This is a genomic window from Salinarimonas sp. NSM (assembly GCF_052380005.1).
In the GTDB taxonomy this organism is placed as follows: domain Bacteria; phylum Pseudomonadota; class Alphaproteobacteria; order Rhizobiales; family Beijerinckiaceae; genus Salinarimonas.
Window position 1 is genome coordinate 1 of record NZ_JBQTCJ010000037.1, and the last position, 48,975, is coordinate 48,975.

Sequence of the window (48,975 nt, forward strand, 5' to 3'; positions counted from 1 at the left end):
CTCGTCGCCACCGCGGCGACGGCGGTGCTGCTGCCGCGGCTGGCCGCGCGGGTGCGCGCGGGCGACGCCGCCGGCCTCGCGCGGGCGCAGAACCGGGCGCTCGAGGCGGCCTTCCTCGTGACGCTCCCCGCCGCCACCGCCCTCGTGGTTCTGGCCGAGCCGATCGTCGCCGTGCTCTTCGCCCGCGGCGCCTTCGACGCCGCCGACGTGGACGCGACGGCGGCCGTGCTGACGGGCCTCGCGCTCGGCCTTCCCGTCGCGGCGGCGGGCAAGATCCTGCAGCAGGGCGGCTTCGCCCGCGAGCGCGTGCGCCCCGGCCTCGCCGCCACGGCGGCGGGGGTGATCGCGACCCTCGCCTGCGGTGGCCCGCTGGTGGCTGCGCTCGGCCCGCTCGGCCTCGGGCTCGCCGTCGCGGCGGGCCTCCTCGCCCACGCGCTGGTGCTCGCCGCCGTCGCCGCCCGCGCCGAGGCCTGGCGCCCGGACCGGCGTCTCGGCGACCGGCTGGCGCGGATCGTCGTCGCCTGCGCGGTCATGGCCGGCTGGCTGATGCTCCTGCGGACGTGGACGTGGGCTTGGACCGGGACTTGGACCGGGACTGGGACTTGGGCTGGAGGCGCCGACGACGCGCCGCACCTCTTCCTCGTGCTCGCCTGCATCACCGGCGCCGGCGCCTACGCCGCCGCCGCGATCGCGCTCGGCGCCGTCCGCCGCGCGGACCTCGCGGAGCTGCGCGAGGCGCGGTGACGCGCCCGCTCACCCGAACGCGGACCCGTGAGCCGGGCCGCGGCGCTCATCCGAGACGGCGCGATGACGCGGGGACGGAGAACGCCCGGATGGACCCTCGGAGAAGATCCCACCGCCTCAGGCGGAGAGCTTCTCCATCAGGGCCTCGGAGAGCTCGAAGTTGGCGTAGACGTTCTGGACGTCGTCGTGGTCCTCGAGCGTCTCCATGAGCTTCATCAGCTTCTCGCCGGTCTCGTCGTCGACGGCGACCGCGGTCTGCGCCTTCCAGATCAGGGCCGAGCGGCGGGCCTCGCCGAAGCGCTCCTCGAGGGCCTTCGTCACGTCGCCGAGGGCGGTATCGGCGCAATAGACCTCGTGGCCGGCCTCGGAGGTGACGACGTCGTCGGCGCCCGCCTCGATCGCCGCTTCGAGCATGGCGTCGGCGTCGCCGACCTCCGGCCCGTACTCGACGACGCCGACGCGGTCGAACATGAAGGCCACCGCGCCCGTCTCGGCGAGGTTGCCGCCGGACTTCGTGAAGGAGGAGCGGATGTCGGAGGCGGTGCGGTTGCGGTTGTCCGTCATCGCCTCGATGATCAGCGCCGCGCCGCCGGGGCCGTAGCCCTCGTAGCGGATCTCCTCGTAGCTCTCCGCGTCGCCGCCCTGGCTCTTCTTGATCGCGCGCTCGATGTTGTCCTTGGGCATGGACTGCGCCTTGGCCGCGAGGATCGCCGCGCGCAGGCGCGGGTTCATCGCGGGGTCCGGCAGGCCCATCTTCGCCGCGACGGTGATCTCGCGGGCGAGCTTGGAGAAGAGCTTGGAGCGCTGCGCATCGACGCGCCCCTTGCGGTGCATGATGTTCTTGAACTGGCTGTGCCCGGCCATGCGATCGTCCGTCCTCGCGCGGCGCCCGGTACGGGGCGCGGCGTCCTCGGGTGATGGGATCCGTGGTGTCGCTGGAGGGCTGATATAGGCGGGGAAGGCGGGGCTTGTCGAGCGGGGTGCGCGCGCCGCCGAGCCGGCCGGCGCGCCATCGATGAAGGCCGGGTTAACCATCGGCACGCGCGTCGCGCCGCATGCGCCACGAGATTCAACTCGGGGTAAGATGTCCCGCTGCACTCTCTCCCGCATGTCGTACACGGGAAGGGGCGGAAGCATGCGTGCCTCGAACAGGCTCGAGACCAGCGGCAACGCGTCGGGCAACGCGTCGGGCAACTCGTCGGGCAACTCGTCGGGCAACTCCTGGAGCAGGTGCTGGAGCGGCTTCGGGCGGGATCGGCGCGGCGGTGTCGTGGTCGCGGTCGCGCTCGTCCTCGTTCCGCTGATCGGCATCGCCGGCACGACGGTCGATTACGGCCGGGCGGTCGAGCTGCGCGGCGAGCTGCAGAAGGCGGTCGATTCCGCGGCGCTGGTCGCCGCGCAGGGCGACGAGGACTTCGAGGAGCGCAGGAGCGAGGCGCTCGCGGTGCTCGGCGAGCAGCTCCGGGCGCATCCCGGCCTCGCCTGGCGGTCCGACATCGCGCCCGTCGTGGAGAACGGCGTCGAGGTCGCGGTGCGCGTCACGCTCTCGGCGGACGCGCCGACCTCCCTCCTGAACGTGGTCGGCATCCGTACCATCGACGTCTCGGTCGAGGCGCAGGCCGCCACCGGGCGCGACGAGCAGTTCGACATCGCCTTCGTGCTCGACACGACGGGGTCCATGGCCGGCGACCGCCTCGCGGTCCTCAAGCGCACGACCACGCAGCTCATCGACGACATCGCGGCGCGCCGGGCCGCCCCCGACCAGGTTCGCGTCTCGGTCGTGCCCTTCGGGCAATACGTCAATGTCGGCCTGGGGAACCGGAGCCGGACCTGGCTCGACGTGCCCTCCGACCACCAGACGCCGCAGACGACGACGTGCGAGATGAAGCCCGAGGTGGTCGACCGGCAATGCCGGCAGGAGTTCGAGCCCGCCCGGTCCGCGAGCTCGCGCACCTGCTGGGACGACGGGCGCGCCTACGAGTGCGGCAGCTCGGCGCGGCCGGCGCGCTGGGTCGAGCGCTGCACGCCGGTCCACGGCGACCGGATGGTCGAGCAATGCCGCACCCGCGGCGGCGGCTGGGTGCGCTGGCGGGGCTGCGTCGGCTCGCGCGACACGCCCGACGACACCCGCGACGCCAACTACGCCAGCCGCATCCCCGGCCTCATGAACGTGAGCTGCGGCTCGCCGATCCTCGAGCCGACGAGCAATCTCGCCACCGCGAAGGCGCACATCCGGGCGCTCGAGACGGACGGCGAGACCTACATCCCCGCGGGCCTGATCTGGGGCTGGCGCGCCCTCTCGCCCCATGCGCCGATCGCCGCGCGCGAGAGCGGCGCCGGCGCGACGGTGCGGCGCTACATGGTGCTCGTCACCGATGGGCAGAACACGCGCTCGGCGACCTACCCGAAGCACGACGGGCACGACGGCGACGCGGCGAACGAGATCATGCGCGAGACCTGCCGCAACCTCGCCGCGGACGGCGCCTCCGCCATCACGCTGTTCACGATCGCCTTCGAGGTGACCGATCCCACCGTCAAGTCGATCCTCGAAGGCTGCTCCGCGCAGACGGGCGGCGCCTTCTACGATGCCGGCGACGCGGCCGCGCTGGGGGATGCGATGCGCGACATCGGCGGCCAGATCGCGCGGCTGCGGCTGACGCATTGAGTAGGGGGCTGCGCGGACGGTGCGCGTCGGCCTCCCAGGCGCGACCCCGCCGCCCCCGGCCCTCACATCCCCACCGCCTTCTGCGCCGCGAACAGCGCCACCCCGACGATAGCCCAGGACAGGCCGATCGTGTAGGCCATGCCGGCGAGGCCGAGCAGGCCGCCGATGGCGAGCATCACGCCGTCCTCCTGCATGATGGCGATGGCGAGGACGACGAGCGCGATCGAGGGCACGAAGTTCGTGCCGGGCAGGGGGATGATCACGCACACGGCGAGCAGGATGGCGAAGACGCCGATCAGGCGGTCGCCCCGGGGACCGAACAGCGCGGCGTAGCGCGGCCGGCAGAGGTTCTCCACCCAGCGCAGGCGCGGCTCGGCGACGTCGATGATCCGCCGGAAGGTGGTGACCGCGAAGGTCTTGTCCATCAGCCAGCGCGGCAGCCAGGGACGGCTCTTGCCCATCGCCATCTGCACGGCGAAGAGGAGCACCGGCAGGCCGAAGACCGAGTTCATGCCCGGCGGCGCCGGGATGCAGTTCGGCAGCGAGAAGAGGATGATGACGAAGCCGAAGGCGCGCTCGCCGAAGGCCTCGACGATCTCGCGGATGGAGATGCGCTCGCCCTCCGCGGTGTCGATGACGGCGCGCAGCACGAGCGAGATGCGCTTGTGCTCCATGGCCGCGTGCAGGGCCCGGGCGCGCTTGGCCTGCGGCGTGTCGGCCTCCGCGGCGAGCCGCGCGGCCTTGGCGGCGCGGCGCTCGGCGCGGCGCTGCTGGAGCCGCTCGATCGCCTCGCGCACGCGCCGGCGGCGCTCGGCCGCATGCGCCTCGGAGTGTGCCTCGGGGTGTGAATCCGAGGCGGGATCCCCACCCGGGGCCGCGGTGCGCTCCTCCTGGAGGCGCCCCTCCTGCGGAGGCTCCTCCTGGAGGCGCTTCTCGGCGCGGTCGCTCTCGTCGTGCACGTTCATCGGGGTCACGTACGGGTCAATCCCAGAAGGCCGGCCGGGTTTCGTCGAGATGCGGGCCGATCCGCACGGCGGCGACCCTCACGGCGAGCCCGGTGCGCGGATCGGTCTCCACCGCCACGCCCGAGAGCGCGCCGGGGCCGGATGCGGTCTCCAGCCGCGCGCCGGGCGTCTTCTGCAGGAAGCGCCGCAGCGGCTCGTCCTTGGCCATGCCGAGCACGGAATCGTAGTCGCCGCACATGCCGGCGTCCGACATGTAGGCCGTGCCGCCGGGCATGATGCGGTGGTCGCCCGTGGGCACGTGCGTGTGGGTGCCGACGACGAGGCTCGCGCGGCCGTCGCAGAACACGCCCATCGCCTGCTTCTCGCTCGTCGCCTCGGCGTGCATGTCGACGACGATCGCGTCCGCGGCGGCGCCGAGCGGGCAGTCGGAGAGCGCACGCTCGACGGCGGCGAAGGGGTCGTCGAGCGCGTCCATGAAGATCCGGCCCATGACGCTGACGACGAGGACGCGCGCGCCGTCCGGCGTCTCGACCAGGGTGGCGCCGCGGCCCGGCGTGCCGGCGGGGTAGTTCGCGGGACGCAGGAGCTTGTCCTGCCGCTCGATGAAGACGAGGGCCTCGCGCTGGTCGAAGGAATGGTTGCCGAGCGTGATCGCGTCGGCGCCCGCGCCGAGGAGCTCGTCGCAGATCGCCTCGGTGATGCCGAAGCCGCCCGCGGCGTTCTCGCCGTTGATCACGACGCAGTCGAGCTTCCAGCGCGCGCGCAGGCGCGGCAGCTCCTCGGCCACCGCCTGGCGCCCGGGCCGGCCGACCACGTCGCCGAGGAAGAGGATGCGCATGCGCTCAGGCCTCCCGCGCCGCGGCCGCCCCGTGCGGCGCGCGGATCGTCTCCGCCTCGGTCACGACCAGGTCGAGCCGCCGGTCGTGATCCTCGGCGGGAATTGTTTGCGCCTCCTGGACGGAAAACGCCACCCCGATCGCGATCACCGGCCCCGCCCGCTCGAGCGCGGCGAGCGCCCGGTCGTAGTGCCCCTTGCCGTAGCCGATGCGATGGCGGGCGCGGTCGAAGCGCGAGAGCGGCACGAGCAGCGCCTGGGGATGCAGTACCTGCGCCTCGGGCCCCGGCGCCTCGACGCCGAACGGCCCGCGCACGAGCGGCGTGCCGGGCGTCCAGGCGCGGAAGACGAGGGAGGGCTCCGCCACGACGGGCAGCGCGATGCGATGCCCGCGCTCGGCGAGCGCCACCAGGGCGGGGCGCGGGTCGAGCTCGGAGCGCAACGGCCAGTAGCCCGCGATCACCCCCACGCCCGCGAGCTCCGGCAGGGAGAGGAGCGTGTGCACGAGCCGCCGCGCCGCCTCTTCCCGCGCGGCGGGCGCGAGCGCGTCGCGCCTGGCGAGGCCCTCGGCACGCAGCGCCGGCTTGCCGGGGACCCGAACCCCGGGAGCGGCCTCGCCGGGAGGCTCTTGGTCGGGGGAGTGGCGCGTCATGCGATCATTCGGTGCGGAGCCGCGAAAGCCGTTGGAGAGTCGATCCCGGGATACCTACACAGTAGGTGGGCGCCGTATGTCCCGGTCCACGGACCGGGTCAGGGACAGCTCCCTTCGAGATCGATAAGGCCCCGGGGAAAAGTCCTCCTGACGAACCCCACAGCCCCGCACTGGAGAATGTAATGGGGGCCGGGGGCGGGGGGAAGGGGGTGGGGCGGGGATATTTGCGGGGGGCACGACGGCTCGAGTGCCTCCGGCACGCGGGCAGGATGGACGACGGCGCCGCTCGAGTCCGCAGCCGGCGCTCTCGTCGCGAGGGGCCGCGGATCCCGAGCGCCGCTGAACACCCCGCCTCCCCCGGCGTTCCCCACCCCCTTCCCCATTGAACCCGCCCGCGCGCGGCGCTAAAGCCCTCCCCCGTGAGCAAGCCCGTGCCCCTTCCCGATCCGAAGCGTCCCGTGTCCCGCGCCTACGAGGCGCGCGTGGCGTCGGGCGCGATCGAGCGGGATCCCGCGCAGGTGGGGCTCCTGCGGCGCTTCGATGCTCTTTCGGCGGCGCTCGCGGAGCGGCGGCTGGCGCGCAAGGGGAGCGCGCTCGGGTGGCTGTTCGGGCGCCGCCAGGCGGCGCGCGAGCCCGTCGAGGGGCTCTACGTCTGGGGATCCGTCGGGCGCGGCAAGACCATGCTGATGGATCTCTTCTTCGAGACCCTGCAGGTGCGCCGCAAGCGCCGGGCGCATTTCCACGCCTTCATGGCCGACGTGCACGGGCGCATCCACGCCTTCCGGCAGGACCTCAAGGCCGGGCGCGTGAAGGGCGACGACCCGATCGCGCCGGTGGCGAAGGCCATCGCGGAGGAGAGCTGGGTGCTCTGCTTCGACGAGTTCACCGTCACCGACATCGCCGACGCGATGATCCTCGGGCGGCTGTTCAAGGCGCTGTTCGCGGAGGGCGTCACGGTCGTCGCCACCTCCAACGTCGAGCCGCGGCGGCTGTACGAGGGGGGGCTCAACCGCGCGCTGTTCGAGCCGTTCATCGGCATGATCGAGGCGCGCATGGCGGTTGTGCGCCTCGACGCGCGCACGGACTTCCGGCTCGAGAAGCTCTCGGGAGCCGAGACCTGGCACGTGCCCGCCGATGCGGCCGGCCGCGCCGCCCTCGACCGCGCCTTCAAGGCGCTCACCGGGCGCGCGCGCGGCGAGCCGATGACGATCGCGGTGAAGGGGCGCGCGGTGGCCGTGCCGCAGGCGGCGGCGGGCGTGGCGCGCTTCGGCTTCGCCGATTTGTGCGAGCGCCCGCTCGGCGCGTCGGACTACCTCGCCATCGCGCGGGACTTCCACACCGTGATGATCGAGGGCGTCCCGGTGATGGACCAGGCCAAGCGCAACGAGGCCAAGCGCTTCATCACCCTCGTCGACGCGCTCTACGACGAGCGGGTGAAAGTGCTCGCCACCGCCGAGGCGCCGCCGCCGGGGCTCTACACGGCGACGCACGGCCGCGAGGCCTTCGAGTTCGACCGCACGGTGTCGCGGCTCGTCGAGATGGCCTCGCAGGACTATCTGGGCCTCCCCCACGGCCGCCCGGATTCCCGCGCCTCCGGCGAGACGACGGGCCTCGTGGAGACCTGACGGCGCGTTCGCGCCGCGCGACGCGGGGCGGCGGAGCGGCTATCATCGGCCGGCTACCCTGCCCCCCGAACGCGCGCCCGCCGCGCGATCCGCCCGGGAGCGACCCGATGCCCAGCGAGAACCCCCGCCACCCGCGCTTCCCGATTCCCGGCGGCCCCGAGCTGCGCGCCAGAGGCTGGCGTCAGGAGGCGCTGCTGCGGCTCCTCGAGAACGTGCTGGCGGTGGGCGAGAACCCCGACGAGCTCGTCGTCTACGCCGCGCTCGGCAAGGCGGCGCGCTCCTGGCCGGCGCACCGCGCCATCGTCGAGACGCTCGTGTCCATGGACGAGGACCAGACGCTCGTCGTCCAGTCGGGCAAGCCGGTCGGGCTCCTGAGGACGCACGCCGACGCGCCGCTCGTGATCATGGCGAACTGCAACATCGTCGGCCAATGGGCGAAGGCCGAGGTCTTCTACGAGCTGGAGCGGAAGGGCCTCGTGGCCTGGGGCGGGCTCACCGCGGGCTGCTGGCAGTACATCGGCTCGCAGGGGGTGATCCAGGGCACCTACGAGATCTTCATGCGCATCGCGCAGACGCGCTTCTCGGGCGATCTCGCGGGCCGCTTCGTGCTCACCGCCGGGCTCGGCGGCATGGGCGGCTCGCAGCCGCTCGCCGGGCGCATGGCGAAGGCCGCGATCCTGTGCGTCGAGGTCGACCCCGCCCGCGCCGAGACCCGCAAGCGCATCGGCTATCTCGAGGAGATCGCGCCCGACCTCGACGCGGCGCTCGCCATGATCGACGCGGCGGTCGCCGAGAAGCGCCCGCTGTCGGTGGGCCTCGTCGGCAACGCCGCCGACGTCTACCCGGAGATCGCCCGGCGCGGCATCACCCCCGACGTGGTCACCGACCAGACGGCCGCGTACGACCTCGTCTTCGGCTACGTGCCCCGCGGCATCCCCCTCGACGAGGTGCGACGGCTGCGAACGGCGGACCCCGAGCGGCTGATGCGCGAGAGCCGCGCCTCGATCGTCGAGCACGTGCGGGCGATGCTGACCTTCCAGGCGCGCGGGGCGGAGGTGTTCGACAACGGCAACCTGATCCGCTCCCACGCCGTCGACGGCGGGGTGGCCGACGCCTACGACATCCCGATCTTCACGGAAGCCTACCTGCGCCCGCTGTTCTGCCGCGCCATCGGCCCGTTCCGCTGGATGGCGCTCTCGGGCGCGCCCGAGGACATCCGGGTGATCGACGACCTGGTGCTCGCGATGTTCCCCGACGACCGCATCGTCACGAACTGGATCGCGCTCGCCCGCGCGCACGTCCCCTTCGAGGGCCTGCCGGCGCGCATCGCGTGGCTCGGTCACGGCGAGCGCACCCGCCTCGCCCGCGCGGTGAACCGGCTCGTGGCCGAGGGCCGGCTCGAGGGGCCGATCGCCTTCTCGCGCGACCACCTCGACGCGGGATCGATGGCGCATCCGCGGATCATGACGGAGAACCTGAAGGACGGCTCGGACGCCATCGCCGACTGGCCGCTTCTCGACGCCATGGCGCTGTGCGCGTCCGGCGCCGACCTCGTGGCGATCCACTCGGGCGGGGGCGGCTATGCCGGCTTCATGACGTCGGCGGGCGTCACCGTGATCGCCGACGGGACCGAGGCCGCGGATCGCCGCCTCGACCGCGCGCTGACGAACGACACCGCGCTCGGCGTCATCCGCTACGCGGACGCCGGCTACGAGGAGGCGCTCGACGCGGCGGTGACGGGGGAGGTGGGGCACATCCGGGTGGGGTGAGGCGCGAAGGTCGGCGCAGCGTCGCGGAACATCCGCCGACGCGCTCCCCTCTCCCTCGTGGAGAGGGGTTGGGGGTGTGGGGCGTGTAGAACGACCTCGCCGCGAATGCAGGGCTCCAGGCGATTGCTTGCTCGGCGCCTCACACCCGACTCCCGATCGACGCGGTGCCACTGCGCGAGCTTCCGCTCGACCTCCGGGAGACAGTGTCCCGAAGGGAACGGATCAGGACGTGGTGCGACGTGGTGCATCGCGGAGCCGTTCGCGCCGCGCGGGCGCCCGGCATGTGCGTCGAGATGGATCTGCACGCCCCCCACCGCCGCCCCTCCCCACGAGGGGGAGGGGAGAAGGTCGGCGGCCGGCATCACCAGAGTGCGTGCGTCCCTGAGGGACGACCGCGACGCCGGTCCGGCGCGCTCACATGTGGAGCGCGCGCTTCTCCACCGCGAGCGCGGCTTCCTTCACCGCCTCGGCCAGCGTCGGGTGGGCGTGGCAGGTGCGGGCCACGTCCTCGGAGGAGGCGCCGAACTCCATCGCCACCGCGATCTCGTGGATCAGGTTGCCGGCCTCCGGCCCGACGATGTGGGCGCCGAGGACCCGGTCGGTCTTCGCATCGGCGAGGATCTTGACGAAGCCGTCCGTCATCAGGTTCGCCTTGGCACGGCCGTTGGCCGTGAAGGGGAACTTGCCGACGTTGTAGGCGACGCCGGCCGCCTTCAGGTCCTCCTCGGTGGCACCCACCGCGGCGACTTCCGGATAGGTGTAGACCACGTTGGGAATGACGCCGTAGTTCACGTGCCCGCCCTTGCCGGCGAGCTGCTCCGCGAGCGCCACGCCCTCGTCCTCGGCCTTGTGGGCGAGCATCGGGCCGACGATGACGTCGCCGATGGCCCAGATGCCCGGCACGTTGGTGGCGTAGTGCGCGTCCGTGACGACGCGACCCTTCTCGTCCCGGGCCACGCCGACCTCGTCGAGGCCGAGCCCGTCGGTGTAGGGGCGACGCCCGACCGCGACGAGGACGACGTCGGCCTCGACCGTCTGCGCCTCGCCACCCTTGGCGGGCTCGACGGTCAGCGTGACGCCGGCGTCCGTCGCCACGGCCTTGGTGACCTTGGAGGACAGCTTGAACTCCATCCCCTGCTTGCCGAGGATGCGCTGGAACTGCTTTGCCGTATCGAGATCGATGCCCGCGAGGATGCGGTCGAGATACTCGATCACCGTCACCTTGGCGCCGAGCCGGCGCCAGACCGAGCCGAGCTCGAGGCCGATCACGCCGCCGCCGATCAGCACGAGGTGCCCCGGCACCTGCTCGAGATCGAGGGCGCCGGTGGAGGAGACGATCTTCTTCTCGTCGATCTCGATGCCCGGCAGGGAGACCACCTCCGAGCCCGTGGCGACGACGATGTTCTTCGTCTCGAGCGTGGACGTGGACCCGTCCTCGGTGGTCACCTCGACCTTGCCCGGGGCGACGATCCGGCCGGTGCCGTGATGGGCGTCGATCTTGTTCTTCTTCAGCAGGAACTCGACGCCCTTTGTGTTGCCCTCGATCGCCTGGTCCTTGAAGGCGAGCATCTTCTTCAGGTCGAGCTTCGGCGTGCCGACCTCGATGCCGAAGGCATCGAAATGGTGCGCGGCCTCCTCGTAGAGGTGCGAGGCGTGCAGCAGCGCTTTCGAGGGGATGCAGCCCACGTTGAGGCAGGTGCCGCCATGCGCCTTGCGCTTCTCGACGACGGCGGTCTTCAGCCCGAGCTGCGCCGCGCGAATGGCGCAGACGTATCCGCCCGGGCCGGTGCCGATGATGACGAGATCGTAGGACATGAGGCCCCCTGAAATGCGTTCGTGTAGCGTCGTTGAGCCCGCGTCGGGCGAGTGGTTCGGGTCGGCCGCGCGGATGCGAGGACGGCTGTCGATGCCGTCCTCATTGCCCGCGCCCAGGCGCGCACGCCACCCCTCAGAGATCCAAAACGAGCCGCGCCGGATCCTCCAGCGCCTCCTTCACGCGCACGAGGAAGGTCACCGCCTCCTTGCCGTCGACGATGCGGTGGTCGTAGGAGAGCGCGAGATACATCATCGGGCGCACCACGACCTGGCCGCCGCGCACGACGGGGCGCTCCTCGATGCGGTGCATGCCGAGGATGCCGGACTGGGGCGCGTTGAGGATCGGCGTGGACATCAGCGAGCCGTAGATGCCGCCGTTGGTGATCGTGAAGGTGCCGCCCTGCATCTCGTCGATGGAGAGCTTGCCGTCGCGCGCCTTCCTGCCGTAGACGCCGATCTGCTTCTCGATCTCGGCGATCGACATCGTGTCGGCGTCGCGCACCACCGGCACGACGAGGCCCTTCTCCGTGCCGACAGCGATGCCGACGTGGTAGTAGTTCTTGTAGACGATGTCGGTGCCGTCGATCTCGGCGTTGACGGCCGGGAGCTCCTTGAGCGCCTGCACGCAGGCCTTGGTGAAGAAGCCCATGAAGCCGAGCTTCACGCCGTGCTTCTTCTCGAACACGTCCTTGTAGGTCTTGCGCATCTCCATCACGGCCGACATGTCGACGTCGTTGAACGTCGTCAGCATGGCGGCGGTGTTCTGCGCGTCCTTGAGGCGGCGCGCGATGGTCTGGCGCAGCTTCGTCATGCGCACGCGCTCCTCGCGCGAGGCGTCGTCCGGTGCCGAGGGGGCGCGCATCTGGGCGGGCGCGGGGGCCGGAGCCGCGGGAGCCGTCGCACCCCCGCCCGCGATGGCGGCGAGCATGTCGCCCTTGGTGACGCGCCCGTCCTTGCCCGAAGCCGCGACCTGGGCGGGATCGACGCCGCTCTCGCGGGCGAGGCGGCCGACCGCCGGGCCGTGGTCCTCGGTGGCGAGCCCGGTCTTCGGCGCGTTGCCGTAGCCCTGGGTGGAGGTGGCGGGAGCCGCGGCGGGCTTCTCCTCCGCCTTCTTCTCCTCGACCTTCTTCTCGTCCGCCTTCTTCTCGTCCGACCTGGGCGCGGCCGTCGCCGATCCGCCCTCGTCGATCGTGCCCAGCACGCCGCCCGGCTCCACGGTCGCGCCTTCGGCCTGCGCGATCTCGGCGATCACGCCGGAGACCGGCGCGGGCACCTCGAGCGTGACCTTGTCGGTCTCGAGCTCGACGAGGGGCTCGTCGGCGGAGACGGCCTCGCCGGGCTTCTTGTACCAGCGGGCGATCGTCGCCTCGCTGACGGATTCGCCGAGGGTGGGGACGCGGATCTCAGTGGCCATCGGTTCGGGTCGCTTCATCGGACGGGAGAGGGGGGGCGGGAGCGCCCGCCGCGCGGGGCGGCGGGCGAAGGCGCCGGCGTCAGCCGGCGTAGACCTCGTCGAGGAAGGCCTGGAGCTGGTGGAGGTGCTTCGACATCAGGCCCGTGGCGGTGGCGGCGGAGGCCGGGCGCCCGGCGTAGCGCGGACGCGACACCTTCGATCCGGCGTGCCGCAGCACCCACTCGAGATAGGGCTCGACGAAGGTCCAGGAGCCCATGTTCTTGGGCTCCTCCTGGCACCAGACCACGTCGGCGTTCTTGAAGCGCGAGAGCTCCTGCTGCAGCGACTTGAGCGGGAACGGGTAGAGCTGCTCCACGCGCAGGAGGTAGACGTCGTTGACGCCCCGCTTCTCGCGTTCCTCGAACAGGTCGTAGTAGACCTTGCCCGAGCACAGCACCACGCGGCGGATCTTGTCGTCGCGCACGAGCTGGATGTCGCCGACGCCGTAGTGCGCGTCGTCGTGCAGGATGCGGTGGAAGGCGGAGTCCGGCCCGAAATACTCCGCCGTCGAGACGCAGCGCTTGTGGCGGAGCAGGCTCTTGGGCGTCATCAGGATCAGCGGCTTGCGGAACTCGCGCTTGAGCTGCCGGCGCAGGATGTGGAAGTAGTTCGCCGGCGTCGAGACGTTGGCGACCTGCATGTTGTCTTCCGCGCACATCTGCAGGAAACGCTCGAGCCGCGCCGAGGAGTGCTCCGGGCCCTGGCCCTCGTAGCCGTGCGGGAGGAGGCAGACGAGGCCCGACATACGCAGCCACTTGCGCTCGCCCGACGACACGAACTGGTCGAACACGACCTGCGCGCCGTTGGCGAAGTCGCCGAACTGCGCCTCCCAGAGGGTGAGCGCGTTCGGCTCGGCCAGCGAGTAGCCGTACTCGAAGCCGAGCACCGCCTCCTCCGAGAGCATCGAGTTGATGACCTCGTAGTGCGCCTGGTCCTCGGCGATGTGGTTCAAGGGCGTGTAGCGCTCCTCCGTCTCCTGGTCGAGGAGCACGGAATGGCGCTGCGAGAACGTGCCGCGCTCGCAATCCTGGCCGGAGAGCCGCACGCGGTGGCCGTCGAGCAGCAGCGAGCCGAAGGCGAGCGCCTCGGCGGTCGCCCAGTCGATGCCCTCGCCGCTCTCGAACATCTTCTTGCGGTTCTCGAGGAAGCGCTTGATCGTGCGGTGGACGGCGAAGCCCTCGGGCACGGTGGTGAGCGCCTCGCCGATGCGCCGGAAGGCGTCGAGCTCGATGCCGGTGCGGCCGCGGCGGGGATCGTCGACGTCCTCCTTGACCGCCTTGAGCCCGGCCCAGCGCCCGTCGAGCCAGTCGGCCTTGTTGGGCTTGAAGGCGGTGGCGGTGTCGAACTCGTCGTCGAGGCGCTTGCGGAACGAGGTCTTCATCTCCTCGATCTCGGCCTCGGTGACGACGCCCTCGCCGACGAGCTTCCTGCCGTAGAGCTCGAGCGTCGAGGGATGCTCGCGGATGATCTTGTACATCCGCGGCTGGGTGAAGGACGGCTCGTCGCCCTCGTTGTGGCCGTAGCGCCGGTAGCAGAACATGTCGATGACGACCGGCTTCTGGAAGCGCTGGCGGTACTCGGTCGCGACCTTGGCGGCGAAGACGACCGATTCCGGGTCGTCGCCGTTGCAGTGGAAGATCGGCGCCTCGACCATCTTCGCCACGTCCGAGGGATAGGGCGAGGAACGCGAGTAGCGCGGGTTCGTGGTGAAGCCGATCTGGTTGTTGATGATGAAGTGGATCGAGCCGCCGGTGCGGTGACCCTTCAGGCCCGACAGGCCCAGGCACTCGGCCACGACGCCCTGGCCCGCGAAGGCGGCGTCGCCGTGGAGCAGGAGCGGCAGCACCGCCGTGCGCAGGTCCGGCGGGCACTTGTGCTGGTCCTGCTTGGCGCGGACCTTGCCGAGCACCACGGGATCGACGATCTCGAGGTGCGAGGGGTTGGCCGTCAGCGACAGGTGGACGTTGTTGCCGTCGAAGGAGCGGTCCGACGAGGCGCCGAGGTGGTACTTGACGTCGCCCGAGCCCTCGACCTCGTCGGGGGCGAAGGAGCCGCCCTTGAACTCGTGGAACAGCGCGCGGTGCGGCTTGCCCATCACCTGGGTGAGCACGTTCAGCCGCCCGCGATGGGCCATGCCCAGCACGATCTCCTTCACGCCGAGGTTGCCGCCGCGCTTGATGATCTGCTCGAGCGCCGGGATCAGCGACTCGCCGCCGTCCAGGCCGAAGCGCTTGGTGCCGGTGTACTTGCGGTCGAGGAAGGTCTCGAAGCCCTCGGCCTCGACCAGCTTGTTCAGGATGGCGCGCTTGCCCTCGCGGGTGAAGGCGATCTCCTTGTCGGGGCCCTCGATGCGCTCCTGGATCCAGGCCTTCTCCACGGGATCGGAGATGTGCATGAACTCGACGCCGAGCGTCTGGCAATAGGTGCGTTCGAGGATCGCCAGGATCTCGCGCACGGTGCCGAACTCGAGGCCGAGCACCATGTCGAGGAAGATCTTGCGGTCGTAGTCCTCCGGCCCGAAGCCGTAATGCGCCGGCGAGAGCTCCTCGTCGGAGACGCGCTTCTCGAAGCCGAGCGGGTCGAGGTTGGCGTGCAGGTGGCCGCGCATGCGGAAGGCGCGGATCATCATGAGCGCGCGCAACGAATCGCGGGTGGCCTGCTGCACCTCGGCCTGGCTGATCTCGACGCCCCTGGCCTGCGCCTTCGACTTCAGCTTGTCGCCGACGTGCTTCTCGACCTCGATCCAGTTGCCGTCGAGCGCCGACACGAGCTCGCCGTTCATCGGGACCGGCCAGTTCGGCCGCTTCCAGGACGCGCCTTCGGCGTTCTTGGCGACGGTGGCGCTCTCCTCCTTCATCGCGCCGAAGAAGGCCTGCCATTCCGCGTCGACCGCGTGGGGGTCGCGCGTGTAGGCGGCGTAGAGCTCCTCGATCCAGGCCGCGTTCGTGCCCGAGAGGAAGGAGGTCTGGAGGAAACCTTCGTTGGCGTCGTTCTGGCGTGCCATGGCGTTTCGTTCGTCCGGTTCAGCGCGGTGCGCTCCGCGCCGGGATCGTTTGGGGGCGATGCCTCGCCCCCGGCTGCCTCACCCGGCCTCCCCCCGGGGCGCGCGCCCCGGCCGGGTCCTTCGAGTGGAGGTCGCGGATCCTACCGCGGCCTCCCTTCCTTCGCGTTAACCACGCGCCTCGTCTCAGCCCTTCAGGACGTCGACGAGCGTCTTGCCGATGCGCGCGGGCGAGGGCGACACGCGGATGCCCGCCGCCTCCATCGCCGCGATCTTGTCCTCGGCACCGCCCTTGCCGCCGGAGATGATCGCGCCGGCGTGGCCCATGCGGCGGCCCGGAGGCGCCGTGCGGCCGGCGATGAAGCCGACCATCGGCTTCTTGCGCCCGCGCTTCGCCTCGTCCGCCAGGAACTGCGCCGCCTCCTCCTCCGCCGAGCCGCCGATCTCGCCGATCATGACGATCGACTGCGTGGCGTCGTCGGCGAGGAAGTGCGCGAGCACGTCGATGAACTCGGTGCCCTTCACCGGGTCGCCGCCGATGCCGACCGCGGTCGTCTGGCCGAGGCCCTCGTTCGAGGTCTGGAACACGGCCTCGTAGGTCAGCGTGCCCGAGCGCGAGACGATGCCCACCGAGCCCTTCTTGAAGATGTTGCCCGGCATGATGCCGATCTTGCATTCGCCCGCCGTGACGACGCCCGGGCAGTTCGGCCCGACGAGCCGCGACCGCGAGCCGGCGAGCGCGCGCTTGACCTTCACCATGTCGAGGACCGGGATGCCCTCGGTGATGCAGACGATGAGCGGGATCTCCGCGTCGACCGCCTCGAGGATCGCGTCCGCGGCGCCCGGGGGCGGCACGTAGATGACGGAGGCGTCGGCGCCGGTCGCCTCGCGCGCCTCGCGCACGGTGTCGAACACGGGCAGGCCCAGATGCGTCGAGCCGCCCTTCCCGGGCGAGGTGCCGCCGACCATCTTCGTGCCGTAGGCGATGGCCTGCTCGGAATGGAAGGTCCCGTTCTTGCCGGTGAAGCCCTGGCAGATGACCTTGGTGTTCGCGTCGATGAGAATGGACATGGTATCGGGCGTCCTTCGGCTCACGCGCCGCGCACGGCGTTGACGATCTTCTGGGCGGCGTCGTCGAGGTCGTCTGCGGGGATGACGTTGAGGCCGGACGAGCGGATGATCTCCTTGCCTTCCTCGACGTTCGTGCCCTCGAGACGCACGACGAGCGGGACCTGCAGGCCCACCGCCTTCACCGCCGCGATCACGCCGCGCGCGATGACGTCGCACTTCATGATGCCGCCGAAGATGTTGACGAGGATGCCCTTCACGTTCGGGTCGGCGGTGATGATCTTGAAGGCCGCGGTGACCTTCTCCTCGCTGGCGCCGCCGCCGACGTCGAGGAAGTTCGCCGGCTCCTCGCCGTAGAGCTTGATGATGTCGAGGGTGGCCATTGCGAGGCCGGCGCCGTTGACCATGCAGCCGATCGTGCCGTCGAGCGCGATGTAGGCGAGGTCGTACTTCGAGGCCTCGATCTCCTTCTCGTCCTCCTCCGTGAGGTCGCGCAGCTCGGCGACCTCGGGATGGCGGAACATCGCGTTCGAGTCGAACGACACCTTGGCGTCGAGGCAGCGCAGCTGGCCGTCCTTGGTGACGATCAGCGGGTTGATCTCGAGCATCTCCACGTCCTTCTGGACGAAGAGCCCATACAGCTTGCCGATCAGCGCCGCCGCCTGCTTGGCGAGATCGCCGGATAGGCCGAGCGCCTTCGCCACGGTGCGGCCGTGGTGCGGCATCGGGCCGGTGACCGGGTCGACGGTGACCGTGACGATCTTCTCGGGCGTGTCGTGGGCGACCGCCTCGATGTCCATCCCGCCCTCCGTCGAGACCACGAAGGCGACGAAGCCGGTCGAGCGGTCGACGAGGGCGGAGAGGTAGAACTCCTTCTCGATGTCCGAGCCGTCCTCGATGTAGAGGCGGTTCACCTGCTTGCCCTCGGGCCCGGTCTGGGCCGTCACCAGGGTGTTGCCGAGCATCTCGGCGGCGAACTGCTTCACCTCCTCGATGGACTTCGCGAGCCGCACGCCGCCCTTCTCGCCGGCGGCGGCCTCCTTGAACCTGCCCTTGCCGCGGCCGCCGGCGTGGATCTGGCTCTTGACGACCCACAGCGGGCCTCCGAGCTCACGCGCCGCCGCCTCGGCCTGGCCGGCCTCGAAGATCGGGACGCCGCGGGAGACGGGCGCGCCGAACTCCTTCAGAAGCGCCTTGCCCTGGTATTCGTGGATGTTCATGAGATCGGTCCACCCTCTCTCGGGATCGGAAATGGTCGGCGGCGCCCCTCGGGAGCGCCGCGGGAGACGCGTCAGGCCAGCGACGGATCGATGCCCTTGCAGGCCTCGACGAGCGACTTCACGGCGGCCACCGACTTCTCGAACATCGCCTTCTCGTCGGCCGTGAACGAGACCTCGACGACCTTCTCGACGCCGTTCGCGCCGATCACGATCGGCACGCCGACGAACATGTCGGAGACGCCGTACTGGCCGGTGAGATGGGCGGCGCAGGGCAGCACCCGGCGCTTGTCCTTGAGGTAGCTCTCCGCCATGGCGATGGCGGAGGCCGCCGGCGCGTAGAAGGCGGAGCCGGTCTTGAGCAGGTTGACGATCTCGCCGCCGCCCTTGCGGGTGCGCTCGACCATGGCGTCGAGCTTCTCCTGCGTGGTCCAGCCCATCGCCACGAGGTCGGGCAGCGGGATGCCGGCGACGGTCGAGTAGCGCACGAGCGGGCACATGTCGTCGCCGTGGCCGCCGAGCACGAAGGCGGTGACGTCCTCCACGGAGACGTCGAACTCCTCGGCGAGGAAGTGGCGGAAGCGCGCCGAGTCGAGCACGCCGGCCATGCCGACGATCTTGCTCGCGGGGACGCCCGAGAACTTCTGCAGCGCCCACACCATCGCGTCGAGCGGGTTGGTGATGCAGATCACGAAGGCGTTCGGGCAGTGCGTCTTGATGCCCTCGCCCACCGCCTTCATCACCTTGAGGTTGATGCCGAGCAGGTCGTCGCGGCTCATGCCCGGCTTGCGCGGCACGCCGGCGGTGACGATCACCACGTCGGCGCCGGCGATGTCGGCGTAGTCCTGCGTGCCCGTGTAGCCCGCGTCGAAGCCGTCCACCGGCGCGCTCTCGGCTATGTCGAGGCCCTTGCCCTGCGGCACGCCCTCGGCGATGTCGAACAGGACCACGTCGCCCAGCTCCTTGAGGCCGACGAGGTGGGCGAGCGTGCCGCCGATCTGGCCGGCGCCGATGAGCGCGATCTTCTTGCGTGCCATGAGGGAAACGCCTCTTCCAGGTGTTGACCGTCGAGCCGCGGCCCTCTCGCGTCGCTGACGCCGGGCGCGGAATCCCGCGTGCTTAAACCCCAAGAGCCGTTCGCGTTCAACCCGTTGCAAACCTTAGGCTCTTGGTCCGATCCGCGGCGGGAGCGCACCCGACGGAAGGCGCAGGCGTCGCGAAAAGGCCCGCCAGCTCAACGACTTGGCGCACGGGCGCAGAAGCGGGCCGGGAGGCGGCGGCATCCGTGGGGATGAAATGACGGATTACGAATTTCGCCATTCGTCATGGTTGATGTTTTCCTCTCGCCCGCGGAGCGTTCAAACCCAGCCCGCATGCAACGCGCGCAGGACGACGTCGAGCATGGTCGAGAGCCGCTGGTCGAGCACGGTGGCCGGCACGCGCACGTCGATGCGCACCATCACCGGGTTCACGAAGCGCTGCACCGCATCGATGACGAAGGCCATCGCCCGCTCGCGGTCGCGCGGCGCGAAGGCGTCGGTGGCGATCCCCTCCTCGAGGATCCGCTCGAGCAGCCGCAGCTGCCGGCCGCGATGCTTGCGCGCGATCCCCCGCGAGGCCTCGACCGCCGAGACGTAGACGTCGAAGATCGCCGGGTTGTCGACCGCGCAGTCCCGATAGGCGCGGGCGATGGCGAGGACGAAGCGTTCGAGCTTGTCGGCGACCGGGTCCGGCCCGTCGACGATGTCGGCGAGCGCGTCCTCGACCTCCCGCAGCCATTGCCCGGCGACGGCGTCGATCAGGTCCGCCTTGGACGGGTAGTAGCGGTAGACGTTGGCATGCGTCATCCCCGCCTCCTCGGCGACGCCGGTGACGGTGAGCCGCCGCGGCCCGAACCGGGCGAGGTGGTCGGTGGCGATGCGCAGGAGGCGCACGTCCGTGGCGGTCTCGGCTTGCGGGCGCGGCTGCAAGGGGTGGGCTCCTCGGCGGCTCTTCGAGCGATCGCCTCATCCTAGAGCAAGTTCGTCTCCGGCACCTCCAGATACCGCCGCGAGACGGGGGACGCATTCGTGCTCTCGCAGGGCGGTGGGCAACCCAAAGTACTGCGGACGTTTTACCAAAGAGAAACGCTGATCGATCATAAGACTACCCATCGTCCATGCGGACGTCGCCAGCACGGCTGCAAGGGGGTCGACGTGCAGTTCACCAACCTCTCAATTCGCTCGAAGCTCATCGTGCTCTCGGGTCTGCTCTTCGTCGTGGCGATGGCCGCGGTGACCTTCATCGGCTCGACGATCATGACCGCGTCCGTGCGCGCGCAGTCCGAGCGCTACGCCGCCGCCCTGCTCGACGAGTACGCGGCGATCGTCTCCCGCGACATCGGGCGCGCGGTCGTGGCGGCACAGGTCGGTGCCAACGGCGTCGCCGGGATGCTGGCCGAGGGGACGGTCGACCGCGATGCGCTCGGCGCCTTCGTCCGTGCCAACGTCGCCGCGCGGCCGGAGCTGGTCGGGATGACGCTCGCCTTCGATCCCGATGCGCTGGACGGGCGCGACGCGGACTTCGTCGGCCATCCCTTCTCGGACGCGAGCGGCCGCTTCGTGCCCTACTTCTTCCGCTCCGCGGACGGCTCCATCGCGACCGACCGGCTCGTCATGACCCCCGAGGCGGGCACCGAGGGCTGGTACGACCTGCCGATGCGCGAGAACCGCAACCTGATCACGCCGCCCTACGCGTACCCGATCGAGGGCCGCGAGGTGCTGATGACGACCGTGAGCACGGTCGTGCGGCGCGACGGGCGTGCGATCGGGATCTTCACCTCGGATCTCCCCCTCACCGACGTCTCGGCCGCGATCGGCGAGCTGCGGCCTTTCGATGCCGGCTCGGTCATGCTCGTCGCGACGGACGATCTCTACGTCGCGCATCCCGACGCGGCGCTCCTGGGCCAGCCGGTCTCCGATTCCGCGATCCGCGAGATGCTCTCCGCGCCGCCGCGTGTCGGGCGCACGCTCGTCGACGCCGCCGGCGTCGAGCAGCTCGCCCTCTCGACGCCGGTCGCCTTCGACGGGCTCGAGGAGACCTGGCGCCTCGTGGTCACGGTGCCGATGGAGGCGCTCGTCGCCGACGCCGTCGCCGCCCGCAACTCGATGATCCTGGCGGCGCTCGGGGCGCTCGCCCTCGTGCTCGTCGTCGTCTGGTTCACGGCGCACTCGCTGGCGCGCCCGATCCTCGCCATGACGGCGCGCATGCGCGCGCTCGCCGAAGGCGACACCGGCACCGAGATCGCCGGCACCGAGCGCGGCGACGAGATCGGGGAGATGGCGCGCGCGGTCGCGGTGTTCCGCGACGGGGCGCTCGAGCGCGAGACGCTCTCGGCCGAGCAGACGAGGGCGCAGGAGCGTGACCGCGCCCGCCAGGCGCGGATCGAGGGCCTCGTGGAGGGCTTCCGCGCCACCGCCGAGGCGCTGGTGCGGCGCGCCGCCGCCTCGGCAGGCGACCTCGACCGCGTCTCGACCGAGCTCACGGCACTCGCCGACGGCAGCGCCGGTCGTGCGGAGAGCGCCCGCCAGGCGGCGGGGCGCGCCTCCGAGGACGTCCGCGCCGTCGCGACCGCGGCCGAGGAGCTCTCCGCCTCGATCGGCGAGATCGCCTCGCAGGTCAGCCGCACGACGGAGATCGTCGCGGTGGCGTCCGAGCGCGCGCAGCGCTCGAACGTCAAGGTCGGCGAGCTCGCCTCCGCCGCCAGCCGCATCGGCGAGGTGATCGGGCTCATCCAGGCGATCGCCGAGCAGACCAACCTGCTCGCGCTCAACGCCACGATCGAGGCCGCCCGCGCCGGCGAGGCCGGGCGCGGCTTCGCGGTGGTCGCCGCGGAGGTGAAGAGCCTCGCCGAGCAGACCGCCAAGGCGACCGAGGAGATCGCGAGCCAGGTCTCCGCCATCCAGGAGGCCACCGGCGAGACGGTGGAATCGATCGCCGGCATCACCACGACCATGGACGACGTGCGCGGCTACGCCACCGCCATCGCGTCCGCGATCGAGGAGCAGGGTGCGGCGACGGGCGAGATCAGCGGAAACGTCGAGAGCGCGGCGTCGCAGACCGGCGTCGTCGCCGACGACATCGGCCGTCTCACGGACGCCGTCGGCGAGACCAGCACGACCGCCGGCCGCGTGCTCGAGGTCTCGCGCACCGTCAACGCGGCGACGAGCGACCTCGAGCGCGAGATCGACGCGTTCCTGAAGTCCGTCGCGGCGGCCTGAGCCTGCGGCCGCGCCCTCCGTCGGTCCGGCCCCTCGTCAGAGGTTGAGCCGGATCGCCACGGAACGGGCGTGGCCGTCGAGCCGCTCCGCGCGGCCGAGCGCGATCGCCGCGGGGCCGAGCGCGCGCAGGGCCTCGGGCGTCAGCGACAGGATCGACGTACGCTTCATGAAGTCGAGCACCGAGAGGCCCGACGAGAAGCGGGCCGAGCGCGCCGTCGGCAGCACGTGGTTCGGGCCGCCGACATAGTCGCCGATCGCCTCGGGCGTATGGGCGCCGAGGAAGATCGAGCCGGCGTTGCGCACCCGCGCGGCGAGCCGCTCGGGATCGGCGGTCTCGATCTCGAGATGCTCGGGCGCGAGCCGGTCGACGAGCGGGATCGCGTCGTCGAGATCCGCCACCACCACGATCGCGCCGAAGTCGCGCCAGGAGGCGCCGGCGATCTCGGCCCGCGACATCGTCGCCAGCGCCCGCTCGACGGCGGCCGCGACGGCGTCGGCCAGCGCGGGGCTGTCGGTGATCAGGATGGACTGCGCGGCGGCGTCGTGCTCGGCCTGGGCGAGGAGGTCGGCGGCGACCCAGTCGGGGTTCGCCTCGCCGTCGGCGAGGATCAGCACCTCCGAGGGGCCGGCGATCATGTCGATGCCGACCTGGCCGAACACCCGGCGCTTGGCGGCGGCGACGTAGGCGTTGCCCGGCCCGACGATCTTCGAGACCGGCGCGATCGTCGCGGTGCCGTAGGCGAGCGCCGCGACCGCCTGCGCGCCGCCGACCCGATAGACCTCGTCGACGCCCGCGATCCGCGCCGCGGCGAGCACCAGCGGATCGACCGCGCCGTCGGGGGTGGGCACGCACATGACGATGCGCTCGACGCCCGCCACGCGGGCGGGGACGGCGTTCATCAGCACGGAGGAGGGATAGCTCGCGGTGCCGCCGGGCACGTAGAGGCCCGCGGCCTCCACCGCCGTCCAGCGCCAGCCGCGGGTGACGCCGAGCGCGTCCGTCTCGCGCATGTCCTGCGGCTTCTGCGCCGCGTGATAGCTCGCGATGCGCTCGCGGGCGAGGTGGAGCGCGTCGAGCGCCGCGCGGTCGCAGGCGCCTTCCGCGGCCTCCAGCTCGTCTCGCCCGATGCGCAGGCCGTCTGCCGAGAGGCTCAGCCGGTCGAAGCGGGCGGTGTAGTCGACGAGCGCGGCGTCGCCGCGCGCGATCACGTCCGCGATGATGGCGCGCACGACGCCGTCGACCTCCTCGGAGGCCTCGCGCTTCATGCCGAGCAGGGCCTCGAAGGCCTGCGCGAAGCCGCTCTCGCGCGCGTCGAGACGGATCGGCATCAGCCCCGCGCCCCGCGGGGCTCGGGCGCGGCGTCGAGGATGGCGGGCGGCTCGTGCGCCGGGCGGCTCTCCACCTCCCAGACGGGGCCCATGTCCTTCATCTGCGCCTCGAGGCACTCGACCTCGACGCGGATGGCGCGGTCGTCGGAGAAGATCAGGGTGATGCAGCCGGCCGGCGCGGCGGTCGGCTCGTAGGTGACGGCGAGGAGGTTGAGGACCTCGTCCTTGCGGCGCGGGTCCATGTTCCTGCAGCGCACCGAGAGCACGCGCTCGAAATGGATGCCGGTGAGGCGGCGGCGCGGCGGCTCGCCGGGATCGCTCTCCCAGTCGAAGCGGCGCGCGCACAGGGCGAAGCGGCCCTCCTTGGGGAGATAGGCGACGTCCTCCACGCGCACGGCGGCATCCTGGAGGTGGGCCGACAGGACGGCGAGGTCTTCCTCGTCGAACGCGACCAGCTTGAGGAGATCCATCGGTTCACACCTCGGCAGCACGGGGTTTCCAGTGAGATAGAGAGGGGGTGCGCGCCGCGCAACCGTCCGCCCGCGCATGTCCCGGTTTCCGCGGCGCGGCTTGCGCGCGCGGGATCGCGACCCATGTGCGACGAAGCTCCCGTGCGACGGGATCGCATCGGAGGAGAGCCCCGCATGACCGCCCTGCCGACGCTCGTCGTCGCCCACGATCCGCTCTGCGGCTGGTGCTGGGCTTTCGGCCCGACGCTGCGGCACGTACGCGCGCGGTTTGCGGGGGAGGCGACGTTCCGGGTCGCCATGGGCGGGCTGGTGACGGGCTCGCGCGAGCGCATGATCGGGCTCGACGCGCCCTACCTGATGCGCGGCCTGCACGAGGTGCGCGCCCGCACCGGCATGAAGGCCGCGCCGGCCTTCTTCGAGCGCGTGCTCGAGCCCGGTCGCTGGATCTCGCGCTCCGAGCCGGCCTGCCGCGCCGCGCGCATCGCCCGGGAGATGGCGGGCGAGGAGGCCGGGCTCGACGTCGCCATGGGGCTGTGCGACGCCCTCTACGGCGAGGGCCGCGTCCCCGACGACCCGCGCACGGTGGCCCGCGTCGCCGCCGCCGCCGGCCTCGACGCCGACGCGCTCCTCGCCCGCTGGTCGGCGCCCGAGGCCTTCGCGCAGACGATGGCCATGTTCGACGCCGAGCGGGCGCGGGGCATCGTCAGCTATCCGGCGGTGTACCTGGAGAACGAGGCGGGCGGGCTCGTGGAGGTGCTGGCGGGGGCGGTGGGGCAGGACGAGGCCGAGGCGGCGTTGGAGGCGGCGCTCACGCGCTGATCCGCTGTCAACCCGGGTCGCGATAGCCGAGCCCGGGGCGCAGAACCGCGGTGGTAGGCTCAGCGTGCGCGAAGCGCGCGCGTCCACGAAACGCTGCCGGATGCGTCGAGCGCCACGGCGCTGACGCGCCGCTCATCGAAGACCTGTGGTTCCGGGTCCCGGACTGCCTTCGGCATCCGGGATGACAGGCTAGCCGCCCAACGCTTCCTCCATAAGCATCGCTTCCGCCTCCGCCAGGATCTCGTCCGAGCCCTCGCCGTAGACCGTCTCGCGGCCGATCTCGAGCATCACCGAGACGGCGAGGGGGGAGACCCGCGGGAGGGGCTGGTGGACGAGGCGGCCTTTCATGCGGGTGAGGAGCGCGGCCAGGCGCTCGAGGTCGAGGAGGCCGGTGGCGGCGTCGGCGCGGGCGGCGCGCAGGAGGACGTGGTCGGGCTCGTGGCGGCGCAGGACGTCGTAGACGAGGTCGGTCGAGACCGTCACCTGGCGTTGGGTCTTCTTCTGTCCGGGGAAGTTGCGCTCGATCAGCCCGGCGATCACCGCGCAGTAGCGGAAGGTGCGCTTCATCAGGGCGGATTCCTCGAGCCACTCCTCGAGGTCGTCGCCGAGCATGTCCTGCGCGAAGAGCTCGGCCAGGAAGCCGGGGTTGCGCGCCTCCTCCAGCGAGAGGTCGCGCAGGCCCCACACGGCGAGGCCGTAGTCGTTGCAGACGAAGCCGAGCGGCTTGAGGCGGGCGCGCTCGAGGCGTCGCGTCAGCAGCATGCCGAGCGTCTGGTGCGCGAGGCGGCCCTCGAACGGGTAGGCGACGAGGTAGTGGCGCCCCGCGCGGGGGAAGGTCTCGACGAGGAGCCCATCGCGCGAGGGCAGGAGCGAGCGCTCGGCTTGCGCCTCGAGCAGCTCGACGAGCTGGGCGGGCAGCCGCTCCCAGCTGTCGCGGTCGGCGAGGAAGCCGCGCACGCGCTCCGCGAGGAAGGTCGAGAGCGGGAACTTGCCGCCGGCCCAGGAGGGGATCTTCGGGTCGGTGCCCGCGCTCGCGCGCGAGACGAGGGCGGCGTCCTCGGTCAGGCCGTGGAAGGTGAGCACCTCGCCGGCGAAGAGGAACGTGTCGCCGGGCGTCAGCGTCTCGGCGAAGTACTCCTCCACCTCGCCGAGCACGCGCCCGCCCCGCGAGAGCGGCCGTCCGGCGGCCGCGGGGCGGCCGAGGCGGACCTTGACCATCGTCGCCTCGACGATGGTGCCGACGTTCATGCGGTACTGCTGCGCGACGAAGCGGTCGCGCACGCGCCAGCGCCCGTCCGGCCCCTCGACGATGCGCGCGAAGCGCTCGTAGGCGCGCAGCGCGTAGCCGCCGGTGGCGACGAAGCTCATCGCCTTGTCGAAGGTCTCGCGGTCGAGCCCGCGATAGGGCGCCGCGCCGTGCACCTCGGCGTAGAGGTCGTCGGCCCGGAAGGGCTCGGCGCAGGCCATGCCGAGGATGTGCTGGGCGAGCACGTCCAGCGCGCCGGGATGCGGGTCGGGCGTGTCCTGCGCGGCCTCCTCGACCGCGTCCAGCGCGGCGCGGCACTCGAGGATCTCGAAGCGGTTGGCGGGGACGAGATAGGCCTTCGAGGGGTCGTCGAGGCGATGGTTGGCGCGCCCGATGCGCTGGATGATCCGGCTCGCGCCCTTGGGCGCGCCGACGTTGATCACGAGGTCGACGTTGCCCCAGTCGATGCCGAGATCGAGCGTCGAGGTGCACACCACGGCCTTCAACTTGCCCGCGGCCATCGCCGCCTCCACTCGGCGGCGCTGCTCGACGTCGAGCGAGCCGTGATGGAGCGCGATGGGCAGCGCATCCTCGTTGAGGCGCCACAGTGCCTGGAAGACGTACTCCGCCTGCATGCGGGTGTTGACGAAGACGAGCGAGGTGCCGTGCGTGCGGATCAGCCGGTAGATCTCCGGCATCGCCGCCGCCGCGGTGTGCCCGGCCGCCGGCAGGATCGGGCCCTCAAGCATGCGGATGTCGGGGGCCGCGCCCGGGGGCGCGATCACGATCTCCGCGGGGCGGGTCGCGTCCGCCGTCAGGTAGCGGGCGAGCACGGCGGGATCGCGCACGGTCGCCGAGAGGCCCACCGCGGACGCCTGCGGCGCGAGGGCGAAGAGCCGCGCCAGGCCGAGCGCGAGCAGGTCGCCGCGCTTGGAGGGCGCGAGCGCGTGCAGCTCGTCGAGGACGATGCGGCGCAGGTTCGCGAACAGGTCGCGCGCGTCGGGGTGGGCGAGGAGCAGCGCCAGCTGCTCCGGGGTGGTGAGCAGGATGTCGGGGGGCCGCGCGATCTGGCGGGCGCGCTTGTGGGAGGGCGTGTCGCCGGTGCGGGTCTCGATGGTGAGCGAGAGGCCCATCTCGGCGGCGGGCGCCTCGAGGTTGCGCGCGACGTCGACGGCGAGCGCCTTCAACGGCGAGACGTAGAGCGTGTGCAGCGTGCGCCGGTTCGCGCGCGCGTGCCGTGCGCCCGACAATTCGACGAGGGAGGGCAGGAAGCCGGCGAGCGTCTTGCCGGCGCCGGTGGGCGCGACCAGCAGCGCCGAGCGGCCGGCCTCGGCGAGCCCGAGCAGCGCGAGCTGATGGGCGCGCGGCGCCCAGCCGCGGCCGGCGAACCAGGCCTGGAAGGCCTCCGGGAGGATCGCCGGCGCGGGGGCCGGCGGGGGAGCGGGAGCGGTCGGCACCGGCGCGATATGGGGTCGGCGCGGGCCGCGGACCAGACGGTGCGCGTCCGCGTCAGGGCATCGACGCCTCCGGCGACCTCCGCGCGGCGTCGAGCGCCACGATCCGTGGCCAGGCGGCCGCGAGCGCGGATGAGGTCACGCCGCGCAGGCGCGTCGCGATCAGCCGCATGGCGACCGAGGGCAGCGTGCGCGTCAGCGCCACGAGGGTGCCCGCCGCGATGTCGTCGGCGCAGAGCGAGCGGGGTACCCAGGCGACGCCGAGGCCGGCGCGGGCGCATTGCAGCGCGGCGGTGGTGAGCGCGGTCTCGAGCCGCACGCGCAGGCGCAGGCTCCCGCGCAGCGGGGCGAAGACGCGCGCGCGCTGCACCGCGCCGAGGAAGACGTCCTCCGGATAGGCGACGATCGGCAGCTCGCCGCGCACCCAGCCCTCGTCCAGGGCGCCGAGCGCCGCGCGGGCGGCGACGGGGACGAGCGTCTCGGTGCCGATGGTCTCGACCACGAGGTAGTCCGCGCCGTCGAGGGGTGCGCTGCCGTCGACGTCGTAGACGAGCGCGAGGTCGGCCTGCCGCGTCAGCAGCAGCGCCAGGCACTCGTCGCGGTTCGCCGAGCGCAGCCGCACGTCGAGGTCGAGCCCCGAGACCCGCTCGACCAGCGTCGGCGCCGTCGCCGTGGTGATCGCATGCTGGCAGGCGATGACGATCCGCGAGCGCGCGGCCTCGGCGTCATCGCGGAAGTGGGCGGAGAGCTCGCGCAGGCCCGCCGCGATCTCGCGCATGGCGTCGAGCCGGGCGAGGACGTGCGGCAGCGGGCGGGCCGGCTTGGCGCTGCGGTCGAACAGCCGCACGCCGAGGCTCTCCTCGATCGTGCGCAGGCGTCGCGAGAAGGCGGGCTGCGTCACCCGGCGGCGCTCGGCGGCGGCCTGGAAGGAGCCCGTCTCCGCCACCGCCAGGACGTCCTCGATCCAGTCGTGCCGCATCCCGCGCCCTCCCCCTAGGCCCGAGATCATGCCGAACGTGCATGATCTCGGGCGTATTTGGCATTTGATCGCCCGCCCTGTCGAGCCGCAGGATCGGCCTCGACGTTCTTCGGAGGGCCGTTCATGCATCTCGCCCGCATCCCGCGCATCCGGGTGGCGCACCTGCCGACCCCGCTCGAGCCGCTCCAGCGCCTGAGCGCCGAACTCGGCGGGCCGGAGATCTGGATCAAGCGCGACGACTGCACGGGGCTCTCGACGGGCGGCAACAAGACCCGCAAGCTCGAGTTCCTGATGGCCGAGGCGGTGGCCGAGCGCGCGGACGTCGTGCTCACGCAGGGCGCGACGCAGTCGAACCACGCCCGCCAGACGGCGGCCTTCGCGGCGCGGCTGGGGCTCGCCTGCCACATCCTGCTCGAGGACCGCACCGGCTTTCGCGACGCGGGCTACACCGACAACGGCAACGTCCTGCTCGACCGCCTGCACGGCGCCACGATCGAGCATCGCCCCGGCGGCACCGACATGAACGCGGCGCTCGACGAGGTCCGCGCCCGGATGGCGGCCGAGGGCCGCCGCCCCTACGCCATCCCCGGCGGCGGCTCGAACCCGACGGGGGCGCTCGGCTACGTCGACGCCGCCCAGGAGCTGATGGCGCAGGCCGACGCGATGGGGCTCGCGATCGATCACCTCGTCCACGCGACGGGCAGCGCCGGCACGCAGGCGGGGCTCGTGGTGGGGCTGAAAGGGGTGAACGCCAAGGTGCCGCTGCTCGGCATCGGCGTGCGCGCGCCGCGCGAGAAGCAGGAGCAATCGGTCTTCGCGCTCGCCTGCGCCACCGCAGAGCGGCTCGGGGTGCCCGGCATCGTGGCGCGTGAGGACGTGGTCGCGAACACCGACTACGTCGGTGCCGGCTACGGCATCCCGACGCCCGGCATGGTCGAGGCGCTGGAGATGTTCGCCCGGCTCGAGGGCATCCTGCTCGACCCGGTCTATTCGGGGAAGGGGGCGGCGGGGCTGATCGACCTCGTCCGCAAGGGGCGCTTCGCCAAGGGAGAGCGGATCGTCTTCCTGCACACCGGCGGATCCGCCGGCCTGTTCGGCTACGGCTTCGCGCTCGACGCGCCGAAAGAGCGCGCGGCGTGAGGCTCGCCACGACGACGACCACGACGACAAGAGGGGATCGACAGATGAGACGCATGCTTCGACACTTCGCTCTCGGCGCCTGCGCGCTCGGGGCGACGCTCGCCGCCGCGGCCGGGGCGCAGGCGCAGGACCTCTACGGCACGCTCGCCAAGATCGACGCGGCCAACGAGATCGTCATCGGCCACCGCGAGACCTCGATCCCGTTCTCCTGGGTCGGGTCCGACGGAGGCGCGCCGCAGGGCTACTCGGTCGACCTGTGCCTGCGCATCGCCGAGGCGGTGAAGGAGGAGCTCGGCAAGCCCGACCTCGCCGTGCGCTTCGTGCCGGTGACGCCGCAGACGCGCATCCCGCTGCTCGCCAACGGCACGATCGACATCGAGTGCGGCTCGACCACGAACAACCTCACCCGCCAGCAGCAGGTCGCCTACCTGCCGGTGACCTTCATCACCGGCACGAAGCTGCTGGTGAAGACGGACGCGGGCATCGAGACCCTCGACGACCTCGAGGGCAAGCGCATCGCGCTCGCGCAGGGCACGACCAACGAGCGCGTGATCAAGGCGGCGATCGAGGCCGGCGGGCTCGACATCGACGTGCTCAACGTCAAGGACCACGCCGAGGGCTTCCTCGCGCTGGAGACCGACCGCGTCGACGCCTACTCGACCGACCACATCCTGCTCTACGGCCTGATCACCAACGCGCGGGATCCGGAGAGCTACGCAGTCGTGGGCGACTTCCTCTCCTACGACCCCTACGCGCTGATGGTGCGGCGCGACGACAGCGCCTTCCAGCTGCTCGGCACCAAGGTGCTGGCGGACCTGTTCCGCACGGGCGAGATCGAGGAGATCTACGCCGAGTGGTTCCAGCCCTTCCCCACGAACGAGAACGTCTCCGAGCCGCCGACGGACCTGCTCCAGGCCGCCTGGCGCCTGAACGCCCTGCCCGAGTGAGCATCGCCGACGAGCCCGGCGCCGCGCGCGCCGGGCTCGGATTTGCGCACGCGCGGCGTCGTGGAGACGACGGGAGCGCGTCCCGCCTGCTCCTTCCCCTGCAGGGAAGGACGGACGCGCCGCAGCGGCGCGGGCGTTGACCGACCGGAGGGGAGCGGGGGCGCATGAGCTACAACTGGAACTGGGGTGTCCTCCTCCAGGACCCCTATCTCGGCTGGCTGATCTCCGGCGTCGGCTGGACGCTCGCGGTCTCCGCCGCGGCCTGGGTGATCGCCTTCGCGCTCGGCTCGATCGTGGGCGTGGCGCGCACCCTGCCGAACCGGTTCGTGCGCGGCGCCGCCACCGCCTATGTCGAGCTGTTTCGCAACATCCCGCTGCTCGTGCAGCTGTTCCTCTGGTACTTCGTCGTGCCCGAGCTCCTGCCGGAGGACTGGGGGCGCTGGGTGAAGCGCGACCTGCCGCTGCCGGAATACACGACCGCGGTCGTGGGGCTCGGCTTCTACACCGCCTCGCGGGTGGCCGAGCAGGTGCGGTCCGGCATCGAGTCGATCCCCCGCGGCCAGACGCTCGCGGGCTACGCCAGCGGGCTGACGACGGGCCAGCTCTACCGCTGGATCCTGCTGCCGGTGGGCTATCGCCTGATCATCCCGCCGCTGACGTCGGAATTCCTGACGATCTTCAAGAACTCCTCGCTGGCGCTGACGATCGGCGTGCTCGAGCTCACCGCGCAGAGCCGGCAGATCACGGAATACACCTTCCAGGGCTTCGAGGCCTTCACCGCCGCGACCGTGATCTACGTCGTCATCACGCTGTCGGTCACCGCGGCCATGGGCCTCGTGGAGCGCCGCGCGCGGATGCCCGGCTTCATCGCGGGAGGGCGCTAGAGCCATGTCGTTCGACCTCGCCGTGATCGTCGACGCACTGCCCTTCCTCGCGCAGGGGCTCGGCCTCTCGCTGCTGCTCACCGTGCTCGCGGCCGTGGGCGGGATCGTGCTGGCCGTCGTGCTCGCGCTCATGCGCCTGTCGGGCTTTCGCGTGCTGCGCATCGTCTCGGCGGCCTACGTCAACTTCTTCCGCTCGATGCCGCTGATCCTGGTGATCTTCTGGTTCTTCTTCCTGGTGCCGCTGATCATCGGCCGGCCGGTGGGCGGCTTCTACTCGGCGCTGATCGCCTTCACCCTGTTCGAGGCGGCCTACTATTCCGAGATCGTGCGGGCGGGAATCCAGTCCGTCTCCCGCGGCCAGGTGGCCGCCGCCTACGCCACGGGCCTGCGCTACGGGGCGACGATGCGTTTCGTCGTGCTGCCGCAGGCCTTCCGCAACATGACGCCGGTGCTGCTGACCCAGGCGATCATCCTGTTCCAGGACACGAGCCTCGTCTTCGTCGTCTCGCTGCGCGACTTCATGACCGCGACCACCATCGTCGCCCGCAACGAGGGCCGGCTCGTGGAGATGTACGTCTTCGCCGCGGCGGTGTACTTCGTGATCTGCTTCAGCGGCTCGATGTGGGTCCGGCGCCTGCAGAGGAGACACGCGACATGATCGAGATCCGCGACCTCGACAAGCGCTACGCCGACTTCCACGTGCTCAAGCGCTGCAGCACCAGCGTGGCCAAGGGCGAGGTGGTCGTCGTCTGCGGCCCGTCGGGCTCGGGCAAGTCGACGCTGATCAAGTGCGTCAACGGCCTCGAGCCGTTCCAGGGCGGCTCGATCACCGTCGACGGGATCTCGGTCGGCGACAAGCGCACCGACCTGCCTGCCCTGCGGGCGCGGATCGGCATGGTGTTCCAGAATTTCGAGCTGTATCCGCACATGACGGTGATGCGCAACATCTGCCTCGCGCAGGAGAAGGTGCTCGGGCGCCCGCGCGCGGAGGCCGAGGCGAAGGCGGCATCGCTGCTGGCTCGCGTCGGGCTCTCCGACCAGGCGCACAAGCACCCCGGCCAGCTCTCCGGCGGCCAGCAGCAGCGCGTCGCCATCGCCCGCGCCCTGGCCATGGACCCCATCGCCATGCTGTTCGACGAGCCGACCTCCGCGCTCGACCCGGAGATGATCTCCGAGGTGCTCGACGTCATGGTCGAGCTCGCGCAGGAGGGCATGACGATGATGGTCGTCACCCACGAGATGGGCTTCGCCCGCAAGGTGGCCGACCGGGTCGTGTTCATGGATTCGGGCGAGATCGTCGAGGACGCCGACACCGCGAGCTTCTTCGGCTCGCCGCGCAGCCCGCGGGCGCAGGCCTTCCTCTCGAAGATCCTCGACCACGTGTGAGCGCTGCGCCGCCGGAGCGCGGCGCATGCCCCCATGCACGGGCGGTCGTCGACCGCGCCGCGTCGATCTGCTAGGCGGAAGGCCTCGCAGCGATCGACCGGGAGCCTCCATGCGCCTCATCGCAGCCCTCGCGGCACCGCTCCTCGGCTTCGGCCTCGCCTTCGGCCTCGCCGCGGCAGGTCCGCTGGCGGCGCAGCCGCTCGATCCGCAGGCCGCCGCGCTTCGCGCCGGCGAGACGGTGCTGGCCCCCGGCTACGCCGCGCTCGCCGAGGCGACGGCGGCGCAGGCGTCCGCCTGGGAGACGGCCTGCGCGGGGCCCGGCCGCGCCATCGACCGCGCCCCCCTCGACGCCGCCTACCACGCCGCCGCCGACGCCTACGCGCGCATCGAGCCGGTGCGATGGGGCCCCGTGTCGGAGGATTTCCGGTTCGAGCGCCTCGCCTTCTGGCCCGAGCGGCGCAACGCGTCGGGCCGCGCGCTGGCGCAGCTGGAGGATCTCCCGGACGAGACGCTGCTCGCGCCCGAGCGCTTCGGCGAGACCTCCGTCGCCGGCCAGGGCTTCACGGCGCTGGAGCGGCTCCTGTTCGACGCGGACACCCGCGACGCCCTCGCCGGGGGCGGGGCGCGGGCGCCGCGGCTCTGCCGCATCGGCCAGGCGATCGCGGGCGCGCTGGCGGAGACTGCCGGCGAGGTTTCGCGGGCCTGGGTGGAGAGCACCCTGCCGACGCTCGCGGGCGACGCCGGCGAGGCGCGGCGCGCCGCGACGCGGCTCGTCACCGATGCGCTCTCGGGCCTCGAGGCGATCGAGACGCTGAAGCTCGGCCTGCCGCTGGGCGGGGATCTCGCGGATGCGCGCGCCCCCCGTGCCGAGATGTGGCGCTCCGGGCGCTCGTCGCGGCAGATCGCGCTCAACCTGGAGGGCATCAAGGCGCTGGTGCGCGCTCTCGTCGGCGGCGACGAGGCGATTGCGCCGGACACGCTGCGCGCCCTCGATCAGGCCCGGCGTCTCGCCGCCTCCGCGCCCGCGGATCTCGGCGAGGCCGCCGCCGACCCCGATCGGCGCGGGCGCATCCTGCTGCTCTCCGCCGCCGTCGCGACCGCACGCGGCAACGCGGCGACCGAGGTTCCCCCGGCGCTCGGCGTGGTCACGGGCTTCAACGCGCTCGACGGGGACTGACTTGACGATCGGTCGCAGGACCTTCCTCGCGGGGCTCGGCGCCGCGCTGGGTACGGCGCTCGCGGGCGGGCGGGCGCGGGCGGCCGAGCCCGTCTACGTCGCCTGCGCGCAGGCGGGAGACGGATCGCAGCGCGTGTGCGCCTTCACGATCGAGGGCCGGCTCCTGTTCTCCACCGCGCTGCCCGAGCGCGGGCACGACGTCGCCGCGCGGCCGGGGACGCGCGAGCTCGTCGTCTTCGCCCGCCGGCCGGGCGGGTGGATGGCGGTCGTCGATCGGGATACGGGCGCGGTGAGCCGCGTCGTCCTCGCCGCGCAGCGCCGGCACTTCTACGGCCACGGCGCCTTCTCCGCCGACGGGCGGCTGCTCTGGGCGACGGAGAACCGGATCGAGACCGGCGACGGTGTGCTCGGCGTCTACGACTGCGCGGCGGGCTACGCGCGCATCGGCGAGGTGCCGACCGGCGGCATCGGCCCGCACGACCTCGCGCTGCTCCCTGGAGAGGGCACGCCGCGGCTCGTGGTGGCGAACGGCGGCATCCGCACGCATCCCCGGTCGGGCCGCGAGATCCTCAACGCGGGTTCGCTGGAGCCGAGCCTCGCGGTTCTGCGGCCGGAGGACGGTGCGGTCGAGGCGGTCGACGACCTCGGCTCGGATCTCGCCGACCTCTCGATCCGGCATCTCTCGGTGGCGCCGGACGGTGAGAGCGTGTTCGGCTGCCAGTTCGCCGGGGATCCCCTCGCCGTCGTGCCGCTGGTCGGCGCGCGCGACGCGTCCGGCCGGGTGCGGCTGTTCGAGATGCCCGAGGACGACCTCGCCTCGATGGACAACTACGTCGGCTCGGTGGCGCTCGACCCGTCGGGCGCGATCGTCTGCGCGACGAGCCCGCGCGGCTCGGTCGCCGCCTTCTTCGAGCGGGCGAGCGGGCGCTACCTCGGCCGCCGGCGCATGTCCGACGTCTGCGGCGCCGCGCCGGGAGCGGTGGCGGGGACGTTCCTGGTGACGTCCGGCAACGACGGCGTGGCGATCGCCCGCGTGAGCGAGGGCGACCTCGCCGATCTCGGCGCGGCGCTGGCGTCGACCGTGTGGGACAACCACGCGCTCCGGATCTGAGCGGGGCCGTTGCGCGTTGGCCCGCCGTGACTATCTCATGGCGAGGTCGGATGCAGAGCAACGCGCGGGAGGACCAGATGCGCCTCGACGAGCCCTTCACCGCAGAGGAGATGGAGGCCATGCGCCGCGCCGGGCGCGAGGACGAGGCGCGCACGCTGCGCGACGCGTTCGACAAGGCCCGCGCCCTCGGCAAGCGCCTGCCCTTCGCGCAGGACGTGCTCGCCGCCTATTTCTGCGTCCAGGACCCGACGACGCCGCGCCGGGTGAAGTGGATCCTGCTCGGCGCGCTCGCCTACTTCGTGCTGCCGACCGACCTCGTGGCGGATTTCCTCCCCGTCCTCGGCTTCACCGACGACCTCGCCGTCCTCACCGCCGCCTTCGGCGCGGTCGCGACGTCGATCCGGCCGGAGCATCGGGAGGAGGCGCGCAGGGCGATCGCGGAGGGGTGATGGCCGACGCCTCGTAGCCCGCGGAACCGCCCGGCCGCCCCCCGACTTCCCCTCCCGTCTCGCCGCAGCCGGGAGCCCCCATGTCCGCCGACGCCTTCCTCGCCCCCTGGAGCGACCTCCTGCGCATCGTCGTCGTGGGCGCGCTCGCCTATGCCGGGCTCGTCCTGTTCCTGCGCATCACGGGCAAGCGCACGCTGACCAAGCTCAACGCCTTCGACCTCGTGGTCACGGTGGCGCTCGGCTCGACGCTCGCGACGATCCTGCTCAGCCGCGACGTGGCGCTGGCGGAGGGCCTCACGGCCTTCGCGCTGCTGATCGCGCTGCAATGGCTCGTGACCTTCGCCTCGGTACGCTCGCGGCGCTTCCAGACGCTGGTGAAGGCGACGCCGACGCTGCTCGTGCATCGCGGCGCGATCCTGGAGGACGCATTGCGCGAGGAGCGGGTGAGCCGCGAGGAGGTGCTCGCCGTGGTGCGCTCGTCCGGCGCGACCGACCTCGCGGAGGTGGGCGCCGTCGTGCTGGAGACGGACGGGTCGTTCTCCGTGCTCTCCGTCGCGCCCGAGCCCGACGCCGGGCGCTCGTCGCTGGCGACGGTGGAGGCTCCGGGGAACGGCGCGCGCGATCAGGCGAGCCAGCGCTTGCGGCGCTTGTAGCTCTTCACCTCGCGGAAGCTCTTGCGGTCGGCGCCGGCGACGCCGAGGTAGAACTCCTTCACGTCCTCGTTCTCGCGCAGCATCTTCGCGTCGCCGTCCATGACGACGCGGCCGGTCTCGAGGATGTAGCCGTAGGTGGCGTAGCGCAGCGCCATGTTGGTGTTCTGCTCGGCCAGCAGGAAGGACACGCCCTCCTTGGCGTTGAGGTCCTTCACGATCTCGAAGATCTCCTCGACGATCTGCGGGGCGAGGCCCATGGAGGGCTCGTCGAGCAGGATCATCTTCGGCCGGCTCATCAGGGCGCGGCCGATGGCGCACATCTGCTGCTCGCCGCCAGACGTGTAGCCGGCCATCGATCCCTTCCTCTCGCGAAGCCGCGGGAAGTAGGCGTAGACCTTCTCCATGTCCTCCTTGATCGCGGCGTTGCCGTCGCGCCGCGTGAAGGCGCCGGTGAGCAGGTTCTCCTCGATCGTGAGGTGGCCGAAGCAATGGCGGCCCTCCAGCACCTGGATGCAGCCGCGGCGCACGAGCTCGTTGGGCGAAAGCGTCTCGATGCGGTTGCCGTCGAACTCGATCGAGCCCTTGGTGACCTCGCCGCGCTCCGCGCGCAGCAGGTTCGAGATCGCCTTGAGCGTGGTCGTCTTGCCGGCGCCGTTGGCGCCGAGGATGGCGACGATGCCCTGCTTGGGCACGGTGAGCGAGACGCCCTTCAGCACAAGGATGACGTGATCGTAGATCACCTCGATGTTGTTCACCGACAGGATCGGCGCCGCCGCGGCGGGCGCGGGCGTCTCGGTCGAGGCGGGGGTCGCGAGTGCGGTCATCGGGCGGGGCTCTTCGTCGCTGGAGAAGTGGCGGAGCGCCCCGCGTGCGGGCCGCTCCTTCGTCCTTCCCTGTCGGGGAAGGTGGATCGGCGGAAGCCGCCGCCCGACGGTCGGGCGACGGACCCCACCCCTGGCCGCCTTCGGCGGCACTCCCCTCCCCGACGGGGAGGGAGGCGACGTCAATTGTCGCAGCTCTCGGTGCGCTGCGGCCAGCCGGCGTTGGCGGAGGCGTATTCCTGGGCGGCCGCGAGGATGAGCGGCCGCACGCGGTCCGTCATCGGCTCGGTCCAGTCCTGGCCCACCGTCCACTTCTCGCCGTCCCACTCGGCCACGAAGACGTCGTGGTTGCCTGAATGGTTCTCGCAGGTGACGTTCAGCGGGGCTGCGAAGCCCGTCATGCCCATCTCCGCGAGACGCTCCTCGGAGACGTTCAGGTTCTCCAGCCCGCGGCGGACGTCCTCACCCGTGACGACGTCCTTGCCGGTGATCTCCTGCGCGGTGCGGATCGCCTCGGCGATCAGCATCGAGTTGTAGAGGCCGCGGTTGTAGAGCATGTCGCCCACGCGCTCGCGCGGGAACTGCGACAGGCCCTTGTCGTGCACGTGGGTGATGACGTCCTGGATGAAGGGGAAGTCCGTGCCCGCGCCGTTGAAGGAGAGCGCCTTGTAGCCCGCGGCGTCCGCGCCGCCGGCCCGGGCGTCCTCGTCGCCGCCGGCCCACCACACGCCGATCATGTTCTCGATCGGGAAGCCGGTGCGGATCGCCTCGCGCACCGCGGTGGGGTTCATGGCGCCCCAGCCCTGGAGGTAGATGTAGTCCGGCCGGTCGCGGCGGATGTTGAGCCACACCGAGCCCTGGTTCTGCATGTCCTGCGCGGCGACGGGATAGAGCTTCAGCTCGAAGCCGTGCTCCTCCGCGAGCGCCTCGAGCACCGGGATCGGCTCGCGGCCGTAGGGCGCGTCGAGGTGGAGGAGGCCGACCGTCTTGCCGGCGAGGCTCTCGAAGCCGCCCTCGCGCTCGGCGATGTGCTTCACGAAGACGGAGGCGCCGTCCCAGTAGGTGACCGGCGGGTTGAACACCCACGGGAAGGTCTCGCCGTCGGCCGAGGCCGAGAGGCCGTAGGCCATGGAGAGCACCGGGATCCCGTCGACCGCCGCGCGCGGGATCAGCTGGAGCGTGATGCCCGTGGAGTAGGGATTGACCACCACCGGGTTCTTGGCGCGCACCGACTCGTAGCACTCCACGCCGCGCTTGGTGTCGTAGCCGGTCTCGCACTCCTCGATGATGATCGGCACGCCGCCGATGCCGCCGTCGCGCTCGTTGAGCATGGTGAGGTAGTCGTGCATGCCGTCGGCGATCGGGATGCCCGAGCCGGCGAAGGCGCCGGTGCGGTAGGTCAGGAGCGGCACGTAGATGCCCTCCGGGGTCTGCGCGCTCGCCGGGGCGACGAGCGCGGTCGTCGATACGATCGCGCCCGCGATCGCGGCGATGGTCAGGTGGCGTAGCGACATGGCGTTGTTGTCCTCCCTCGCGTTCCTGTCGGTGGCCGGAACTCCGGCCGTTCCCTCTCTCGGCTCCGGGGCCTTCGTTGTTGTCGCCGTTCCCTAGTAGGGGAACGGCCAGACCCGGAGCTTCTGCTTGCCGATCTGCCAGAGCCGCGCAAGGCCGTGCGGCTCGACGATCAGGAAGAAGATTATCAGCGCGCCCACGATCATGAAGCGCAGGTGCTCGATCGTGGCGGCACCCACGGAGATGCCGAAGGGCTCCGTGATCGCCGGCAGCACGATGCCGAGCCCGATCGGCAGCATGAAGATCAGCGCCGCGCCCATGAACGACCCGATCAGCGATCCCAGCCCGCCGATGATGATCATGAACAGGATCAGGAACGACTGGTCGATGTTGAAGACGTTGTACTCGGCGCCGCCGTACCACAGGAACACCATCATCGCCCCGGCCACGCCCACGAAGTAGGACGAGCAGGCGAAGGCCATCAGCTTGGCGTGGAGCGGGCGGATGCCGATGAGCTCGGCGGCGATGTCCATGTCGCGGATCGCCATCCACTGCCGGCCGATGCGGCCGTGGACGAGGTTCGACGCGAGCCAGGTCAGCCCGATGACGAGCGTGAGCACGACGAGGTAACGCGCCTGTGCGGTGGCGGTGGCGCCGGTGATCGGCACGCCGAAGAGCGTCGTCAGCGGCGCCTCGATCGCCCCGGAGATGTTGTAGTTGTACAGCCAGGGGATCCGGTTGAAGCACCATTGCAGGAAGAACTGTGCCGCGAGCGTCGCCACCGCGAGGTAGAAGCCCTTGATCCGCAGGGAGGGCAGGCCGAAGAAGACGCCGACCGCCGCCGAGAAGAAGCCCGACATCAGGATCCAGACGACGACGTTCACCTCGGGGAACGCGGTCATCAGCTTGTAGCAGGCGTAGGCCCCCACCCCCATGAAGGCGCCGGTGCCCAGCGACAGGAGGCCGGCGTAGCCGACGAGGATGTTGAGCCCGATCGCCGCGAGCGAGAAGATCAGGAACGGGATCAGCACCGCCTGGAGCAGGAAGTCCGAGCCGAACGCGCCCGCGGCGTAGGCGGCCGCGATGATCACGGCGATGCCGATGCGATCCTGCTTCAAGGGGAAGATCGCCCGATCCGCCTGGTAGCTCGTCTTGTACTGGCCCGACTCGCGATAGATCACGACCTTGTCCTCGCTCTGGCTCCTTCCCTCCTCGGGAAGGCCGAAGGCCCCGAGGGACCCCACCCTGGGCTCGCCGCGCGAGCCGTTCCCTCCCCGACGCGGAGGGTCAGACGCGCTCGATGATCTTCTCGCCGAACAGGCCCTGCGGCCGGAACAGGAGGAAGATCAGCGCGATGACGTAGGCGAACCAGCTCTCGATGCCGCCGCCGATGATCGGGCCCCAGTAGAACTCGCCGAGCTTCTCGCCGATTCCGATGATCAGCCCGCCGACGATGGCGCCGGGGATCGAGGTGAAGCCGCCGAGGATCAGCACGGGCAGCGCCTTCAAGGCGATGATCTGCAGCGCGAAGGACACGTCCGAGCGCGCGCCCCACATGATGCCCGTCACCAGCGCGACGATCCCCGCCGCGAACCAGACGATGACCCAGATCTGGTTGAGCGAGATGCCCACCGACAGCGCCGCCTTGTGGCTGTCGGCCACCGCGCGCAGGGCGCGGCCGATGCGCGTCTTGGAGAAGAACACGCCGAGCGTCGCGATCATGATCGAGGCGATCACGGCGGCGGCGATGTCGAGGTGCTGGATGCGGACGTAGCCGCCGGCGAGCTCGAAGTCGCTGGCGCCGGTGGGCAGCATCAGCTCGCGCGTGATCATCTGCTTGGGCTCGCCGCCGAAGACGAGCTCGCCGAAGCCGATGAGGAAGTAGGTCAGGCCGAAGGTGGCCATGAACAGGATGATGTCGGGCTGGTTCACCAGCGGGCGCAGCACCACGCGCTCCACCGTCCAGGCGAGCGCGAACATCACCGCGATGGCGAGCACGAGCGCCAGGATGGCGGGCACGCCCATGGCGTAGAAGCCGACCAGGGTCAGCGCGGCGAACACGACCATGATGCCCTGGGCGAAGTTGAACACGCCAGAGGCCTTGAAGATGAGCACGAAGCCCAGCGCGATCAGCGCGTAGAGCACGCCCGAGACGAAGCCCTCCCAGAGCGTCTGCACCAGGAGGTCCGGCATCTCGACCATGAGCGCGAAGGGCTCGACGAAGATCTCGGAGAGGAGGTCCATGGATACGCGTCGCTCCTCAGTGCGGGACGCCGAGATAGGCGTCGATGACGGCCTGGTTCGCCTTCACCTCGTCGGGCGTGCCGTCGGCGATCTTGCGGCCGTACTCGAGCACGACGACGCGGTCCGACAGGTCCATGACGACGCCCATGTCGTGCTCGATCAGCGCGATCGTGGTGCCGAACTCCTGGTTCACGTCCAGGATGAAGCGCGACATGTCCTCCTTCTCCTCGAGGTTCATGCCGGCCATCGGCTCGTCGAGCAGCAGCAGCTCCGGCTCCATGGCGAGCGCGCGGCCGAGCTCGACGCGCTTCTGGAGGCCGTAGGGCAGCTTGCCCACCGGCGTCTTCCGGATGTGCGGGATCTGCAGGAAGTCGATGATGTCCTCGACCTTGCGCCGGTGCTCCACCTCCTCGCGCATCGCCGGCCCGAAGCGGACGAGCTGCCAGAAGACGTTGGCGCGCATCTTCAGCGAGCGCCCGGTCATGATGTTGTCGAGCGTCGACATGCCCTTGAACAGCGCCACGTTCTGGAAGGTGCGCGCGATGCCGCCGGCGGCCGCCTCGTGCGGGCGCATCTTCTGGCGGGTCTGCCCCTTGAAGGTGATGCGCCCCTCGGTGGGGTGGTAGAAGCCGTTGATGCAGTTGAGCATCGACGTCTTGCCGGCGCCGTTGGGGCCGATGATGGCGCGGATCTCGCCCTTGCGGATGTCGAAGGAGACGTCGGTGAGCGCCTTCACGCCTCCGAAGCCGAGCGAGACGTTCTCCACCGCGAGGAGCACCTCCCGCGAAGCGGCGTCCGGCCTGGCGACGCCGGCGGGCGCGGGGGCCGGCAGCGTTGCGACCCGCTCGACGGTCGTATTCGCGTTCATCGGGCGATCTCCTGGCGGACGCTTCCTCGATCGAGGGACGCTCGTCCCGCGGAGGCGACAGGGGCCTGGGGCGTGGGGGGCCGTCGGAAGGCCGCCCCCGGGCTCGGAGGCCCGCATCGACGTCCCGGTGCCTCCTGCACGCCCCACACCCCCCGCCCCTCTCCACGAGGGAGAGGGGAGCACGTCGCGCCTGTCGCCGACGTCGGACCACAAACCATCGCCGGGTGGGCGCTCGAGCAGGAGTGGCGATCCGCGCATGCGGGTCGCCTCCGTTCTCCCCTCCCCCTCGTGGGGAGGGGCCGGGGGTGGGGGGCGCGCAGGACGATCTCGACGCCCATGCCGAGCGCGCGCCGTCGCGACGGCTCGGACGATGCCCCGGACGGCGTGAGCATCACGGCCTGGAAGAGGTCGGAAGTGATCGGCTCTCCGGTCCGAGAGAGGGGGGCGACGTCGGGGCTCGTCATTCCGCCGCCTCCCGCATCGGCGCCGCGGCCTCGACCGGGTGGACCGTCATGTCGCGGATCTTCACGCGCGCGGCGATGACGCCCTTGCGGCCGTCCTCGAAGGTGACCTCCGTCCTGATGTCGGCCTCGTCCGATCCGTCGTAGAGGGCGCGCACCAGCGGCTCGTAGCGCTCGGCGATGAAGCCGCGGCGCACCTTCTGGGTGCGGGTGAGCTCGCCGTCGTCGGCGTCGAGCTCCTTGTGCAGGATGAGGAAGCGCTTGATCTGCGCGCCGCCCATCATCGGCTCGGCGGCGAGCGAGCGGTTCACCTCGTCGACGTGCTCGGCGATCATCTCGTACACGCGCGGATGCTGCGCCAGCTCCTGGTAGGAGGCGTAGACGACATTGTTGCGCTCGGCCCAGTTGCCCACAGCCGTGAGGTCGATGTTGACGAACGCGGCGACGTAGTCGCGCTCGTGCCCGTAGGCGACCGCCTCCTTGATGTTGGGATAGAACTTGAGCTTGTTCTCGACGTACTTGGGCGGGAACAGCGAGCCGTCGTTCAGCTTGCCGACGTCCTTGGCGCGGTCGATGATCTTCAGGTGGCCGTTCTCGGCGAAGAAGCCGGCGTCGCCCGAGCGCACGAAGCCGTCGGGCGTCTTGGTCTCGGCGGTCTTGGCCTCGTCCTTGTAGTAGGCCTGGAACACGCCCGGCGAGCGGAACAGGACCTCGCCGTTGTCGTCGATCCTGATCTCGACGCCGGGCACCGGCCGGCCCACCGTGTCGGCGTAGATCTCGCCGTCCGGCTGCATGGTGACGTAGACCGACGCCTCCGTCTGCCCGTAGAGCTGCTTGAGGTTCACGCCGATCGAGCGGTAGAAGCGGAAGATCTCCGGCCCGATCGCCTCGCCCGCGGTGTAGCCGACCTTGATGTCGGTGAGCCCGAACCGGTTGCGCAGCGGGGCGTAGACGAGGAAATCCCCGATCGCGTAGAGCGCGCGGTCGAAGGCGCCCACCCGCTCGCCGTTGAGGATCCGCTCGCCGACCTTGCCGGCGTGGTCGATGAAGAAGCGGAACATCGCGCGCTTGAGCCGCCCCGCGTCCTCCATGCGCACCATGGTCAGCGTCAGCATGTTCTCGAACACGCGCGGCGGCGCGAAGGCGTAGGTCGTGCCGATCTCGCGGCGGTCCTCGACGATCGTCTCGGGGCTCTCCGGGCAGTTGACGCACAGGCCCGCGAGGATCGCCTGCGCGTAGGAGAAGATGTGGTCGCCGACCCAGGCGAGCGGCAGGTAGGCGATGATCTCGTCGCTCTCGTCGAGCCGGTCGAAATCGCAGCCCATCTTCGCCGCGGCGAGCACGTTGTCGTGGGTGAGCATCACGCCCTTGGGCCGGCCGGTCGTGCCCGACGTGTAGAGGATGATGGCGAGATCCGCGCCCGAGCCCGCGGCCAGCGCGCCGTCGATCGTGGCGGCGAGGTCGGGATCGCGGGCGAGCCGCGCCTCGCCCTCGGCGATGAGCTCGGTCAGCGGATGCAGGCGGGAATGGTCGTAGTCGCGCAGGCCCCGGGGCTCGTCGTAGAGGACGTGCCCGAGGGTCGGGACGTCGGCGGCGACGGAGAGCAGCTTGTCGACCTGCTCCTGGTCCTGCACCACGGCGGTCACGACCTCGGCGTGGGCCAGCACCCAGGCCATCTCCTCGGCGACCGAATCCGCGTAGACGGGGACCGGCACCGCGCCGATCCACTGCGCCGCGGCGATCGCCCAGTAGAGGCGCGGGCGGTTCGCACCCACGATCGCGACCTTGTCGCCCTTGCGCACGCCCAGCCCGTGCAGCCCCGCGGCGAAGCCGCGAACGCCGTCGTGCACGCGGCCCCAGTCCCACGATTGCCAGATGCCGAGGTCCTTGTGGCGAAACGCGGTGCGCCGCGGCCGGACGCGGGCGTTGCGCACGATCAGCTTCGGAAACGTGTCCTCGCGCGCGGCGTCTGCCGTCGTCACGGGCTTCTCCCTGTCTCGTCGCCCACGGGCCGTTTTCGGCCTCTGCGGACGCGCGTGTTCCCTCTCCGGATGCGCGGTGGGCCGCGTTCTCTCCGTTTTGTGAGCCTATTAGTACCCGCGGCATGCCCGGGGGCAAGTCCCGACTTTCTGATGAGGCAGCGCGCCGCGGGCCCCGTCTCGCGACGGCGCGCGTTCTTGCAAATCGAGGCGCCCGCCCGCATGGTGCCGCTGGGTCGGGACGCGAGCCACACGGGGGAGAGGTTGAGCGCCACCGGGAGCGCGACACGGCACGGCCGCCCGCTCGTCTGGCACCTCGCCGTCTTCGGTGCGGCGCTGACGGCGCCGGTCTTCGTCTTCGTCGCCATCCTGATGTGGTGGGTGGCGCAGGCCGAGGAGGCGCGCTACGAGCGCTCGACCGAGAGTCGCGCGGTCGAGATCGCCGCCGCCGTCGACCGGGAGCTCACCGGCCTCGCCGCGGCGGCGCGGGCGCTCGCCACCGATCCCGCCCTCGCCGAGGGGCGCCTCGAGGTCTTCGCCGGCCGGGCCATGGGCGCCATCGGGTCCGCCGAGGCCGCCGTGCTGGTGACGACGCGCGACGGCGAGCGCCTGCTCGACACCCGCCTGCCCCGCAGCGCGCTGCCCGCCCCGCCGGACCCGGCCTACGCCTGGGAGCGGCTGTCCCCGGGCGGCGCCCTCGTCTCCGACCTCGTCGTCGCCGATGCCGCCGGGGGCGCGCCCGGCGAGCCGATCGTGACGGTCAGCGCGCGCACGCTCGTCGGCGACGCGGTGCCCGCCCTCGTCAGCATCGCCCTGCCGAGCCGCGTGCTGCTCGAGGGCCTGGGCGTCCGCGAGCCGCTCGTCGCCGCGCTGTTCGATCGGCGTGGGGTCCTCCTCGCGCGCTCGCGCGATCACGCGGCCTTCGTCGGCTTGCAGGCGCCGGCGACCCTGTTCGAGCGCACCTCGGGAGCGCCGGACGTGTTCCGGGCGCGCACGCGCGACGGCGTGCCGAGCCTGTTCGGCCACGCCCACACGCGGCTCGGGCAATGGACGGTGCTCGCCTTCGTGCCCGAGAGCGTGGCTTCCGCCTCGGCGCGGACGATGGTCGGAACGCTCGCGCTCCTGGGCCTGACCCTCGCCGCGCTGGCGGGCGGGCTCGCGACGCTGTTCGGGCGTCGCGCCGCGGCCGCGATCCGCCGCGTGCGGCGCATGGCCCGGCTCGTCGGCCAGGGCGAGACGCCCGATCCGGTCGCGACATCGGTGCGCGAGGCGAACGAGGTCGGCGAGGCGCTGGCCCAGGCGGCGCGCGACCTGCGCGACCGCTCCGCCGACCTCGCGGCGTCCGAGCGGCGGCTGACCGAGACCCTCGACAACCTGATCGCGCTCGTCGCCGTGCTCGAGCCCGACGGCACGCTCGTCGACATCAACCGCGGCCCCCTGCGCGCCATCGGTCGCGCGCGCCAGGAGGTGCTGGGCCGCAAGCTGTGGGAGATCCTGCCCGGAGGCGGCGAGGCGCCGGCGCGGGAGGCCCTGCGCCGGCTGGTGCGCGAGGCCGCCGCCGGCGGTGCGCCCCGCACCGACCTCGACGCCCCCCTCGCCGACGGCTCGCGCATCGTGCTCGACGTGCAGATCGCCCCCTTGCGCGACGCCGACCGGCACGTCTCGCGCCTCGTCGTCTCGGCGCTCGACGTCACCGAGCGCGAGCGCGCCGGCGCCTCCCTGCGGGAGAGCGAGGAGCGCCTGCGGCTCGCCATCGAGGCTGGGCGGCTCGGCTCCTGGGACGTCGCGCTCGCCACCGGCCGCTGCCTGGTCTCCGACCGCACCGCGGAGATCTTCGGCGTCGAGCCGCGGGCGCTCGCGCTGCAGGCGGACTGGCTGCAGTTCGTGCTGCCCGAGGACCGGGCGACGATCCAGGACGCCCTCGCGGCGGCGATCGCCGGGGACCGGCCCTACCGCACCGAGTTCCGCGTGGTGCGGCCGTCGGGCGAGATCCGCTACGTCGCCTCGAGCGCCGTGATCAAGCGCGACGCGCAGGGACGTGCCGAGCACGTCATCGGCGTGCATCTCGACGTCACCGACGAGCGCCGGGCCGAGGAGGAGCTGCGCCGGGCGGTCGATCTCCTCCAGGTCATCGGCGCGACGGCGCCCGACCCGATCTGGGTGCGCGACGCCAAGGGTCGCTTCGCCTTCGTCAACCCGGCGCTGGCCCGGATCGTCGGCACGCCGGCCGAGCGGCTCGTCGGCGCGACGGCCACCGGGAACGGGGAGGCGGGGGAGGCCGGGGGCGGCATCGCCGGCTTCGCCGACGACATGGCGGTGATCCGGGCCGGCGAGGGGCGCACGGTCGAGGAGGAGGGCGCGCCTCCCGGCGCGACGCGGCGGACCTACCTCGTCTCCAAGACGCCGATGCGCGACGAGCGCGGCCGCGTCTCGGGTCTCGTCTGCGTGGCGAGCGACATCTCCGAGCACAAGCGCGCGGAGGAGCGCCAGGCGCTGATGGTGCGCGAGCTCCACCACCGGGTGAAGAACTCGCTCGCGACCGTCCAGGCCATCGCCAACGCCACCGCGCGCACCGCGACCGACATCGCCGCCTTCCGCGAGGCGTTCAACGCACGCATCGTCTCGCTCGCGCGCACGCACACGCTGCTGACCGAGAACGCCTGGGGCGTCATCCCGCTGCGCGACCTGCTCGTCGCCGAGCTCGCGCCCTACGAGGGCACCGTACCGGGCGCGTCACCGGGCGCGTCACCTGGCGCGTCACTTGGCGCGTCATTTGGCGCGCGCTCCGGCGCGGCATCCGGCGCAGGGTCCGGCGGTCCGCAGGCGGAGTCGCGCGTCGCGATGCAGGGGCCCGACGTGGCGCTGCCGTCCGACGTCGCGCTCTCCATCGGCATGGCCGCGCACGAGCTCGCCACCAACGCCGTGAAGTACGGCTCGCTGTCGGTGCCGACGGGAACGCTGCGGGTCTCCTGGAACGTCGAGACGCACGGGGGGCGCCGGTCGCTGCGGCTGACGTGGGTCGAGCGCGGCGGCCCGCCGGTCGGCCCGCCGGCGCGCCAGGGCTTCGGCACGCGGCTCCTGCGCCACATGCTCGGCGGCCAGTTCAGCTCGGACGTCGACATGCGCTTCGACCGCGAGGGCCTCACCTTCACCCTCGACGTGCCGCTCGTCGAGCGCGCCGCCGCGGCCGAGTGAGCGCCGCTCGTCCCTCCCCCCTCGATCGCCGATCCGGCACGCGCGCGGTCGGCGCGCGCCCTCCAGCCCCGCGCAAGGCTCTCGCCCGATCCTCGTGTCACGAGAGGCGCCGGGAGCGGCGCGAGGAGGCCCCATGCTGGCGACGGCCCTGTCCTACCGGCTCGTGGCGAGCGACCTGCCGCGCTCGCTCGAGCGCACCGCGCAGACGCCCCAGACGGCGCGGGAGATCGAGTACTACCGGGAGAAGATCGGGCAGGTGAAGTCGATGGAGGACTTCCTCGCCGACGACCGGCTGTTCGCCTTCGCCATGAAGGCGCACGGCCTCTCCGACATGACCTATGCCAAGGGCTTCATGCGGAAGGCGCTCTCGGAGGGGATCGATTCCCGCGACGCCTTCGCCATGAAGCTCGTCGACCGCCGCTACCGGGACTTCGTCGAGGCCTTCAACTTCAAGCGCTACGGCGAGACGACGACGGTCTTCTCGCGCGCCGTGCAGGGCACGATCGACAAGTACGTCCGCCAGACCCTGGAGGAGACGCAAGGGGCTCAGAACGAGGGCGTGCGGCTCGCCCTCTATTTCGAGCGCAAGGCGTCGGGGCTCACGAGCCCCTACCAGATCCTCGCCGATCCCGCGCTCTCCCAGGTGGTGCGCACGGCGCTCGGGCTGCCCGACTCGATCCAGGGCGCGGACGTCGACAGGCAGGCGCGCCTGATCGAGGACCGCCTCGACCTCGCCGAGCTGAAGGACCCGGGCAAGCTCTCCGCCTTCCTCGAGCGCTTCGCCGCGCTCTGGGACGTCGCCAACCCGCCGGTGCCGCCGCAGGTGCCCACCATCGCGATCGGCCAGCCGGTGACCGCGCAGATCGGCTCGGACGTGCTGATGAGCCTCCAGTCGATCCGCTTCGGCCGCTGACGACGACGCGACCGAGAAAGCCAGCGAGACAGCCCGAGAGACCCGCCCCGATGCAGCCCTCCATCTACGTCGCCCTCTCCGGCCAGGTGGCGCTCGAGCGCCGCATGGAGACGATCGCCCGCAACGTCGCCAACATGTCGACCGTCGGCTACCGCGCCGACGAGGTGACCTTCGAGCAATTGCTCTCCACGGCGGGCAAGGACCCGGTGGCCTTCGCCTCGGCCGGCGAGACCTTCGTGTCGCGCAACGCCGGCGGGCTGCAGCAGACCGGCAACCTGCTCGACTTCGCGGTGGACGGCGACGCCTTCTTCGCCTTCGAGGGGCCCAACGGCCCGGTCTACACCCGAGACGGGCGCTTCTCGATGAACGCGAACGGCGAGCTCGTCACCGCCGCGGGCTACCGCGTGCTCGACGCGGGCGGCGCGCCGATCCAGCTCGACGCCGACGGCGGCCCGCCGGCGGCCTCGCGCGACGGCATGCTCCAGCAGAACGGCGTGCAGGTCGGCGCCATCGGCCTCTTCGCCATCCCCGAGGCGGCGCGGCTCGGGCGCTTCGAGAATTCCGGCGTGGTGCCCGACCTGCCCGCCGAGCCGGTGCTCGACTTCGTGGGCAACGGCGTGGCGCAGGGCTATACCGAGGGTGCCAACGTCAACCCGGTGCTCGAGATGACCCGGCTCGTGATGGTCTCGCGCGCCTTCGACGCGGTGTCGAAGACGATCGAGCAGTCGGAGCGCACGCAGTCGAGCGCGATCCGCACGCTCGGCGGGGAGGGCGGCGCCTGATGAGCGCGATCGTCGTCCCGCTCTCCGGCCCGCCCGCCGGCCTCGCGATGGACGCGCAGGCGCACGCGCGCATCGGCCGGCTCGAGGC

Annotated in this window: 39 protein-coding genes and 1 other RNA gene; 18 read left to right on the forward strand and 22 right to left on the reverse strand. The window is 71.7% G+C overall.

The window, feature by feature from the left end; all coding sequences use genetic code 11:
• Nucleotides 1–744, forward strand: a 744-nt coding sequence (locus ACTZWW_RS13980; RefSeq protein ID WP_444781576.1) for a lipid II flippase MurJ, incomplete at its 5' end; no start/stop codon positions are given.
• Nucleotides 745–861: 117 nt separating this feature from the next.
• Here ACTZWW_RS13980 and ACTZWW_RS13985 read toward each other — a convergent pair.
• A complete protein-coding gene (locus ACTZWW_RS13985) occupies nt 862–1,608 on the reverse strand; it encodes a YebC/PmpR family DNA-binding transcriptional regulator (protein WP_444781577.1) in 747 nt (248 codons plus the stop codon).
• Nucleotides 1,609–1,879: 271 nt separating this feature from the next.
• Between ACTZWW_RS13985 and ACTZWW_RS13990 the strand changes: the two genes are divergently transcribed.
• Entirely contained in the window at nt 1,880–3,409 is a 1,530-nt protein-coding gene (locus ACTZWW_RS13990) for a pilus assembly protein TadG-related protein (RefSeq protein ID WP_444781578.1), read from the forward strand.
• A 62-nt stretch (nt 3,410–3,471) separates the two neighbouring features.
• On the opposite strand, the gene ACTZWW_RS13995 is transcribed toward ACTZWW_RS13990, so the two are convergent.
• The 4 genes from ACTZWW_RS13995 to ssrS form a co-directional block, all read right to left on the reverse strand.
• Nucleotides 3,472–4,374, reverse strand: coding sequence for an exopolysaccharide biosynthesis protein (locus ACTZWW_RS13995; RefSeq protein ID WP_444781612.1), 903 nt, complete (start codon nt 4,372–4,374; stop codon nt 3,472–3,474).
• Nucleotides 4,375–4,390: 16 nt separating this feature from the next.
• Nucleotides 4,391–5,212, reverse strand: a complete 822-nt coding sequence (locus tag ACTZWW_RS14000) for a TIGR00282 family metallophosphoesterase (protein WP_444781579.1) — start codon at nt 5,210–5,212, stop codon at nt 4,391–4,393.
• Nucleotides 5,213–5,216: 4 nt separating this feature from the next.
• Nucleotides 5,217–5,861, reverse strand: a complete 645-nt coding sequence (locus ACTZWW_RS14005) for a 5-formyltetrahydrofolate cyclo-ligase (RefSeq protein ID WP_444781580.1) — start codon at nt 5,859–5,861, stop codon at nt 5,217–5,219.
• Nucleotides 5,862–5,873: 12 nt separating this feature from the next.
• A non-coding RNA gene (ssrS, locus tag ACTZWW_RS14010) (6S RNA) lies at nt 5,874–6,030 on the reverse strand.
• Nucleotides 6,031–6,292: 262 nt separating this feature from the next.
• On the opposite strand from ssrS, the gene zapE reads away from it, so the two are divergent.
• Together zapE and ACTZWW_RS14020 are read left to right on the forward strand one after the other, a co-directional pair.
• Entirely contained in the window at nt 6,293–7,486 is a 1,194-nt protein-coding gene (gene zapE / locus ACTZWW_RS14015; protein WP_444781613.1) for a cell division protein ZapE, read from the forward strand.
• A gap of 107 nt (nt 7,487–7,593) precedes the next feature.
• On the forward strand, nt 7,594–9,255 hold the full coding sequence (locus ACTZWW_RS14020; RefSeq protein ID WP_444781581.1) for a urocanate hydratase: 1,662 nt from the start codon (nt 7,594–7,596) through the stop codon (nt 9,253–9,255).
• A 414-nt stretch (nt 9,256–9,669) separates the two neighbouring features.
• On the opposite strand, the gene lpdA is transcribed toward ACTZWW_RS14020, so the two are convergent.
• The 7 genes from lpdA to ACTZWW_RS14055 form a co-directional block, all read right to left on the reverse strand.
• Nucleotides 9,670–11,070: a dihydrolipoyl dehydrogenase gene (gene lpdA / locus ACTZWW_RS14025; protein ID WP_444781582.1), complete on the reverse strand. Its 1,401-nt coding sequence runs from the start codon at nt 11,068–11,070 to the stop codon at nt 9,670–9,672.
• 133 nt (nt 11,071–11,203) lie between these two features.
• Nucleotides 11,204–12,484, reverse strand: coding sequence for a 2-oxoglutarate dehydrogenase complex dihydrolipoyllysine-residue succinyltransferase (gene odhB, locus ACTZWW_RS14030; protein WP_444781583.1), 1,281 nt, complete (start codon nt 12,482–12,484; stop codon nt 11,204–11,206).
• Nucleotides 12,485–12,563: 79 nt separating this feature from the next.
• A complete protein-coding gene (locus tag ACTZWW_RS14035) occupies nt 12,564–15,527 on the reverse strand; it encodes a 2-oxoglutarate dehydrogenase E1 component (RefSeq protein ID WP_444781584.1) in 2,964 nt (987 codons plus the stop codon).
• Between the two features lie 183 nt (nt 15,528–15,710).
• Nucleotides 15,711–16,595 carry a succinate--CoA ligase subunit alpha gene (sucD, locus tag ACTZWW_RS14040; RefSeq protein WP_444781585.1) on the reverse strand — a complete coding sequence of 295 codons (885 nt, stop codon included), beginning with the start codon at nt 16,593–16,595 and terminating at the stop codon, nt 15,711–15,713.
• Between the two features lie 20 nt (nt 16,596–16,615).
• Nucleotides 16,616–17,812: an ADP-forming succinate--CoA ligase subunit beta gene (gene sucC, locus ACTZWW_RS14045; RefSeq protein ID WP_444781586.1), complete on the reverse strand. Its 1,197-nt coding sequence runs from the start codon at nt 17,810–17,812 to the stop codon at nt 16,616–16,618.
• 71 nt (nt 17,813–17,883) lie between these two features.
• Nucleotides 17,884–18,846 (reverse strand): malate dehydrogenase, encoded by a 963-nt coding sequence (mdh, locus tag ACTZWW_RS14050; RefSeq protein ID WP_444781587.1) that lies wholly within the window; start codon nt 18,844–18,846, stop codon nt 17,884–17,886.
• Nucleotides 18,847–19,167: 321 nt separating this feature from the next.
• Complete coding sequence (locus tag ACTZWW_RS14055) at nt 19,168–19,779, reverse strand: TetR/AcrR family transcriptional regulator (RefSeq protein WP_444781588.1); 612 nt, start codon at nt 19,777–19,779, stop codon at nt 19,168–19,170.
• A gap of 225 nt (nt 19,780–20,004) precedes the next feature.
• On the opposite strand from ACTZWW_RS14055, the gene ACTZWW_RS14060 reads away from it, so the two are divergent.
• Nucleotides 20,005–22,068 carry a methyl-accepting chemotaxis protein gene (locus ACTZWW_RS14060; RefSeq protein ID WP_444781589.1) on the forward strand — a complete coding sequence of 688 codons (2,064 nt, stop codon included), beginning with the start codon at nt 20,005–20,007 and terminating at the stop codon, nt 22,066–22,068.
• A 36-nt stretch (nt 22,069–22,104) separates the two neighbouring features.
• Here ACTZWW_RS14060 and hisD read toward each other — a convergent pair whose 3' ends face one another.
• Both hisD and ACTZWW_RS14070 read right to left on the reverse strand, forming a co-directional pair.
• Nucleotides 22,105–23,397: a histidinol dehydrogenase gene (gene hisD, locus ACTZWW_RS14065; RefSeq protein WP_444781590.1), complete on the reverse strand. Its 1,293-nt coding sequence runs from the start codon at nt 23,395–23,397 to the stop codon at nt 22,105–22,107.
• Nucleotides 23,397–23,867, reverse strand: a complete 471-nt coding sequence (locus tag ACTZWW_RS14070; protein ID WP_444781591.1) for a DUF2948 family protein — start codon at nt 23,865–23,867, stop codon at nt 23,397–23,399. Before ACTZWW_RS14070 ends, hisD begins: the two co-directional genes overlap by 1 nt.
• A 174-nt stretch (nt 23,868–24,041) precedes the next feature.
• Between ACTZWW_RS14070 and ACTZWW_RS14075 the strand changes: the two genes are divergently transcribed.
• Nucleotides 24,042–24,686 (forward strand): DsbA family protein, encoded by a 645-nt coding sequence (locus ACTZWW_RS14075; RefSeq protein ID WP_444781592.1) that lies wholly within the window; start codon nt 24,042–24,044, stop codon nt 24,684–24,686.
• Nucleotides 24,687–24,875: 189 nt separating this feature from the next.
• Here the strand turns inward: ACTZWW_RS14075 and ACTZWW_RS14080 are convergent, their stop codons facing one another.
• Nucleotides 24,876–27,389 (reverse strand): ligase-associated DNA damage response DEXH box helicase, encoded by a 2,514-nt coding sequence (locus ACTZWW_RS14080; protein WP_444781593.1) that lies wholly within the window; start codon nt 27,387–27,389, stop codon nt 24,876–24,878.
• A gap of 52 nt (nt 27,390–27,441) precedes the next feature.
• A complete protein-coding gene (locus tag ACTZWW_RS14085; RefSeq protein ID WP_444781594.1) occupies nt 27,442–28,365 on the reverse strand; it encodes a LysR family transcriptional regulator in 924 nt (307 codons plus the stop codon).
• A 123-nt stretch (nt 28,366–28,488) separates the two neighbouring features.
• Between ACTZWW_RS14085 and cuyA the strand changes: the two genes are divergently transcribed.
• From cuyA to ACTZWW_RS14130, 9 genes are all read left to right on the forward strand, one after another.
• Entirely contained in the window at nt 28,489–29,505 is a 1,017-nt protein-coding gene (cuyA, locus tag ACTZWW_RS14090; RefSeq protein ID WP_444781595.1) for a D-cysteate sulfo-lyase, read from the forward strand.
• A 44-nt stretch (nt 29,506–29,549) separates the two neighbouring features.
• Nucleotides 29,550–30,452 (forward strand): amino acid ABC transporter substrate-binding protein, encoded by a 903-nt coding sequence (locus tag ACTZWW_RS14095; RefSeq protein WP_444781596.1) that lies wholly within the window; start codon nt 29,550–29,552, stop codon nt 30,450–30,452.
• A gap of 164 nt (nt 30,453–30,616) precedes the next feature.
• On the forward strand, nt 30,617–31,336 hold the full coding sequence (locus tag ACTZWW_RS14100) for an amino acid ABC transporter permease (protein ID WP_444781597.1): 720 nt from the start codon (nt 30,617–30,619) through the stop codon (nt 31,334–31,336).
• Nucleotides 31,337–31,340: 4 nt separating this feature from the next.
• Nucleotides 31,341–31,994 carry an amino acid ABC transporter permease gene (locus tag ACTZWW_RS14105; protein WP_444781598.1) on the forward strand — a complete coding sequence of 218 codons (654 nt, stop codon included), beginning with the start codon at nt 31,341–31,343 and terminating at the stop codon, nt 31,992–31,994.
• Nucleotides 31,991–32,722 carry an amino acid ABC transporter ATP-binding protein gene (locus ACTZWW_RS14110; RefSeq protein ID WP_444781599.1) on the forward strand — a complete coding sequence of 244 codons (732 nt, stop codon included), beginning with the start codon at nt 31,991–31,993 and terminating at the stop codon, nt 32,720–32,722. The genes ACTZWW_RS14105 and ACTZWW_RS14110 overlap by 4 nt, the downstream gene beginning before the upstream one ends.
• Before the next feature lie 109 nt (nt 32,723–32,831).
• Nucleotides 32,832–33,899: an imelysin family protein gene (locus ACTZWW_RS14115; protein ID WP_444781600.1), complete on the forward strand. Its 1,068-nt coding sequence runs from the start codon at nt 32,832–32,834 to the stop codon at nt 33,897–33,899.
• A 1-nt stretch (nt 33,900) separates the two neighbouring features.
• Nucleotides 33,901–35,010 (forward strand): DUF1513 domain-containing protein, encoded by a 1,110-nt coding sequence (locus tag ACTZWW_RS14120; protein ID WP_444781601.1) that lies wholly within the window; start codon nt 33,901–33,903, stop codon nt 35,008–35,010.
• A 50-nt stretch (nt 35,011–35,060) separates the two neighbouring features.
• Entirely contained in the window at nt 35,061–35,459 is a 399-nt protein-coding gene (locus ACTZWW_RS14125; protein ID WP_444781602.1) for a YkvA family protein, read from the forward strand.
• Nucleotides 35,460–35,539: 80 nt separating this feature from the next.
• Complete coding sequence (locus ACTZWW_RS14130) at nt 35,540–36,112, forward strand: DUF421 domain-containing protein (protein ID WP_444781603.1); 573 nt, start codon at nt 35,540–35,542, stop codon at nt 36,110–36,112.
• Here the strand turns inward: ACTZWW_RS14130 and ACTZWW_RS14135 are convergent.
• The 6 genes from ACTZWW_RS14135 to ACTZWW_RS14160 all read right to left on the reverse strand — a co-directional run bounded on the left by ACTZWW_RS14135 (nt 36,082) and on the right by ACTZWW_RS14160 (nt 44,000).
• Entirely contained in the window at nt 36,082–36,936 is an 855-nt protein-coding gene (locus ACTZWW_RS14135; protein WP_444781604.1) for an ABC transporter ATP-binding protein, read from the reverse strand. The genes ACTZWW_RS14130 and ACTZWW_RS14135 overlap by 31 nt on opposite strands.
• A 179-nt stretch (nt 36,937–37,115) precedes the next feature.
• The gene (locus ACTZWW_RS14140) at nt 37,116–38,447 is read right to left on the reverse strand and encodes an ABC transporter substrate-binding protein (RefSeq protein ID WP_444781605.1); all 1,332 of its coding nucleotides are present in this window, start codon (nt 38,445–38,447) and stop codon (nt 37,116–37,118) included.
• Between the two features lie 93 nt (nt 38,448–38,540).
• On the reverse strand, nt 38,541–39,626 hold the full coding sequence (locus ACTZWW_RS14145; RefSeq protein WP_444781614.1) for a branched-chain amino acid ABC transporter permease: 1,086 nt from the start codon (nt 39,624–39,626) through the stop codon (nt 38,541–38,543).
• Between the two features lie 106 nt (nt 39,627–39,732).
• Nucleotides 39,733–40,689 carry a branched-chain amino acid ABC transporter permease gene (locus ACTZWW_RS14150; RefSeq protein ID WP_444781606.1) on the reverse strand — a complete coding sequence of 319 codons (957 nt, stop codon included), beginning with the start codon at nt 40,687–40,689 and terminating at the stop codon, nt 39,733–39,735.
• 16 nt (nt 40,690–40,705) lie between these two features.
• Complete coding sequence (locus tag ACTZWW_RS14155) at nt 40,706–41,557, reverse strand: ABC transporter ATP-binding protein (RefSeq protein WP_444781607.1); 852 nt, start codon at nt 41,555–41,557, stop codon at nt 40,706–40,708.
• A gap of 460 nt (nt 41,558–42,017) precedes the next feature.
• Nucleotides 42,018–44,000: an AMP-dependent synthetase/ligase gene (locus ACTZWW_RS14160; protein ID WP_444781608.1), complete on the reverse strand. Its 1,983-nt coding sequence runs from the start codon at nt 43,998–44,000 to the stop codon at nt 42,018–42,020.
• Between the two features lie 261 nt (nt 44,001–44,261).
• Here ACTZWW_RS14160 and ACTZWW_RS14165 point away from each other — a divergent pair, with 261 nt between their 5' ends.
• The 3 genes from ACTZWW_RS14165 to flgF all read left to right on the forward strand — a co-directional run bounded on the left by ACTZWW_RS14165 (nt 44,262) and on the right by flgF (nt 48,887).
• Nucleotides 44,262–47,192, forward strand: a complete 2,931-nt coding sequence (locus ACTZWW_RS14165) for a PAS domain-containing protein (RefSeq protein ID WP_444781609.1) — start codon at nt 44,262–44,264, stop codon at nt 47,190–47,192.
• A gap of 133 nt (nt 47,193–47,325) precedes the next feature.
• Nucleotides 47,326–48,105: a DUF1217 domain-containing protein gene (locus ACTZWW_RS14170; RefSeq protein ID WP_444781610.1), complete on the forward strand. Its 780-nt coding sequence runs from the start codon at nt 47,326–47,328 to the stop codon at nt 48,103–48,105.
• A 50-nt stretch (nt 48,106–48,155) separates the two neighbouring features.
• A complete protein-coding gene (flgF, locus tag ACTZWW_RS14175) occupies nt 48,156–48,887 on the forward strand; it encodes a flagellar basal-body rod protein FlgF (protein WP_444781611.1) in 732 nt (243 codons plus the stop codon).
• Nucleotides 48,888–48,975: the final 88 nt, after the last annotated feature.

Excerpts from the sequence above, each read along its gene's own strand:
- ACTZWW_RS13985 (WP_444781577.1), bottom strand. The coding sequence starts at position 1,608 with ATGGCCGGGCACAGCCAGTTCAAGAACATCATGCACCGCAAGGGGCGC.
- ACTZWW_RS13990 (WP_444781578.1), top strand. The coding sequence starts at position 1,880 with ATGCGTGCCTCGAACAGGCTCGAGACCAGCGGCAACGCGTCGGGCAAC.
- ACTZWW_RS13995 (WP_444781612.1), bottom strand. The coding sequence starts at position 4,374 with ATGAACGTGCACGACGAGAGCGACCGCGCCGAGAAGCGCCTCCAGGAG.
- ACTZWW_RS14000 (WP_444781579.1), bottom strand. The coding sequence starts at position 5,212 with ATGCGCATCCTCTTCCTCGGCGACGTGGTCGGCCGGCCCGGGCGCCAG.
- ACTZWW_RS14005 (WP_444781580.1), bottom strand. The coding sequence starts at position 5,861 with ATGACGCGCCACTCCCCCGACCAAGAGCCTCCCGGCGAGGCCGCTCCC.
- ACTZWW_RS14020 (WP_444781581.1), top strand. The coding sequence starts at position 7,594 with ATGCCCAGCGAGAACCCCCGCCACCCGCGCTTCCCGATTCCCGGCGGC.
- lpdA (WP_444781582.1), bottom strand. The coding sequence starts at position 11,070 with ATGTCCTACGATCTCGTCATCATCGGCACCGGCCCGGGCGGATACGTC.
- odhB (WP_444781583.1), bottom strand. The coding sequence starts at position 12,484 with ATGGCCACTGAGATCCGCGTCCCCACCCTCGGCGAATCCGTCAGCGAG.
- ACTZWW_RS14035 (WP_444781584.1), bottom strand. The coding sequence starts at position 15,527 with ATGGCACGCCAGAACGACGCCAACGAAGGTTTCCTCCAGACCTCCTTC.
- sucD (WP_444781585.1), bottom strand. The coding sequence starts at position 16,595 with ATGTCCATTCTCATCGACGCGAACACCAAGGTCATCTGCCAGGGCTTC.
- sucC (WP_444781586.1), bottom strand. The coding sequence starts at position 17,812 with ATGAACATCCACGAATACCAGGGCAAGGCGCTTCTGAAGGAGTTCGGC.
- mdh (WP_444781587.1), bottom strand. The coding sequence starts at position 18,846 with ATGGCACGCAAGAAGATCGCGCTCATCGGCGCCGGCCAGATCGGCGGC.
- hisD (WP_444781590.1), bottom strand. The coding sequence starts at position 23,397 with ATGCCGATCCGTCTCGACGCGCGCGAGAGCGGCTTCGCGCAGGCCTTC.
- ACTZWW_RS14070 (WP_444781591.1), bottom strand. The coding sequence starts at position 23,867 with ATGGATCTCCTCAAGCTGGTCGCGTTCGACGAGGAAGACCTCGCCGTC.
- ACTZWW_RS14075 (WP_444781592.1), top strand. The coding sequence starts at position 24,042 with ATGACCGCCCTGCCGACGCTCGTCGTCGCCCACGATCCGCTCTGCGGC.
- ACTZWW_RS14085 (WP_444781594.1), bottom strand. The coding sequence starts at position 28,365 with ATGCGGCACGACTGGATCGAGGACGTCCTGGCGGTGGCGGAGACGGGC.
- cuyA (WP_444781595.1), top strand. The coding sequence starts at position 28,489 with ATGCATCTCGCCCGCATCCCGCGCATCCGGGTGGCGCACCTGCCGACC.
- ACTZWW_RS14095 (WP_444781596.1), top strand. The coding sequence starts at position 29,550 with ATGAGACGCATGCTTCGACACTTCGCTCTCGGCGCCTGCGCGCTCGGG.
- ACTZWW_RS14100 (WP_444781597.1), top strand. The coding sequence starts at position 30,617 with ATGAGCTACAACTGGAACTGGGGTGTCCTCCTCCAGGACCCCTATCTC.
- ACTZWW_RS14105 (WP_444781598.1), top strand. The coding sequence starts at position 31,341 with ATGTCGTTCGACCTCGCCGTGATCGTCGACGCACTGCCCTTCCTCGCG.
- ACTZWW_RS14110 (WP_444781599.1), top strand. The coding sequence starts at position 31,991 with ATGATCGAGATCCGCGACCTCGACAAGCGCTACGCCGACTTCCACGTG.
- ACTZWW_RS14115 (WP_444781600.1), top strand. The coding sequence starts at position 32,832 with ATGCGCCTCATCGCAGCCCTCGCGGCACCGCTCCTCGGCTTCGGCCTC.
- ACTZWW_RS14125 (WP_444781602.1), top strand. The coding sequence starts at position 35,061 with ATGCAGAGCAACGCGCGGGAGGACCAGATGCGCCTCGACGAGCCCTTC.
- ACTZWW_RS14130 (WP_444781603.1), top strand. The coding sequence starts at position 35,540 with ATGTCCGCCGACGCCTTCCTCGCCCCCTGGAGCGACCTCCTGCGCATC.
- ACTZWW_RS14135 (WP_444781604.1), bottom strand. The coding sequence starts at position 36,936 with ATGACCGCACTCGCGACCCCCGCCTCGACCGAGACGCCCGCGCCCGCC.
- ACTZWW_RS14140 (WP_444781605.1), bottom strand. The coding sequence starts at position 38,447 with ATGTCGCTACGCCACCTGACCATCGCCGCGATCGCGGGCGCGATCGTA.
- ACTZWW_RS14150 (WP_444781606.1), bottom strand. The coding sequence starts at position 40,689 with ATGGACCTCCTCTCCGAGATCTTCGTCGAGCCCTTCGCGCTCATGGTC.
- ACTZWW_RS14155 (WP_444781607.1), bottom strand. The coding sequence starts at position 41,557 with ATGAACGCGAATACGACCGTCGAGCGGGTCGCAACGCTGCCGGCCCCC.
- ACTZWW_RS14170 (WP_444781610.1), top strand. The coding sequence starts at position 47,326 with ATGCTGGCGACGGCCCTGTCCTACCGGCTCGTGGCGAGCGACCTGCCG.
- flgF (WP_444781611.1), top strand. The coding sequence starts at position 48,156 with ATGCAGCCCTCCATCTACGTCGCCCTCTCCGGCCAGGTGGCGCTCGAG.